At 65.3% G+C, this 53945-nt stretch carries 62 protein-coding genes and 1 riboswitch (2 of these 63 cut by a window edge); of the genes, 33 read left to right on the top strand and 29 right to left on the bottom strand.

Translation table 11 applies throughout. The features are described 5' to 3' along the window. The 3 genes in view from GGD61_RS06010 to GGD61_RS06000 are tightly spaced (at most 18 nt apart) and all read right to left on the bottom strand, a layout consistent with a single transcriptional unit that may run on beyond the window. A protein-coding gene (locus GGD61_RS06010) for an ATP-binding protein (protein ID WP_018318346.1) crosses the window boundary here: on the bottom strand, positions 1 to 684 show its beginning. 705 nt of this gene lie to the left of the window's left edge; the window shows 684 of its 1389 coding nt (coding positions 1–684); the start codon lies at positions 682 to 684; the stop codon falls past the left edge of the window. Between the two features lie 18 nt (positions 685 to 702). Continuing rightward, on the bottom strand, positions 703 to 1434 hold the full coding sequence (locus GGD61_RS06005) for a response regulator (protein ID WP_018318345.1): 732 nt from the start codon (positions 1432 to 1434) through the stop codon (positions 703 to 705). Further along, complete coding sequence (locus GGD61_RS06000; RefSeq protein ID WP_028140157.1) at positions 1431 to 1973, bottom strand: MarR family winged helix-turn-helix transcriptional regulator; 543 nt, start codon at positions 1971 to 1973, stop codon at positions 1431 to 1433. Before GGD61_RS06000 ends, GGD61_RS06005 begins: the two co-directional genes overlap by 4 nt. A gap of 336 nt (positions 1974 to 2309) precedes the next feature. Here GGD61_RS06000 and GGD61_RS05995 point away from each other — a divergent pair, with 336 nt between their 5' ends. From GGD61_RS05995 to GGD61_RS05975, 5 genes are all read left to right on the top strand, one after another. After that, complete coding sequence (locus GGD61_RS05995) at positions 2310 to 3392, top strand: branched-chain amino acid aminotransferase (RefSeq protein WP_092255091.1); 1083 nt, start codon at positions 2310 to 2312, stop codon at positions 3390 to 3392. A gap of 135 nt (positions 3393 to 3527) precedes the next feature. Beyond that, the gene (locus GGD61_RS05990; protein ID WP_092255088.1) at positions 3528 to 4052 is read left to right on the top strand and encodes a YegJ family protein; all 525 of its coding nucleotides are present in this window, start codon (positions 3528 to 3530) and stop codon (positions 4050 to 4052) included. Positions 4053 to 4218: 166 nt separating this feature from the next. Further along, positions 4219 to 5739: a histidine--tRNA ligase gene (gene hisS / locus GGD61_RS05985; RefSeq protein WP_092255085.1), complete on the top strand. Its 1521-nt coding sequence runs from the start codon at positions 4219 to 4221 to the stop codon at positions 5737 to 5739. Positions 5740 to 5794: 55 nt separating this feature from the next. After that, positions 5795 to 6061, top strand: a complete 267-nt coding sequence (locus GGD61_RS05980) for a tautomerase family protein (protein ID WP_283806120.1) — start codon at positions 5795 to 5797, stop codon at positions 6059 to 6061. A gap of 199 nt (positions 6062 to 6260) precedes the next feature. Continuing rightward, positions 6261 to 6665 (top strand): thioesterase family protein, encoded by a 405-nt coding sequence (locus GGD61_RS05975; RefSeq protein WP_092255082.1) that lies wholly within the window; start codon positions 6261 to 6263, stop codon positions 6663 to 6665. A 95-nt stretch (positions 6666 to 6760) separates the two neighbouring features. Here the strand turns inward: GGD61_RS05975 and proC are convergent, their stop codons facing one another. Both proC and GGD61_RS05965 read right to left on the bottom strand, forming a co-directional pair. After that, a complete protein-coding gene (gene proC / locus GGD61_RS05970; RefSeq protein ID WP_244550643.1) occupies positions 6761 to 7588 on the bottom strand; it encodes a pyrroline-5-carboxylate reductase in 828 nt (275 codons plus the stop codon). A gap of 211 nt (positions 7589 to 7799) precedes the next feature. Then, a complete protein-coding gene (locus GGD61_RS05965; RefSeq protein WP_026202003.1) occupies positions 7800 to 8300 on the bottom strand; it encodes a YbjN domain-containing protein in 501 nt (166 codons plus the stop codon). 434 nt (positions 8301 to 8734) lie between these two features. Further along, a riboswitch (FMN riboswitch) is annotated at positions 8735 to 8896 on the top strand. Between the two features lie 75 nt (positions 8897 to 8971). On the opposite strand from GGD61_RS05965, the gene GGD61_RS05960 reads away from it, so the two are divergent. Beyond that, positions 8972 to 9532 carry a 6,7-dimethyl-8-ribityllumazine synthase gene (locus tag GGD61_RS05960; RefSeq protein ID WP_018318336.1) on the top strand — a complete coding sequence of 187 codons (561 nt, stop codon included), beginning with the start codon at positions 8972 to 8974 and terminating at the stop codon, positions 9530 to 9532. 120 nt (positions 9533 to 9652) lie between these two features. Here GGD61_RS05960 and GGD61_RS05955 read toward each other — a convergent pair whose 3' ends face one another. The 6 genes from GGD61_RS05955 to GGD61_RS05930 form a co-directional block, all read right to left on the bottom strand. Next, positions 9653 to 10606, bottom strand: coding sequence for a ribose-phosphate pyrophosphokinase (locus GGD61_RS05955; protein WP_026202002.1), 954 nt, complete (start codon positions 10604 to 10606; stop codon positions 9653 to 9655). Positions 10607 to 10798: 192 nt separating this feature from the next. Continuing rightward, on the bottom strand, positions 10799 to 11413 hold the full coding sequence (locus tag GGD61_RS05950; RefSeq protein ID WP_092255076.1) for a hypothetical protein: 615 nt from the start codon (positions 11411 to 11413) through the stop codon (positions 10799 to 10801). Between the two features lie 113 nt (positions 11414 to 11526). Continuing rightward, entirely contained in the window at positions 11527 to 12294 is a 768-nt protein-coding gene (pgeF, locus tag GGD61_RS05945; protein WP_092255073.1) for a peptidoglycan editing factor PgeF, read from the bottom strand. Further along, complete coding sequence (locus GGD61_RS05940) at positions 12291 to 13409, bottom strand: class I SAM-dependent methyltransferase (protein ID WP_018318332.1); 1119 nt, start codon at positions 13407 to 13409, stop codon at positions 12291 to 12293. The genes pgeF and GGD61_RS05940 overlap by 4 nt, the downstream gene beginning before the upstream one ends. Before the next feature lie 20 nt (positions 13410 to 13429). Then, the gene (lgt, locus tag GGD61_RS05935; RefSeq protein WP_092255070.1) at positions 13430 to 14275 is read right to left on the bottom strand and encodes a prolipoprotein diacylglyceryl transferase; all 846 of its coding nucleotides are present in this window, start codon (positions 14273 to 14275) and stop codon (positions 13430 to 13432) included. 8 nt (positions 14276 to 14283) lie between these two features. Further along, positions 14284 to 15021, bottom strand: a complete 738-nt coding sequence (locus GGD61_RS05930) for a dienelactone hydrolase family protein (protein ID WP_092255905.1) — start codon at positions 15019 to 15021, stop codon at positions 14284 to 14286. Between the two features lie 166 nt (positions 15022 to 15187). Between GGD61_RS05930 and GGD61_RS05925 the strand changes: the two genes are divergently transcribed. The 4 genes from GGD61_RS05925 to ychF all read left to right on the top strand — a co-directional run bounded on the left by GGD61_RS05925 (position 15188) and on the right by ychF (position 18225). Then, positions 15188 to 15439 carry an accessory factor UbiK family protein gene (locus tag GGD61_RS05925; protein WP_011090176.1) on the top strand — a complete coding sequence of 84 codons (252 nt, stop codon included), beginning with the start codon at positions 15188 to 15190 and terminating at the stop codon, positions 15437 to 15439. Positions 15440 to 15747: 308 nt separating this feature from the next. After that, on the top strand, positions 15748 to 16458 hold the full coding sequence (locus GGD61_RS05920) for a 50S ribosomal protein L25/general stress protein Ctc (RefSeq protein WP_018318328.1): 711 nt from the start codon (positions 15748 to 15750) through the stop codon (positions 16456 to 16458). A 58-nt stretch (positions 16459 to 16516) separates the two neighbouring features. Further along, complete coding sequence (pth, locus tag GGD61_RS05915) at positions 16517 to 17122, top strand: aminoacyl-tRNA hydrolase (protein ID WP_092255068.1); 606 nt, start codon at positions 16517 to 16519, stop codon at positions 17120 to 17122. 5 nt (positions 17123 to 17127) lie between these two features. Further along, the gene (gene ychF, locus GGD61_RS05910; protein ID WP_018318326.1) at positions 17128 to 18225 is read left to right on the top strand and encodes a redox-regulated ATPase YchF; all 1098 of its coding nucleotides are present in this window, start codon (positions 17128 to 17130) and stop codon (positions 18223 to 18225) included. A gap of 123 nt (positions 18226 to 18348) precedes the next feature. On the opposite strand, the gene GGD61_RS05905 is transcribed toward ychF, so the two are convergent. Next, on the bottom strand, positions 18349 to 18645 hold the full coding sequence (locus GGD61_RS05905; RefSeq protein WP_018318325.1) for a DUF4282 domain-containing protein: 297 nt from the start codon (positions 18643 to 18645) through the stop codon (positions 18349 to 18351). 167 nt (positions 18646 to 18812) lie between these two features. On the opposite strand from GGD61_RS05905, the gene GGD61_RS05900 reads away from it, so the two are divergent. The 3 genes from GGD61_RS05900 (at position 18813) to GGD61_RS05890 (ending at position 20088) form a co-directional block, all read left to right on the top strand. Continuing rightward, a complete protein-coding gene (locus tag GGD61_RS05900) occupies positions 18813 to 19265 on the top strand; it encodes a MaoC family dehydratase (RefSeq protein WP_092255065.1) in 453 nt (150 codons plus the stop codon). After that, complete coding sequence (locus GGD61_RS05895) at positions 19265 to 19744, top strand: MaoC family dehydratase (protein WP_092255062.1); 480 nt, start codon at positions 19265 to 19267, stop codon at positions 19742 to 19744. Before GGD61_RS05900 ends, GGD61_RS05895 begins: the two co-directional genes overlap by 1 nt. 197 nt (positions 19745 to 19941) lie before the next feature. Then, entirely contained in the window at positions 19942 to 20088 is a 147-nt protein-coding gene (locus GGD61_RS05890; RefSeq protein ID WP_018318322.1) for a hypothetical protein, read from the top strand. Between the two features lie 37 nt (positions 20089 to 20125). Here the strand turns inward: GGD61_RS05890 and GGD61_RS05885 are convergent, their stop codons facing one another. The 5 genes from GGD61_RS05885 to GGD61_RS05865 form a co-directional block, all read right to left on the bottom strand. Continuing rightward, entirely contained in the window at positions 20126 to 20263 is a 138-nt protein-coding gene (locus tag GGD61_RS05885) for a hypothetical protein (RefSeq protein ID WP_177237058.1), read from the bottom strand. A 379-nt stretch (positions 20264 to 20642) separates the two neighbouring features. Continuing rightward, positions 20643 to 21065 (bottom strand): hypothetical protein, encoded by a 423-nt coding sequence (locus GGD61_RS05880; protein WP_092255060.1) that lies wholly within the window; start codon positions 21063 to 21065, stop codon positions 20643 to 20645. A gap of 305 nt (positions 21066 to 21370) precedes the next feature. Beyond that, positions 21371 to 22288, bottom strand: coding sequence for a hypothetical protein (locus GGD61_RS05875; RefSeq protein WP_092255057.1), 918 nt, complete (start codon positions 22286 to 22288; stop codon positions 21371 to 21373). Positions 22289 to 22560: 272 nt separating this feature from the next. Next, entirely contained in the window at positions 22561 to 23001 is a 441-nt protein-coding gene (locus GGD61_RS05870; RefSeq protein WP_183230422.1) for a nuclear transport factor 2 family protein, read from the bottom strand. Positions 23002 to 23233: 232 nt separating this feature from the next. Next, complete coding sequence (locus GGD61_RS05865; RefSeq protein WP_026202000.1) at positions 23234 to 23680, bottom strand: nuclear transport factor 2 family protein; 447 nt, start codon at positions 23678 to 23680, stop codon at positions 23234 to 23236. 299 nt (positions 23681 to 23979) lie between these two features. On the opposite strand from GGD61_RS05865, the gene GGD61_RS05860 reads away from it, so the two are divergent. Together GGD61_RS05860 and GGD61_RS05855 are read left to right on the top strand one after the other, a co-directional pair. After that, a complete protein-coding gene (locus GGD61_RS05860; protein ID WP_092255049.1) occupies positions 23980 to 24213 on the top strand; it encodes a hypothetical protein in 234 nt (77 codons plus the stop codon). 271 nt (positions 24214 to 24484) lie between these two features. After that, positions 24485 to 24871, top strand: a complete 387-nt coding sequence (locus GGD61_RS05855) for a hypothetical protein (RefSeq protein ID WP_092255046.1) — start codon at positions 24485 to 24487, stop codon at positions 24869 to 24871. Between the two features lie 115 nt (positions 24872 to 24986). Here GGD61_RS05855 and uvrB read toward each other — a convergent pair whose 3' ends face one another. From uvrB to GGD61_RS05835, 4 genes are all read right to left on the bottom strand, one after another. Next, positions 24987 to 27962, bottom strand: coding sequence for an excinuclease ABC subunit UvrB (uvrB, locus tag GGD61_RS05850; protein WP_092255043.1), 2976 nt, complete (start codon positions 27960 to 27962; stop codon positions 24987 to 24989). 93 nt (positions 27963 to 28055) lie between these two features. Next, complete coding sequence (locus GGD61_RS05845; protein ID WP_018318313.1) at positions 28056 to 28277, bottom strand: hypothetical protein; 222 nt, start codon at positions 28275 to 28277, stop codon at positions 28056 to 28058. A 57-nt stretch (positions 28278 to 28334) separates the two neighbouring features. Beyond that, positions 28335 to 28559 carry a hypothetical protein gene (locus GGD61_RS05840; protein ID WP_018318312.1) on the bottom strand — a complete coding sequence of 75 codons (225 nt, stop codon included), beginning with the start codon at positions 28557 to 28559 and terminating at the stop codon, positions 28335 to 28337. A gap of 102 nt (positions 28560 to 28661) precedes the next feature. Next, positions 28662 to 29579 carry a LysR substrate-binding domain-containing protein gene (locus GGD61_RS05835; protein WP_177237057.1) on the bottom strand — a complete coding sequence of 306 codons (918 nt, stop codon included), beginning with the start codon at positions 29577 to 29579 and terminating at the stop codon, positions 28662 to 28664. A gap of 268 nt (positions 29580 to 29847) precedes the next feature. Between GGD61_RS05835 and GGD61_RS05830 the strand changes: the two genes are divergently transcribed. From GGD61_RS05830 to GGD61_RS05820, 3 genes are all read left to right on the top strand, one after another. Next, entirely contained in the window at positions 29848 to 30627 is a 780-nt protein-coding gene (locus GGD61_RS05830; RefSeq protein WP_092255035.1) for a sulfite exporter TauE/SafE family protein, read from the top strand. Further along, positions 30624 to 30854: a hypothetical protein gene (locus tag GGD61_RS05825; RefSeq protein WP_092255032.1), complete on the top strand. Its 231-nt coding sequence runs from the start codon at positions 30624 to 30626 to the stop codon at positions 30852 to 30854. The genes GGD61_RS05830 and GGD61_RS05825 overlap by 4 nt, the downstream gene beginning before the upstream one ends. Positions 30855 to 30972: 118 nt before the next feature. Further along, positions 30973 to 31671 (top strand): glutathione S-transferase family protein, encoded by a 699-nt coding sequence (locus tag GGD61_RS05820; RefSeq protein WP_177237056.1) that lies wholly within the window; start codon positions 30973 to 30975, stop codon positions 31669 to 31671. A gap of 84 nt (positions 31672 to 31755) precedes the next feature. Here GGD61_RS05820 and GGD61_RS05815 read toward each other — a convergent pair whose 3' ends face one another. Continuing rightward, a complete protein-coding gene (locus tag GGD61_RS05815; RefSeq protein ID WP_092255026.1) occupies positions 31756 to 31953 on the bottom strand; it encodes a cysteine-rich CWC family protein in 198 nt (65 codons plus the stop codon). Positions 31954 to 32067: 114 nt separating this feature from the next. Here GGD61_RS05815 and GGD61_RS05810 point away from each other — a divergent pair, with 114 nt between their 5' ends. The 3 genes from GGD61_RS05810 to GGD61_RS05800 all read left to right on the top strand — a co-directional run bounded on the left by GGD61_RS05810 (position 32068) and on the right by GGD61_RS05800 (position 35251). After that, positions 32068 to 33624 (top strand): DUF1800 family protein, encoded by a 1557-nt coding sequence (locus GGD61_RS05810; protein ID WP_183230421.1) that lies wholly within the window; start codon positions 32068 to 32070, stop codon positions 33622 to 33624. Positions 33625 to 33626: 2 nt separating this feature from the next. Further along, positions 33627 to 34841 carry a DUF1501 domain-containing protein gene (locus tag GGD61_RS05805; RefSeq protein WP_092255019.1) on the top strand — a complete coding sequence of 405 codons (1215 nt, stop codon included), beginning with the start codon at positions 33627 to 33629 and terminating at the stop codon, positions 34839 to 34841. An 86-nt stretch (positions 34842 to 34927) separates the two neighbouring features. Continuing rightward, positions 34928 to 35251, top strand: a complete 324-nt coding sequence (locus GGD61_RS05800; RefSeq protein WP_018318304.1) for an antibiotic biosynthesis monooxygenase — start codon at positions 34928 to 34930, stop codon at positions 35249 to 35251. Positions 35252 to 35325: 74 nt separating this feature from the next. Here GGD61_RS05800 and GGD61_RS05795 read toward each other — a convergent pair whose 3' ends face one another. From GGD61_RS05795 to GGD61_RS05770, 6 genes are all read right to left on the bottom strand, one after another. Further along, positions 35326 to 36267: an aldo/keto reductase gene (locus GGD61_RS05795; RefSeq protein ID WP_092255017.1), complete on the bottom strand. Its 942-nt coding sequence runs from the start codon at positions 36265 to 36267 to the stop codon at positions 35326 to 35328. Positions 36268 to 36519: 252 nt separating this feature from the next. Further along, positions 36520 to 36975: a GNAT family N-acetyltransferase gene (locus GGD61_RS05790; protein ID WP_092255014.1), complete on the bottom strand. Its 456-nt coding sequence runs from the start codon at positions 36973 to 36975 to the stop codon at positions 36520 to 36522. A gap of 71 nt (positions 36976 to 37046) precedes the next feature. Continuing rightward, positions 37047 to 37853 carry a PAS-domain containing protein gene (locus tag GGD61_RS05785; protein WP_092255011.1) on the bottom strand — a complete coding sequence of 269 codons (807 nt, stop codon included), beginning with the start codon at positions 37851 to 37853 and terminating at the stop codon, positions 37047 to 37049. Between the two features lie 129 nt (positions 37854 to 37982). After that, complete coding sequence (locus tag GGD61_RS05780) at positions 37983 to 38138, bottom strand: hypothetical protein (protein ID WP_092255007.1); 156 nt, start codon at positions 38136 to 38138, stop codon at positions 37983 to 37985. A gap of 72 nt (positions 38139 to 38210) precedes the next feature. Continuing rightward, positions 38211 to 38387, bottom strand: a complete 177-nt coding sequence (locus GGD61_RS05775) for a hypothetical protein (protein ID WP_018318299.1) — start codon at positions 38385 to 38387, stop codon at positions 38211 to 38213. A gap of 156 nt (positions 38388 to 38543) precedes the next feature. Next, entirely contained in the window at positions 38544 to 39194 is a 651-nt protein-coding gene (locus GGD61_RS05770; RefSeq protein WP_018318298.1) for a glutathione S-transferase family protein, read from the bottom strand. Between the two features lie 606 nt (positions 39195 to 39800). On the opposite strand from GGD61_RS05770, the gene GGD61_RS05765 reads away from it, so the two are divergent. The 7 genes from GGD61_RS05765 (at position 39801) to GGD61_RS05735 (ending at position 47918) form a co-directional block, all read left to right on the top strand. Beyond that, the gene (locus GGD61_RS05765; protein WP_092255902.1) at positions 39801 to 41003 is read left to right on the top strand and encodes a pyridoxal phosphate-dependent aminotransferase; all 1203 of its coding nucleotides are present in this window, start codon (positions 39801 to 39803) and stop codon (positions 41001 to 41003) included. A 166-nt stretch (positions 41004 to 41169) separates the two neighbouring features. Then, entirely contained in the window at positions 41170 to 41649 is a 480-nt protein-coding gene (locus GGD61_RS05760; protein WP_018318295.1) for a DUF992 domain-containing protein, read from the top strand. Between the two features lie 209 nt (positions 41650 to 41858). Further along, positions 41859 to 43907, top strand: coding sequence for an elongation factor G (locus GGD61_RS05755; protein WP_183230420.1), 2049 nt, complete (start codon positions 41859 to 41861; stop codon positions 43905 to 43907). 306 nt (positions 43908 to 44213) lie between these two features. Continuing rightward, positions 44214 to 44486 (top strand): helix-turn-helix domain-containing protein, encoded by a 273-nt coding sequence (locus GGD61_RS05750; RefSeq protein ID WP_026201995.1) that lies wholly within the window; start codon positions 44214 to 44216, stop codon positions 44484 to 44486. A 95-nt stretch (positions 44487 to 44581) separates the two neighbouring features. Beyond that, complete coding sequence (locus GGD61_RS05745) at positions 44582 to 46324, top strand: SulP family inorganic anion transporter (RefSeq protein WP_092255004.1); 1743 nt, start codon at positions 44582 to 44584, stop codon at positions 46322 to 46324. A 70-nt stretch (positions 46325 to 46394) separates the two neighbouring features. Then, positions 46395 to 47234 carry a shikimate dehydrogenase gene (locus tag GGD61_RS05740; protein WP_092255001.1) on the top strand — a complete coding sequence of 280 codons (840 nt, stop codon included), beginning with the start codon at positions 46395 to 46397 and terminating at the stop codon, positions 47232 to 47234. 57 nt (positions 47235 to 47291) lie between these two features. Further along, the gene (locus GGD61_RS05735; RefSeq protein ID WP_092254998.1) at positions 47292 to 47918 is read left to right on the top strand and encodes a hypothetical protein; all 627 of its coding nucleotides are present in this window, start codon (positions 47292 to 47294) and stop codon (positions 47916 to 47918) included. 119 nt (positions 47919 to 48037) lie between these two features. Here the strand turns inward: GGD61_RS05735 and GGD61_RS05730 are convergent, their stop codons facing one another. After that, positions 48038 to 49174: an alpha-hydroxy acid oxidase gene (locus tag GGD61_RS05730; protein ID WP_018318289.1), complete on the bottom strand. Its 1137-nt coding sequence runs from the start codon at positions 49172 to 49174 to the stop codon at positions 48038 to 48040. A 116-nt stretch (positions 49175 to 49290) separates the two neighbouring features. Between GGD61_RS05730 and GGD61_RS05725 the strand changes: the two genes are divergently transcribed. From GGD61_RS05725 to GGD61_RS05705, 5 genes are all read left to right on the top strand, one after another. Then, positions 49291 to 49458 (top strand): hypothetical protein, encoded by a 168-nt coding sequence (locus tag GGD61_RS05725; RefSeq protein ID WP_162832259.1) that lies wholly within the window; start codon positions 49291 to 49293, stop codon positions 49456 to 49458. Between the two features lie 220 nt (positions 49459 to 49678). After that, a complete protein-coding gene (glmM, locus tag GGD61_RS05720; RefSeq protein ID WP_028140521.1) occupies positions 49679 to 51022 on the top strand; it encodes a phosphoglucosamine mutase in 1344 nt (447 codons plus the stop codon). A 288-nt stretch (positions 51023 to 51310) separates the two neighbouring features. Continuing rightward, a complete protein-coding gene (locus GGD61_RS05715) occupies positions 51311 to 52558 on the top strand; it encodes an MFS transporter (protein ID WP_177237055.1) in 1248 nt (415 codons plus the stop codon). A gap of 226 nt (positions 52559 to 52784) precedes the next feature. Continuing rightward, a complete protein-coding gene (locus GGD61_RS05710) occupies positions 52785 to 53612 on the top strand; it encodes an outer membrane protein (RefSeq protein ID WP_091958410.1) in 828 nt (275 codons plus the stop codon). Positions 53613 to 53780: 168 nt separating this feature from the next. Further along, positions 53781 to 53945: the start of an outer membrane protein gene (locus GGD61_RS05705; protein WP_018318284.1), read on the top strand. Its footprint extends 663 nt past the window's final position; 165 of the gene's 828 nt are visible here — the first part of the coding sequence; it begins with the start codon at positions 53781 to 53783; its stop codon lies beyond the right edge, outside the window.

Raw genomic sequence — 53945 nt, 5'->3', positions numbered from 1 at the left:
CGCCTCGCGGCCCTTGCCGAAGCTTTCGGCAGCGTCAGCGAGGCGCAGGATCGGCTTGATCTGGTTGCGCAGGAACAGCACGGCGACGATCAGCAGGATCGACGACGTGCCGACCATCCAGAACAGGAAGATCTCCGAGTTGGAGGCATAGGCGGCGCTGCGCTGCGCGAACACGCGCATCACGGCGTCGTCGAGCTGGATGCGGATCTCGACGAGATTGGAGCGGCCGACCGTGTCGATCCAGAACGAGCGCCCGATCTGGCGGCCGAGCTGCACGGACAGCGTCTGGTCGAGCAGCGAGAAGAACGGCTTTGGTCCCGGCGGCGGCATGTCGCCGGCGGGCAGGAAGTCGACCACGAGGCCGAGGCGCTGCTGCGCGATGCGGCGGATCTGGTCGCGATCCTTATCTTGCGGATAACCCTTGTAGACGTCGATCAGCGCGGCGATGTCCTGCACCACGGCGGCCGACAGTCGGCGCGTCACCGTGTTCCAGTGCCGCTCCATGAACACGAAGGCGACGACCGATTGCAGCACCACCATCGGCACGATCATGATGAGGAGCGCGCGGGCGTAGAGGCCGGTCGGCATCCAGCCCTTGAACGCGTTGCCCATCCAGCCATTGGCGGCGGAAACGCGGCCGGCGGCGCTTCGGAGCAGCGTCAGGCCGGTATCGATCGTGCTCATCGCTCGCGCTTCACTGATTTATGGCGAGGCTACCAGCCGGTAGCCGATGCCGCGCACCGCCTGGAGGAACAGCGGATTGGCGGGGTCGGTCTCGATCTTGCGCCTGAGGCGGTTGATCTGCACGTCGACGGCGCGCTCGTTGACGCTGCCGTTGCCGGTCAGCGCGCTGCGCGGCACGGTCTCGCCCGGCGTCTCCGAGAGAATGCGCAGCATCTCGCGCTCGCGGTCGGTGAGGTGGATGACCTCCTCGCCCTGGCGCAGCTCGCCGCGATCGAGATGATAGACGTAGGGACCGAACGCGATCTTCTCCACCGCCGTGGCTTGCGGCGGCGGAGCGGCGCGCTTGAGGATGTTGTTGATGCGCAGCGCCAGCTCGCGCGGCTCGAACGGTTTCGCCACGTAATCGTCGGCGCCGATCTGCAGGCCCTCGATGCGCGCTTCCGCCTCGTGTCGTGCCGTCAGCATCACGATCGGCACCGAGGAGGATGTCCGGATGAAGCGGGCCAGATCGAAGCCGGTCTCGCCGGGCATCATGACGTCGAGGATCAAGAGGTCGAAATGCAGGCCCTGCAGTTTCGAGCGTGCATCGCCGGCACTCGCGGCGGTGGTGACGCGGTAGCCCTCGGCGGCGAGGAAGCGCGAGAGCAGATCGCGGATGCGGCGGTCGTCGTCGACGAGCAGCAGATGCGGCGCGTCATCGGCCGGGCGTGCCGGCGGGCGGGCGAGAGTGGCAGCGAGCGTCACGGTCACTCCTTGGCGTCGTGGTTGACGGAAGCGAAGATCGTCTCGAGCACCTTGTCCGGATCGTCGCGATCGATCATCGCGCGCAGGAAGCGCTTGACCGTCTCGGCATCCTGCGGACCCATTTCGGCGAGCGCCTTGGTGATCCGCGTGGTCTGCAGACCGGCGAGCTTCTGCACCAGCGCCTCGCCCTTCGGCGTCGCGTAGAGCAGGCGCTGGCGGCGGTCATTGTCGCCGGTCTTCTGCACGATGTAGCCCTCGTCCAGCAGCTGCTTGAGCACGCGGCCGAGCGACTGCTTGGTGATGCGCAGGACGTCGAGCAGATCGGCGACCTTGAGACCGGGATAGCGGTAGACGAAGTGCATGACCCGGTGATGGGCCCGGCCGAAGCCAAAAGCCTCCAGCTCCTGGTCGGGGTCGCCGACGAAGTCGCGATAGGCGAAGAACAGTAGCTCGATGATATCCCAGCGCAAATTGCCTCCGTCGTCTGCGGCCGGCTTGGGCTCGGCGGCGTCGTGAGAGGAAGTCGCGAAATTTATGTCAGGCATATTGACGTATCTTGGGTTCAATGTTACAAAACGATCGACCAGCACGAAATTTTAGATCGTTTCGCGCGGGTGGCATCGAAGCAGGGCGGCTGGAGAGAGCCGGACAGGCGACGACGGCCGGATCAGATCTACCGTGCGATTGTCGAGCGGCGTTTCGGCAAAACATACTGGACTTCCGCCTTCCGCAAAAGCATGTCCTCGGCGATATGCTGGCCACGGAAACCGGCCGTAACAAGGCTGGCGGTGGTCCGGCCTAAAACCAATCAAGCCAGCCGGACCCGAAAGGGGCAGGCCGGCGCCAGAACGGCGTCGCCACCGGCAGCGGGAGGCAAGGACATGAGCATGAAATTCGACATCCAGCCCGCATCCAATCCGACGTCCGAGAAGGACCGCGTGGCCAAGCTGGTGGATCCCGGCTTCGGACGGGTCTTCACCGATCACATGGCGATCGTGCGCTACAATCAGGCCAAGGGCGGCTGGTACGAGGCGAAGATCGAGGCACGCGCCAACTTCCAGCTCGATCCGGCCGGCGCGGTGCTGCACTACGCCCAGGAAATTTTCGAGGGTCTGAAGGCCTACAAGCGTGACGACGGCGGCGTGAACCTGTTCCGTCCCGACGCCAATGCGCGGCGCTTCAAGGACTCGGCCGACCGCATGGCGATGGCGCAGCTGCCCGAGGACGTCTTCATCGAGGCGGTCGAGCAGGTCGTGCGCATCGACCGCGCCTGGATGCCGGGCGGCGAGGGCAGCCTTTACCTGCGGCCCTTCATGATCGCGAGCGAGACCTTCCTCGGCGTCAAGCCGTCGTCCGAATATATCTTCGCCGTCATCGCTTCGCCGGTCGGCTCCTATTTCAAGGGCGGTCCCGCGCCGGTGTCGATCTGGGTCTCGGAGAATTACACGCGCGCTGCCGTCGGCGGCACCGGGGCGGTCAAATGCGGCGGCAATTATGCCGCGAGCCTGCGCGCCCAGGCCGAAGCGATCCAGCATGGCTGCGATCAGGTCGTCTTCCTCGACGCGATCGAGCGCCGCTATATCGAGGAGCTCGGCGGCATGAACGTGTTCTTCGTGTTCGACGACGGCTCGCTCTCGACGCCGCCGCTCGGCACCATCCTGCCCGGCATCACCCGCGATTCCATCATCGCGCTGGCCAAGGATGCCGGCAAAACCGTGCGCGAGGAGCCGTATTCGCTCGACCAGTGGCGCAAGGATGCGGTCAGCGGCAAGCTGAAGGAAGCGTTTGCCTGCGGTACCGCGGCCGTGATCTCGCCGATCGGCAAGGTGCGCTCGGTGAGCGGCGATTTCGAGATCTCGGGCGGCGCCGCCGGCCCCGTCGCCATGGGCCTGCGCAAGCAGCTCGTCGACATCCAGTACGGCCGCACCAACGATCCGCACAACTGGATCCGCAAGGTGTTTTGAGATGCGGCGATGCGCGTTTCTCCTTTCGTGAGGAGAGGGGAAACGCGCATCGTTTGTGGTTTTTCGTGCACTGAACGTGCCGTTGCCGACATGCGACAAAGTCTGGACACATCTGGACATCAGGACATCGCGACCATGGCAACGAAACTCTCCCAACCCATGAAATGGGTCGTTCTCGCCGCAATCACCGGCGTCTCCGTTTTCGGCATCCTGACCATCGGCCCGATGCATGAGGTGGTCGCGCAAGACCGCTCGCCGATCGTCGATGTGCGAACCAGCGATCCCGAGATGAATGCCGCGATCGCGCGCGCCCGCGGCACGCTGCCGACTTTCTGGGCCTCCTATCAATCGCCAAAGCCGTCGGAGGCCGGGCACGCCCTGAAGGTGCGCTTCTCGACCCGCAAGGGCGGTGAGCACATCTGGATCGGCGAGGTGAAGAAGCGGCCAGACGGGACCTATTCCGGTCTGTTCGCCAACGAACCGCGTGACCTGCCCGGCAAGCGGGCCGGCGACGAGGTCAAGTTCACCGAGGCCGACATTTCGGACTGGATGTTCATGCGCAACGGCAAGATCGTCGGCGGCGAAACCATCAAGCCGACGCTGAAGTCGCTGCCGAAGGCGGACGCGGATGCTCTGAGGGCACGGATGGAGCAGCCGTAAAGGTTGGCCGTCATTCCGGAACGGTCCGAACGACCAGACCTCAGGTGCGCAATTGCGCACCGGGGAATCTCGAGATTCCGGGTTCGATGCTTGCGCATCGCCCCGGAATGACGGCGTTCCCTAAGCACCGGTTGCCGCCTCGCGCCCCGGCTGGTAAACGCCGCGCATGGCCGAGAAACCCAAAAAACCCCAGAAACTGAAGGCGCGCCTGCCGCGCGGGCTCGAGGATCGCGATCCGTCAGCGATCCGGGCGACGCGCGAGATGGTCGAGAAGATCCGCGCCGTCTACGAGCTCTACGGGTTCGAGCCCGTGGAGACGCCGGCGATGGAATACACCGACGCGCTCGGCAAGTTCCTGCCCGACCAGGATCGTCCGAACGAGGGCGTGTTCTCGTTCCAGGACGACGACGAGCAGTGGATCAGCCTGCGCTACGATTTGACGGCGCCGCTCGCCCGCTATGTCGGCGAGCGCTACGGCAGCGACGCTCTGGTTTTGCCCTACCGCAGCTACCGGGTCGGCTATGTCTTCCGCAACGAAAAGCCCGGCCCGGGCCGCTTTCGGCAGTTCATGCAGTTCGACGCCGACACGGTCGGCTCGGCGACGCCGGCGGCGGATGCCGAGATCTGCATGATGGCTGCGGACACGATGGAGGCGCTCGGCATCGCGCGCGGCTCCTATGTCGTGAAGGTCAACAACCGCAAAGTGCTCGATGGCGTGCTGGAAGCCATCGGGCTCGGTGGCGACGAGAACGCAGGCCGTAGGCTGACCGTGCTGCGCGCCATCGACAAGCTCGACAAGTTTTCCGCCGACGAAGTGCGCAAGCTGCTCGGTCCCGGACGATGGGACGGCGGCGAAGAAGGCAAGGGCGACTTCACCAAGGGCGCCAATCTGAGCGACGCCGAAGCTGACGTCGTTCTCGCCATCACCAAACCGCGCGACGATTGGAAAGACGCCATTGCCGCGGCGGAGACCTACCTCGCCAAGAGCGCAGTCGGTCAGGCCGGCGTGAGCGAGCTGGAGGAGATTGCCAAGCTGGTGATTGCGTCGGGCTACGGTGCCGACCGCATCAAGATCGATCCCTCCGTGGTGCGCGGCCTCGAATATTACACCGGCCCCGTCTACGAGGTCGAACTGCTGCTCGAGACCAAGGACGAGAAGGGCCGCCCGGTGCGCTTCGGCTCGGTCGGCGGGGGCGGGCGTTACGATGGCCTCGTCTCACGTTTCCGCGGCGAGCCGGTGCCGGCCACCGGCTTCTCGATCGGCGTGTCGCGGCTCCAGGCCGCGCTGACGCTGCTCGGCAAGCTCGACACGCGGCCTGAATTCGGGCCCGTCGTCGTCACCGTGTTCGACCGCGACCGCGTCGCCGACTATCAGAAGATGGTGGCAAGCTTGCGCACCGCCGGCATCCGCGCCGAGCTCTATCTCGGCAATCCCAAGAACATGGGCAATCAGCTCAAATATGCCGACCGCCGCAATTCACCGTGCGTGATCATCCAGGGCTCGGATGAAAAGGCGCGCGGCGAGCTGCAGATCAAGGATCTGATCGAAGGCGCCAAGGCGGCGGCTGCGATCGCCTCCAACCAGGAATGGCGCGAGAGCCGGCCGGCGCAGTTCTCGTGCAGCGAAGCCGATCTCGTCGCCAAGGTGCGCGAGGTCCTGGCCCGCCATGACGTAAAGTGGGGATAGCCATTCCGCCAAGCCGTCATGCCCGGGCTTGTCCCGGGCATCCACGTCTTGTTTGATGGATGAGCACGTGGATGGCCTGGACAAGCCCGGCCATGACGACAGCAACAGGGAGAAGACGATGCCTGAGATCACTGTCAGCATGGCCGAAGGCCGCACCGACGAGCAAAAGGCCGGCATGATGCGCGACATCACCCAGGCGTTGGTGAAGAATCTCGGCGTCGATGCCGATGCCGTCGTCATCCAGATCAACGAAGCCCCGCTCCGCCACAAGATGAAGGGCGGCAAGACGTTCGTGGAGCGCGCGGCGGCGGCGAAGAAGTAGCCAGCGCTGTAGCGTCAATCACCGCTGTCGTCCCGGACAAACGTCAGCGCAGATCCGGGAGCCATAACCACAGGGAGTGGTTATGCGGTGAAGCGGTAACTCCGAGTCCCCGAAACCACGACGTCCTGTGGTTATGGGTCCGGGATCGGCGCGCGCTTAAGGCGCGCTTGTCCAGGACGACACCGTGTGTGAGGCCCCCATGGACGCACGCGATTTCATCAAGGTCGGCATGAGCGCCGAGCGCACGCTGGTGGTCCCGGCCGAGCGCACGGTCGGGCACTTCGTGCCGGGCATGCCGTTTGTCTACGCGACGCCGATGATGATCCTGGAAATGGAGATGACGGCGGGCGATGCGATCCGCGCTGCGCTTCAGCCCGGCTGGGTCACTGTCGGCACCGAGGTCGACATCCGCCATCTCGCAGCCGCCCTCGTCGGCGCGACGGTGCGGACCACCGCGAAGGTCGTCGCCGTCGAACGCCGAGTCATCCGCTTCGAGGTCGAGGCCTTCGAGGGCACGCGCAAGCTCGGCGAAGGCCGCCACGCGCGCGGGCTCGTCAATGTCGAGATGTTCAACAGGCGGCTCGCCGCGGCCACGACGCCGTAGGGTGGTAAAGCGAAGCGTGCCCACGGCTTCCGGAGAGACAATTGAAAGATCGTGGGCACGGCGCCCTGCGCCTTTGCCCACCCTACGGCACCTGCTTACTTCGCCAATTCCTTCGACCGCTTCGTCGCCGCCGCGATCGCGCGGATCATCAGGTCGCGCAGACCCGGCTCGCCCGTCAGCACGCCGAGCGCGGCGGCCGTGGTGCCGCCGGGCGAGGTGACGTTCTGGCGCAGCGTGCTCGACGGCAGCTCCGACTGGTGCAGCAATTCGCCGGAGCCGGCGACGGTCTCGCGTGCGAGCCTAATTGCCAGCGCCTCAGGCAGTCCGGCTTCGACGCCGGCGCGGGCCAGCTCTTCAGCGAGCAGAAACACATAGGCCGGGCCGGAGCCGGAGACGGCCGTGACCGCGTCCATCAGGCTCTCGTCATCGACCCATTCGACCGAGCCGGTGGCACGCAGCAGCGCATCGGCCACCGCGCGCTGCGCGGCGCTGACGTTGTTCGCGGCGACCGCAACCGTGATGCCGCGGCCGATCGCGGCCGGCGTGTTCGGCATCGCGCGCACCACGGCGCCGCCGCAGACCTCCTGGAGCGATGTGATCGTGGTTCCCGCCATGATCGAGACCACCGACGTCTTGTCCGAGACGAACGCTTTTAGCTTCGCGCCGGCCTCGCGGAACATCTGCGGCTTCACCGCGACGACCAGCGTCTCGACTGTGCCCGCGGCCTTCACGTCGGGATTGAGCGCGACGCCCCTGGCGGCAAGTGCCGTGATCTCCGGCGAGATATGCGGATCGATCACCGCGACGCGGCGCGGATCGAGTCCGCCCGCCAGCCATCCGGTCAGCATCGTGCCGCCCATCTTGCCGGCGCCGGCGAGGAGGATGGTGCCGGTGATGTTTTGAAGAGTGCTGTTGTTAGCCACTGTGATCACCCAAGGAAAGGTGTCGTCCCTGCGAACGCGGGGACCCCCGCGCGAGCGCTTGCGCTCGTCGCGCCACCTCAGGCGGTTCTAGTGGATGAAGGTGTTGGCAACAAGCCGCGTGCCACAAGAGGCATCACGCGGTATGGCTCCCGGAGCGGCGCTTCGCTTGTCCGGGACGACAGGAGGAGGGAGTGTTGGCTTCCTTAAGGTCCTACGCCTCTCCCACCGTATCGAACATCGCCGCGTCCATCGCTTCGGTCGTGGTCTTGCCAGCCCACACCACGAACTGGAACGCCGGGAAATAGCGCTCGCAGGCATGGATGGCGCCGGCGAGCATGGCCTCGCATTGCGCGGTCGATGCGGTCAGGCCGCCGGGCAGCACCAGGGCCTGGCGGTGCATGACCATGCCGGTGTTGGTCCACAAATCGAAATGACCGACCCACAGCTGCTCGTTGACCGCGGCGACGAGCCGCTGCACCTCGCTGCGGCGCGCAACCGGAATCTTCATGTCGAACGCACAGGCCAGATGCAGCGCTTCGATCTCGCCCATCCAGGTAAAGGAGAGCTGGTAATCGGTCCATTGTCCCTTGGAGACAATCGTGAGTTCGTCCTCGCCGGAGCGTTCGAACGGCCAGTTGTTGCTGGCAGCGATATCCTCGACCACCGCGAGCGGATGGCTTTTGGAATCGATAGTGCCTTCGAGCAGGGACATGCCGTCTCGACCTCTTGCCTTCTTGTTGTCTTTGATACGCACGCGGTTGGGCCCGGCGCGCGCTCCCTAAACGTCGCTACGGCGTCCCCTCGGAGTCTTGCGATCCCTCGGATCAGCGCGGGCCTGTCGCGGATCAAGTGATGTGATTTGCGGAATCTGCGCAACGGGGTCCCGAGTCCGTCCACAAGCCAGGACTCGTTCGTCCACAGCTCATCTCCGCCACAATTCTTAACGGAGGGAAGTCCTCGATCCGGATGGATGAGAACAAACCGGAATCGGATTCGCGGGGGGAGGGCGCCATTCGTTAATTCCGTCCCGCGAGGGCCGCTCCCGCGGGAATGACATGGGACCATGCGATCCGCCCATACGGAACACGCTTGCTGCGGCCGCCGGCTGGCGGCATATTTCCAGCCAGGCCGTTCATCCCGGACGGCCGATGTTCTCAGGGCGGGGTGAAAGTCCCCACCGGCGGTAAGGGCCGAAAGGCCTAAGCCCGCGAGCGCCTTCCCTTAGGTCTTTCTTGCCGAGGGGAAGGGTCAGCAGATTCGGTGCAACTCCGAAGCCGACGGTTAAAGTCCGGATGAAAGAGAACGGTCGGAGGCAGACGCATCGCAAGATGCGGCTGTTTGTCGTTCCGTGTGCCCTGATTCTGGTCCTTAAGAAGGAAAGCCATGAATCAGATGCTGCAAGACCCCAAAACCGAAACTTCCGAAGCCACCCAACCGCCGGTTCCACAAGACCCGGCGCCCGACCACCCGCGCTTTGCCAAGCCGCAGCGGGTGGCCTTCGTGCAGGCCTGCTGGCACCGCGACGTGGTCGAGGAGGCCCGCATCGCCTTCATCAAGGAGGCCGAGGCGCGCCATCTCACCCATGTCGACGTGTTCGAGGTGCCGGGCTCGTTCGAGATCCCGCTGCACGCGCAGGTCCTCGCCAAGACGCGGCGCTACACCGCCATCGTCGCGGCCGGCCTCGTCGTCGATGGCGGCATCTATCGCCACGAGTTCGTCGCCGATACCGTGATCAAGGCCTTGATGGACGTGCAGCTGCGTACCGAAGTGCCCGTGTTCTCGGCGGTGCTGACGCCGCAGCAATTCCACGAGACCGAGGTGCACTACGACTTCTTCCGCAAGCATTTTGCGATCAAGGGCGTCGAGGTCGCGGCCGCCTGTGCGGAGACGTTGCTCGGCCTGGAGCGCCTGCGCGGCCAGGTCGCGGCGGGGATCGTGGGGTAGGCAGACTGCCGTAGGGTGGGCAAAGCGAAAGCGTGCCCACCACCTTCATCACAAAAGAAAAGGTGGGCACGGCGCTTTGCGCCTTTGCCCACCCTGCGCGAGACTTTCGGATCGGAAAAACTAGTCGAACAGGCTCGACACGGATTCTTCCGCGGCGGTGCGTGCGATCGCGTCGGAGATCAGGCTGGCGATCGGCAGCGTACGGATGTTCGGCGCCTTGGTCACCGCGTCGGTCGGCAGGATCGAGTCGGTGATCACGAGCTCCTTCAGCCTCGAGCCCGCGATGCGGGCGGCCGCGCCGCCGGAGAGCACGCCGTGGGTGATGTAGGCGTAGACGTCCTTGGCGCCCTTGGCGATCAGCGCGTCGGCCGCGTTCACCAGCGTGCCGCCGGAGTCCACGATGTCGTCGATCAGGATGCAGGTGTAGCCGGCGACGTCGCCGATCACGTTCATGACCTCGGATTCGCCCGCCCTCTCGCGGCGCTTGTCGACGATCGCGAGCGGGGTATTGATGCGCTTGGCAAGGCCGCGCGCGCGGGCCACGCCGCCGACGTCGGGCGAGATCACCATCGTCTTGGAGAGGTCGAACCTCTCCTTGATGTCGCGCACCATCAGTGGCGCGGCATAGAGATTGTCGGTCGGGATGTCGAAGAAGCCCTGGATCTGGCCGGCGTGCAGATCGAGCGTCATGACGCGGTCGACGCCGGCTTGCGTGATCAAATTGGCGACCAGCTTGGCCGAGATCGGCGTGCGCGAGCCGGACTTGCGGTCCTGCCGGGCGTAACCGAAATAGGGCAGCACCGCCGTGATGCGGCGCGCCGAGGAGCGGCGCAGCGCGTCGGTGATGATCAGCAACTCCATCAGATGGTCGTTCGCCGGGAACGAGGTCGACTGGATGATGAAGGCATCCGAGCCGCGGACGTTCTCCTGGATCTCGACGAAGATCTCCATGTCGGCGAAGCGCCGCACCACCGCCTTGGTCAGCGGCAGGTCCAGGCCCTGCGCAATCGCCTGCGCGAGGGCCGGATTGGAGTTGCCGGCGACAAGCTTGATGGAGCCGTTTTTGGCCGACATAGACGCTTCCTCCCGCGCTTTGCTGGATACGACGTTCAACATCTCAGATCCCACTGGAAGCACGGTTACAACGGGCGAGGAAATATCAGGCCGGGGGCTGCAATGGCAACCCGGGATGCTACGTTTTCCCTTCGAAAATCCTGAGTCAGGCCAACGGCTTGGCCGCAACTCGAGGCCGTGGTTTAGCGGGGGTTATCGTTCGGCATAGCCGAGTGCCGTGGCCGGCATCTCTGCCACCGGGGCCTGCGGGATCACGCTCGCCACCGCCGGGCCCCGCAGGCCAGGAGCCGTGCCCGGGGTATCCGGCGTTCCGTTGATCATGTTGGAAAGTCCGCTGAATCCGGCCTGGGCGATCTTCCGCAGCACGAGGTCGTCGGCTGCTGCCCACGGATCGCGGCCGCCTTTGGCCGAGGTCGGTTCCTCGCCGGAGAGGCGCAGCGCCCGCTGCTGGTTGGCGTCGTAGACGTCCCAGACCCAGGCGATCACCGTCTTGCCGCGCACCACCTGGGCGGAGAGATAGCTGCGCACGCGGTAGGCGGCGGTCCCCTCGCGGGAGATGACGGACAGGCTGCGCAGCTTGGATTCGCTGTCGAGCACGCCGACCATGCGGTCGAACACCTGCGGCGGCGGCCCGTCGATCGATTCGAAGGCGACCGTTGCCCCGGAGCCGGCGGTCGGCGCCATTGCATAGGAGTTGGCGGCCCCACCGCCGCCGGCGCAGCCGCCAAGCGCAGTCGCTGCCGCGAGCAGCATGACCGCCAGCACGCGCGCACCCGCACGGCCCAAGATGAATGACGCGTCCCTCATTATGGAGGGCAGCGATATCGTTAAAATCGATTAAGGTCTAGGGCGGAGGCGACATAGACCACTGTCATCGCATCAGGGCAGCGCCCCGGAATGACACGGCGTTGCCGCTGTGTTCACGCTTCGAGCGCGATTGCGTGAACGTGGCGGCCGTAATCCGGCTCCTTGCGATGCACCGAGCGGCGATAGCTGAAGAAGCGCTCGTCGGCGTAGGTGTCGACGCCGAGATCGTCGATCATCAGGATGCCGGCGGCGTCCAGTCGCTTGCGAATGAAACCGGCGAGATCGAACATCGCGTGTCCCTCGCGCACCGAGGGTATGAAGAAGATCGCGTTGTCCGCATCGGCCTCGATGAAGCGCGCGACGAACTCGTTGCCGACCTCGTAGCTGTCCTGGCGGATCAAGGGGCCGATCGCGGCGATGATGCCACTGCGCGTCGCGCCGAGTTTCTCCATCGCTAGAATCGTCGCTTCCAGCACGCCCGTCAGCGCGCCCTTCCACCCCGCATGCGCGCCGCCGATCACGCGCGCGTTGGGATCTACGAACAGCACCGGCCCGCAATCGGCAGTGGAGACGCCGAGCGCGATGCCGGGCGTGTTCGTCACCAGCGCATCGCCCTTCGGCCGCGGCCCGTTCGGCCACGGTGCTTCTGCGACGAGCACGTCGGGTGAATGGATCTGGTGCAGGCTGAGGAAGCGTGCCGGCGCGACGCCGACATGCTCGGCCATGCGGCGGCGGTTTTCCGCGACAAGGGCCTGATCGTCGTTGGAGCCGAGGCCGCCGTTCAGCGCCGAGTAGATGCCACTGGAGACGCCGCCTTCGCGGGTGAAGAACGAGTGGCGCAGGCCGGGCACGGCTGACAGCAGCGACGAAGCGAGCGTCATGAGGCTTCTCCGGCCTGTTCGAGATCGCTGAGGCCGGCAATGCCTGTCAGCCGCGGCTCGGAGATGCCGAGCACCTTGAACATCGAGCCCATGCCGCTGCGCCCGGTGTCCGTCAGCCGCTTGAGGGCGATCGAAATGTCGGTGGCGACCTCCGGCGTTGCCTTCTGCATCAAGGCGGCGGCCCTTGTGTCGATGCCGATCCGCTTGAGGAAGTCCCCTTGCGTCACCGGCCCGTGCACGCGCGCGCCGACGTCCTCGGCCGCGCGCGCCAGCGCCTGGAAGTCGACATGAGCGGTGACGTCGGCCTGGCCCGGCGCCTTCAAGGGATCGGCGAAGGTGTGGCGCGCAATCGCCTGGAAGGTGTCGCCGGCGTCGCTGCGCAAATGGCCATAATCGATGATCAGCGCTGCGCCGTCCTGGTCGCGCACGCGCGTGGCGAGCTTCATGATCTCGCCGTCGGGGCGCCATTCGAACACGGCGCCGACGGGTGCGGCGCGCACGAGCGGCGGCAGGAGCACGTCGAAGCGCGGCGTCGGCTCGGACGCCGCGCCGAATTGAAGCTTGCCGTTGGGATCGATCTCGATCACGCGCTCGTGCCAGCCGTTCTCGTGGCGGACCATCTGGTGGACCGGCAGCACGTCGAAATATTCGTTGGCGAGGATGATGCTCGGTCCCTCAGGCACGTCGTCGATGCTGTCGTGCCAGGCAATGTTGCGCACGCCCGACAGCGTCGCATTCTGCCGCTCGCGCAAGACGGGATTGACCTCGACCATGTGGACATGAAGCGCCTGGTAGAGCGGCGGCAGCACGCGAAGGGCGCGTAGCGCGTCCGCCATCATGGTGCCGCGGCCGGGGCCGAGCTCAATCAACCGCAGGAATTGCGGCGAGCCCATTTGCTTCCACACCGAGGCGGTCCATAGTCCCAAGAGCTCGCCGAACATCTGGCTGACTTCGGGTGAGGTTGTGAAGTCGCCTTCACGCCCGAGCGGATCGCGCGAGACGTAATAGCCATGGCGCGGATGCATCAGGCACAGTTCCATGTACCGCCAGACCGGCATGGGACCTGAGGATTTGATCAGCGCCTTGATCTCGTTGAGTAGCGGCTGTTCGGTCACGGCTATCTTCTCGAAATGAATTAACGAACGGCCCCTGCGGGCTTCGGCGCACCGCGCCTGACTGCCAATACAATAAGTATGCCGCCGACGATAAGCATCGGGATCGACAGCAGCATGCCCATGGTTAATCCGCCCCAGAGGAAACCGAGCTGCGCGTCCGGTTCGCGGAAGTGCTCGCCGGCAATCCGGGTCAGACCGTAGATTAGGATGAAGGCGCCGAGGATCATGCCCGGCCGTTTCAGCGCGCCGAGCCGGATCATCACCGCGAGCACCGTGAACAGCAGGATGCCTTCCATGCCGGCCTCGTAGAGCTGGCTCGGATGACGCGGCAGTTGCGTCGGATCGTTGGGGAATATCATCGCCCAGGGCAGGCTCGGATCGGTGGCGCGGCCCCACAATTCGCCGTTGATGAAGTTGGCGATGCGCCCGAGCAGCAGTCCGACCGGCGCGACCGCGGTGGTGATGTCGCCGAGCGACAGGATCGAGATGCCGTTGCGAAAGGCGAACAACATCACCGCGACGACGCAGCCGAGGAAGCCGCCATGGAAGGACATGCCGCCCTCCCATAACCGGAAGATCGCGGCGGGATGATCGATGAAGAAAGGCAGATTGTAGAACAGCACGTAGCCGGTGCGGCCACCGAGAATGATGCCGAGCGTGACCCACAGGATGAAGTCGTCGATCTGCAGCAGCGACATCGGCGCGGGGCCGCCCCACAGGCGCTCCTTCTTCAGCAGCGAGCGCGCATAGAGCCAGCCGAACACGATGCCGCAGATATAGGCCAGCGCATACCAGCGGATCGCGAACGGCCCGATCTCCAGCGCGATCGGCTTGAAGGCGGGGAAGTCGATGAGAAGAAGCTGCATCTCGCCTTCTATTTCTGGACGAGATTGCGGCGATAGAGCGCCAAGAGGCGCTCCCAATGCCGCTCGGCGGCGTCGCGGTCATAGACCGGGCGCTTGGGGAAGGCGAAGCCGTGATGCGTGCCGGGATAGATCTCGACCTCGGCTTTCGCAGCTTTCATGCCTTCTTTGACCTTCTCGATAATCTCCGGCGGCGCGTAGACGTCGGTCTCGGCGCAGGCGAAGTAGAGCTCGGCCTTGGTCTTAGCCGCGGCCAGATGCGGGCTGTCGTCCTGATCCGTTGCCAGCTGCACGCCATAGATCGAGGCGGCCGCCTTGACGCTGTCGGGGAAATGCGTGGCGGCGTTGATGGCGTAGCGGCCGCTCATGCAATAGCCGACGGTGCCGACCAGCTTGGTGTTCGCGGCCGCCTGGCCCTCGGCATAGGCGAGCAGCGCTCTGGTGTCGTCCATGATCATGGGGATGGTGAGCGAGCCCATCAGCTGGAACATGCGCTTGCGCTCCGGCGCGTTCGGGTCGGCCGGCAGCGCGCCGAGCTCCATCACGCCGGAGCGGTAATAGAGGTTCGGCAGCATCACGTAATAGCCTGAGGTCGCGAGCCGGCGCGCCATGTCGCGCAGCTCTTCGCGGATCGCGGGCGCATCCATGTAGAACAGGATGACCGGAAACGGCCCGCCGCGCTCGGGATGGCTGATGAAGGTTGCGGTGTGGCCGTCCCTGGTGGGGATCGCGATCTGCTGGTCGATCATCTCATGCGCCTTGTGATTCTTCTTATGCAGGGACGTTGAATACGATTGCAAGGAAACCGGGGCATGACAAGGATACCTCCGATCGGGCCTTGAACCGGCCCAATCGGATTGCCATTGTGTTTTGGAGCGTTCGCGCAAAGTTTATCGGAGCTGCCAGGAGGCCGAAATGACCCAGACCAACAACCGGTTTTTCGACGAGATCGGCCGCCTGATGAACGATGCCGCCGGTGCCGCCCAGGGCGTCAAGCGCGAGTTCGACACCGTGATGCGCACCCAGGCCGAAAAATTCCTGCGCGACATGGATCTGGTCAAGCGCGAGGAGTTCGAGGCGGTCAAGGACATGGCCCGCCTCGCCCGCGAGGAGAACGAGGCGCTGAAGGCGCGCATCACGGCGCTGGAGGCCAAGCTCGGCGGGTAGGCGCCCTTCTTACCCTCCCCTGGAGGGTGGATCTCGCGTAGCGCGAGCGGGGCGGGGTGACGGTCTCTCCGCGTCGAAAGTGCCCGTGGGGAGAGATCACCCCACCCCGTCTCACATTTCGCTGCGCTCAATGTGAGCCGACCCTCCCCCTCCAGGTGAGGGTGCCGCCCATTCTCCTTGTCATTTCCGCATCTTCCGGGTAAAAGCCCGCCAGTTCGTGGCCCCCGCACCCCTGGAGGCTTGCTGCGAACGATGCCATGGGCCGCGCTGCGGCCCATTAACTTTTGCAAAAACAAGGACTTAACGACATGGCGACGACCGTCAAGGAATTGAAGGCGACCGCACGTCCGAAGAGCGGCAAGGGGGCCGCCCGGGCTGAGCGTCGCGCCGGGCGCGTGCCCGGAGTGATCTATGGCAACAACCAGCCCCCCGTCACGATCTCGATCGAAGATCGCGAACTGCGCCAGCGCATCCTCGCCGGCCGGTTCCTGACCACGCTGGTCGACATCGATCTTGAGGGCAAGAAGCACCGCGTGATTCCGCGCGACTACCATCTCGATCCGGTCAAGGACTTCCCGATCCATGTCGACTTCATGCGGCTCGGCGAAGGCGCCACCATCCGCATCAGCGTGCCGCTGCATGTCGTGAAGGCGGAAACGTCCCCGGGCGTGAAGCGCGGCGGCACCGTCAACATCGTCGCCCACGCGATCGAGCTCGAATGCGGCGTCGAGAGCATTCCGCAGTACATCGAGGCCGATGTCGGCTCGCTCGAAATCGGTCACTCCTTGCATCTGTCGGACGTCAAGCTGCCGAACGGCGTGAAGGCGCTGACCCGCGAGGACGCGACCCTCGTCACCATCGTGCCGCCGTCCGGCTACGCCGAAGAGCAGAAGGCCGCCGCTGCGGCTGCAGCTCCTGGCGCTGCTGCGGCTGCTCCGGCGGCTGGCGCTGCGGCTCCGGCCGCTGCTGCTCCTGCCGCGGCTGCCAAGGCTCCCGCCGGCGGCGACAAGAAGAAGTAATCTCTCAAAGCTGGCGCGCGGTCTCTGATCGCGCGCCGAGCGAGGGGCGCGCCGCGTCATGCGACTCTTTGTTGGGCTCGGCAATCCCGGCGCAAAATACGCACGTAACCGGCACAATATCGGCTTCATGGCCGTCGACGAGATCGCGCGGCGTCATGGTTTCGCACCATGGCGCCGTCGTTTTCAGGGCGAGACCTCGGAAGGCACGCTCGGTACCGAGCGCGTGATCCTGCTCAAGCCGACGACTTACATGAACGATTCCGGCCGCGCCGTGCAGGAAGCCGCAAGCTTCTTCAAGATCGCTCCCGGCGACGTCACCGCGTTCCACGATGAGCTCGAGCTGCCGCCGGGCAAGGTGCGGGTGAAGATCGGCGGCGGCATCGCCGGCCACAACGGCCTGCGCTCGATCTCGGCGCATATCGGCAACGACTATCGCCGGGTGCGGCTCGGCATCGGTCATCCCGGCGTCAAGGAACTGGTGCACGGCCACGTGCTGTCGGACTTCGCCAAGGCCGACAACGACTGGGTGACGACGCTGTGCGAGGCGGTGGCCGAGCACGCAGGCCTGGTCGCCAAGGGCACGGATGCGACCTTCGCCAACAGGGTGCATCTCGCCATGCAGGCGAAGGGATTTTTGACCAAGGACGAGAACGGCAAGGAATAACGCTCGTGGGATTTAAATGCGGAATCGTCGGATTGCCCAATGTCGGCAAGTCGACCTTGTTCAACGCGCTGACCGAGACGGCCGCGGCGCAGGCCGCGAACTATCCGTTCTGCACCATCGAGCCGAATGTCGGCGAGGTCGCCGTGCCCGATCCCAGGCTCGACAAGCTCGCGGCGATCGCCAAGTCCGGCCAGATCATCCCGACCCGGCTGACCTTCGTCGACATCGCCGGCCTCGTCCGCGGCGCCTCCAAGGGTGAAGGCCTCGGCAACCAGTTCCTCGCCAACATCCGCGAGGTCGATGCGATCGCGCATGTCGTGCGCTGCTTTGAAGATTCCGACATCACCCATGTCGAGGGCAAGATCGCCCCGCTCGCCGACATCGAGACCATCGAGACCGAGCTGATGCTCGCCGATCTCGACAGCCTCGAGAAGCGCGTCGACAACCTCACCAAGAAGGCCAAGGGCAACGACAAGGACGCCAAGGAGCAGCTCGACCTCGTCAACCGCACCCTGGTGCTGCTGCGTGAAGGCAAGCCCGCGCGCCTCGTCGAGCGCAAGGCGGAGGAGGAACGCGCCTTCGGCATGCTCGGCCTGCTGTCGTCCAAGCCCGTGCTCTATGTCTGCAACGTCGAGGAAGGCTCGGCCGCAACGGGCAATTCGTTCTCCCAGGCGGTGCAGGAGCAGGCCGCCAAGGAAGGCGCGGTTGCCGTCGTCATCTCCGCCAAGATCGAATCCGAGATCGCGACCATTTCGCGTGAGGAACGCGCCGACTTCCTGGAGACGCTGGGTCTCGAAGAGGCCGGCCTCGATCGCCTGATCCGCGCCGGCTACACGCTGCTCGACCTCATCACCTATTTCACGGTGGGTCCGAAGGAAGCGCGCGCCTGGACCATCTATCGCGGCACCAAGGCGCCGGGCGCGGCGGGCGTGATCCATACCGATTTCGAGAAGGGTTTCATCCGCGCCGAGACGATTGCGTATGAGGACTACGTCGGGCTCGGCGGCGAAGCCGGCGCCCGCGATGCCGGCAAGCTCCGCCTCGAAGGCAAGGAATACGTCGTCGCCGACGGCGACGTGATGCATTTCAGGTTCAATACTTAAGTACCAACATCGATGCCGTAGGGTGGGCAAAGCGAAGCGTGCCCACCATCTCTCATATCGCGGAATGATCGTGGGCACGGCGCTTTGCGCCTTTGCCCACCCTACGGCACCTGTGCGTGACGCTCACCGCATCCCGCTGCCCTGGTCGCGGATGGCGCCGAGATGCTCGTTGATGCGGAAGACGATCAGGATCAGCTCCGCGGCGATGCGCGAGAACACGATTCCGACGACGACGCTCGCGATCGACGACAGCAGCACCAGGAAGCCGCCGAACGGACTGATCGCCATCGCAGCCAGGCCGGAGAAGATGCCGGAGAGGCCGAACAGGCAGATCAGCGCGATCACCAGCCAGTAGAAGGTCTTGATGATCGTCGGCGTGATGAAGCGGTCCCACTGAAACAGATCGCTGAATGAAAACATTGCTCTCCCCAGGGCATCGGGCCTTGGTAAATGGATCTTGGCCCTCGGTTGATCCGACTCAAGACCAACGCCACCACCCCGTATGTAGCACGAGCCATGCGGGCCGGCGGGTTGAGATTGCCGCAAAGTGCGGCCACAATCTGTCATTTCCGCTAGCCAATCCCAAGATGACCCTGACCTTCGAAGATTTCCCGCCCGGCCGGTTCGGAACATTCGGCCCGCGCCACGTCACCCGCGACGAGATTCTGGCCTTCGCGGCCGAGTTTGATCCGCAGCCGATGCATCTGGACGAGGAGGCCGCCAACAAGAGCATGCTGCGTGGCCTGTCCGGCTCGGGCTGGCATCTCTGCTCGCTGATGATGCGGATGATGGCCGACGGCTTCATTACCCGCGCCGCGTCGCTGGGGTCTCCCGGCGTCGACGAGGTGCGCTGGCTCTCGCCGCTCCGGCCCGGCGACGATCTCATGCTCGACGTCGACGTGTTGGAGGCGCGCCCCTCCAAGAGCCGGCCCGAACTCGGCATCGTCAAATTCAAATGCACCGTGCGCAACGCCAAGGGTGAGCCGCTGGGCGAGATGACCTCGCCGATCCTGATCAAGCGGCGCGAGGGGGCGGTCTGATGCGGTTCTTCGACGACATCGAGATCGGCCAGCGCCGCGAGATCGGCACCTATACGTTCACGGCCGAGGCCATCAAGAATTTCGCCGCGAAGTTCGATCCGCAGCGTTTTCATCTCGACGAGGAGGAGGGCAAGAACTCGCTGTTCGGCGGGCTTGCCGCCTCGGGCTGGCATGTCGGCTCGGCCTGCATGAGCTTGCTTGTCGCTGACGGCCAGCGTCTGGCGCGCGAGGCCGTAGCGCGCGGCGAGGAGGTCGCGGTGTGGGGGCCTTCGCCGGGCTTTCGCGACCTGCGCTGGATCAGGCCGGTGCTTGCCGGCGATACCGTCGCTTACGTCAACGTGGTCACCGACAAGCGCACCTCGGCCTCGCGCCCCGGCTGGGGCATCCTGACCGCCCGCACCACCGGCACTAACCAGCGCGGCGAGGACGTCTATTCCATCACCGCCAGCGCCTTCGTGCCGATGCGGAAGAGCGGTTAGATCTGTTCCAAGATGAACGGGCAAATGAGTGCGCAAGTGTTGCCCGCGCGCTATGGACGCGATTCCGGGCGGCTGCCATAAGCCTGCGCAACATGGTTACCGCGAAGCAGTTTGGTGGAACCAGTGAGTTGCTAACTAATTATGAACCTGTCGCTGTCTAATTGAAACGAATTGGGCAGAGACAGGGGACGAGGACCATGGCTGATCGCGGCGCACTCAAGTTTGTTGGATTTATCTTCGCTACCGCGACGCTGGCCGTGATGCTGGTCGCCGGCATGGTGGTGAAGGGCTATGCCGATGGCGCCTACACCCTGGAAGCCTCGGCCGTCGACGCGAGCCGGTAAGAATCTGTTAAGCTCTCGGGGCCGGAAAGCGGCCCCCTCAGCGGCTATAGACGAACGCCAGCACCGCGATCGCAGCCACCAGCAATCCGACGAACCGCAGCATGATCGTGCCGAGCTGACTGGGCGCGGGCCGCAGCGATATCGGGTCCGTGTTGTCGGGCCGAATGCTTTCCATGAGATGTCCCCCGGCCCGGCCGCAAGAGAAGCGGGCGCTTGGCATTGGTCGTCGGGAAGGCGCGGCGGGTTCAATAGCGCACCGCATAGCTACGGTGACGGTGTGAACGTGCGTCCACCGTCTTACGCGGCCTTTTTCGCAGCCACACCCACCGCCGTCATGCCCCGGCTTGACCGGGCTTGATCCGGGCATCCAGTACACCGCGGCGTCTCGGTTCAATCACTGGCGTCTCTGGAATACTGGATCACCCGCTTTCGCGGGTGATGACACCTGTTTTGACGAGATAGCGTCCGGACCCGCTACGCCGGGGCGACATCCCGAATCAAAACTGCCGCGCTCCTTGCGGAACGCGGCAGCCGGTGATGCGTGATGTCAGTGCTTAGCTGTTGCGCAGGCCGTCGGCGGCGCGCTTCCACTGCGCGACGTTGTCGGCGATCATCCGGGTCGACTTCATCGCGGCCTGGCTGAGCTGGGCGTAGCCGGAGATCTCGCGCTGGACGCGCTGGCCCTCGGCATGCAGCAGGTCACGCAGGCTCTCGAGCTCCGAGATCAGATTCTCGATCTCGGCGAGCGAGGTGCCGGCGACGCGCTGGATCAGCGAGTTGACGTTGGTGACGGTGGCGTCCGCGCTCGGATCGAGCGGGGGCGCGTCGGTGGTCGCCGCCGCCGGACGGCGCAGATAGGCAATGTCGTTGCGGACGAAGTCGCGGATGCCGGCTTCGACTTCCGTGACTGCAGCGAGGTTGGTGTCGACCGTCTCGGTCTCGGCGGCTTCGGTCTTTTCTGGACGCATGGCGTTCATCGTTATTCCCCTGTTCGCGTTGAGCGCAGCGCGAGTGTCCCCCGCACGACGACGTCTGTGAGGCAGCCCGCATCAGGGCGCCGGAATTGGGCCGCAAATGGGCCGAGATGCGGCAAGGGCGGACCATTCGGGGGTTTTGCCGTGGCGTATGGTTAGGAGAGTGTGAACGTCGCTGCGGCGGCCACCGTTCCAGCTCCTCCTGGTGAGGAGCGCGAAGCGCGTCTCGAACCATGCAGGGCCTCGATCCTTCGAGACGCGCTCCTTCGGAGCGCCCTCAGGATGAGGAGAAAGAGTGGAGGCTCGGCCTACCAGCTCTTCTTGAAACCCGCCGTCAGGCTCTTGTTGATCGCGCCCTGCGAGGTCTCGCCGACCGAGCCGGAGACGGTGACATTGTCGAACAGTTTCTGCTCGGCGCCGACCTTGCGCAGCCATTTGTCGTCGGTGGTCGACAGCGACTGGCCGGCGGTGATGCTGGTGCCGGTGTCGGTGAGGGTGACCTTGGCCGACTGGTCGGTCTCGTAATTGCGAGTGATGTGGCCGCCGATGCCGGGGACCGCACTCGTGCCCTGCTGGTTGACGCTGTAGCCGTTCTGCAGCGTCAGCGAGGTATCGCTGGACAGCGGCACCGATTTGGTCAGCGAGGCCCCGAGCTTGCTCTGTTCCGAGCCGGGATCGACGCGGGCTTCCACCGCGGTCTTGTCCCAGATCACTCCAGCGCCGGGCGCGGTTGCCGTCGCCCAGGCGCTGCCGGAGGATTGCGGCAGGTTGCCGCCATTGGTGGCCTTTTGCGCCAGCAGCTCGGACATCGTCCGCGGCTCGCTGGTCACCGTCATGTCGGCGCCGATCCGGGTATCCCAGAACGAGAACACGGATTGCTTCACCGTCACCGCCGAGGAGCCGTTCGCATTGGCATTCGACGACCAGTCCAGGCCGTCCTTTGCGGCGGCCTTGGCGCGCTTCTTGGCGGCGATGGGGTCAATGCCAGTGCCGGCATCGACCGCGAGCTGGCTCCAGTCGAGCTTGTCGACGTCGATGCCTTTGAGCACGTCGGGGTCGTTGACGTCGGGGGTCTCTGCCGTCTCGGTCTCGGCCTCGTCTGGCGCGGCCGCGGGTGGGGAGAAGGGCGGAATGATCTGCGCCGAAACCGTCAGCACTGAGCCCAAGATGAACGCGGCCGCCAGCACCGGCAGCCTGGTCCAGCCGAAACCTGTCGAGAATTCCATCGTCCTGCCCGCAAACCCCAGCGCATGTTGTCCGCCAATATAAGGCGGTCCTTGGTGATGACCATGCGCCATTCGGTCTGCTTGCATCAATGCGGATTTATCGTTGCGAAATTGTGGCAACTCGCGTGGGGGACGCGAACCAACGGGCCGCGCGAAAGGCGCGCGCCCGACGACGAGCTCTCGATGCGACGGCATCCGGCGGGGCTGGCGGCCAGGACGTCGCGTCAGGCATTGTCATCGGTCCCGAACAGCGGGGCCCGTTGGCGTCCCCCTCAGCCGACGCTGGTCATCTTCGGCAGATGAATGGCGCGGCCGAGTGCCTGCTCGACCAGGTCGAAGGTGTCGATCAGGACCCGCATGCTGGTGAGCTTGCCCGCCCTGAACTGGGCAAACTGCGCGACCCGCAAGCTGATCGGCTTGTTGGAATCCAGTGCCGTCAGCGAATAGCGCATCATCAAGGCGGCGGAATCGACGCCCAGCATGATGCTCTCGCGGTCGAAGCGGCGGACCTGGAAATTGTCGGCGAGCTGGCGGATGACGTCGAGCACGGCGTCCTTGCCCTGGCGCGCGCCGAGGAACGGAAACATGTCGATCGGGCCGTAGAGCGCCCATTCGACCTCCTCGTCGATCAGGGCCTCGATGTCCTCGAAATGCCGGTCGTTGATCGCGCGGTGCAACGCGCGCGAGAAACGCCAGAGGCAGTGCTCTGTCATTTTGGGCAGTCCTGAAGCTGGCTTTGCGAAAGAAAAACGGAAAACGACCCCAGCGCAGTCAGGCGGTGGGGCTCAACTCATTTGTATACGAATAAAATACCCGATTTCGGCCAAAACGCAATTCACGTTTTCGCAATGCACAATTGATGGCGATATGTGAGATCTGCAATAAAACCCCGTAATCTTCCGGGTCCTGGCGGCTTGCGCACGGGTTCCAGGGGAGGGAGCAGGCTCAGTCCACCCGTGCACCCGTGATCAGCGGCCCGATCTCGCGCTCCAGCACCTGCTGCACCAGATCGTAGGAATCGATGATCTCGCGGATCTCGGCCACCAGCCCGCCGCGGAAGGTGTAGAACACGGCCATGTCGAACTGCACGATGCGGTCGTTGCTGCGCTTCCTGAAATAGGCCTGCATGTAGGTCGCGACCGCCTCGCCCTCGGCCAGGATGTGCGGTGCCTTGTAGCGGATCTCCGAATAGCGCGACCAGACCGTCTGCCACAGCTCGCGCAGCTCGGCCTTGCCGTGGCGCGGCACCATGTGCGGCAGCACGTCGATCGGCGCATGGGTGAGGAAGTCGACGTCATCGGTGCAGCACGCCAGCGCGGCCTCGATGTCGCCGCGCGCGAAGGCGTCGAGCAGATGCAGCACGCGCTGGCGATTGAGCTTCTCGACAGTCATTCCGCCCGTCCTCATTGGCCGTGTGGCGCCCTGCAACGCTAACGCGCGGTCTCCTGCACCGGCAATCCGCAAAATCACAGGGATGTTGCAGACGATATGACGCTCGAGCGCAATGCCAGGTTCATGGCGTGCAATGCGAGTTGAATTGCGGCGAGGCTGCGCGAGTTCGCGCGGCATCGAGCTGCATGACGCGCAACGTGCATGGCACAATGCGCAAGCGTCATCACGGCGCAGCCGTATGGAACCGCCGCGCGCCCGTGCCCGTTGGAGCGCCGACATACGCATTCGGAGCATCAATCATGAAATCGCTCCTCGCCGTCACCGCCGCACTGCTCATGCTTGGCGCGACCTCCACCGCCCACGCCAAGGGTTGCATCAAGGGCGCCGTCGTCGGCGGCGTTGCCGGCCACTATGCCGGTCATCACGGGGTCCTGGGTGCCGCCGCCGGCTGCCTCTACGGCAGGCACCACGCCAAGGAACAGGAGAAGCAGCGGCAGCAGCAGGGCCAGGTGAACGGGCAGGGGAAGCTTTAACCGTCCGACGGTTCGGCAAAGGGAAACCCGCTGCCGCGTCGGCGGTCCGCCCCCTCGCCCCGCTTGCGGGGAGAGTGTTGGGGTGAGGGGAGTCTCTCCGGGGACGCTAAGAGCGAGTTCGCGGAGACTCCCCCTCACCCGGAATCCAAGCTGAGCTTGGATTCCGGCCTCTCCCCGCAAGCGGGGAGAGGCGAAGCAACGCGTGATCCATCTCACATCACCCCGCTGCCGATGCGCCTAACGTCATCCCAAGTCATCAGGGAGACGTGCCATGGCTGCCATCGCCACCGTCAGAAAGTCCCGCCTGCACAACGCGCTCGAAGGCCTCGCGCTGACCACGGTCCTGCAGAGCTTTCCGACCTTCGCCGCCGCCGCCTTCCTGCTCAAGCTCGTTGGCAACCACGACCTCGTCGGCGACCCCGGCGTCGCGATCTTCGTCGCCATCGCTTCGCTCGCCCACGCCATGCTCGCCGTGACCCTCGGCCCGAGCTTCCCGCACATGTTCAAGACCGTCTACGAGCCAAAGTTCTTCGAGGCCCATCTGTCGCTGTCCGACAAGATCACGGCCTGGCGCACCCAGCCCGTCGCCTCGCTGCAATTGGTGACGATCGTGCTGCTGCTGTCGGTGATGGCGGTGGTGACGGCGAGTGTGGGGTGAGGGCGGAGAAATCTCTCCGGCGTCATTCAGGGCGCCGCAGAGCGGCGAGCTATGATGCGCAATTGCGCATTTGAGAATCCATAACCACGAACCGCAATGAGAAGTGAGAGCGTCCCTACCTCTTCTTCCACCCACCCCGTCTTCCCGGCTGTCCCCCCGTCGACTTCGGTGCCGGCCCGAACTCCGGACCGGATTGCCTTGAATCCGTCGGCTGGATGATCCGGCTCGTACTTCCGAACGGCTTTGACGGCAGGGTCTGGTTTTCGCGGTAGGGCAGCGATTCCGGGCCGTGCATCTCGTCGAGATGCGGCTTGTGGACCTTCGAGCCGCTACCGCCGCCGCTGGCTTTCAGCGCGGACCCAACGGTCTTCTTCTTCATGGCGCTGACAGGCAGGTTGGCGGCGTCGCCGTACTTCTTGCTGCCGGCATAGGCGCCCGCCTTGCCCTGCACGGTGCGCTGCTTGGCGGTGGGATCGTCGACCACGGCGAGCTCGGTGGCGCGCAGGCGCTTGACTTCGTCGCGCAGGCGCGCGGCTTCCTCGAAGTTTAGATCGGCTGCGGCCTCGCGCATCCGCGTTTCCAGATCGCCGAGCACGGCTTCGAAGTTGTGGCCGATCGAGATGACGTCGTCAGTCATGTCGTGGCCGCCGACCTCGATCAGTACGTGGTCGCGCTCGTAGACGGAGTTGAGGATGTCGCCGATCTGCTTCTTCACGCTCTCCGGCGTGATGCCGTTGGCGGTGTTGTACTCGACCTGCTTTTCGCGGCGGCGGTTGGTCTCGGCGATGGCGCGCTCCATCGATCCCGTCATCTGGTCGGCGTAGAGGATCACCTTGCCGTCGACGTTGCGCGCAGCGCGGCCGATGGTCTGGATCAGCGAGGTCTCGCTGCGCAAAAAGCCTTCCTTGTCGGCATCGAGGATCGCGACCAGCGCGCATTCGGGAATGTCGAGGCCTTCGCGCAAGAGGTTGATGCCGACCAGCGCGTCGAAGGCACCGAGGCGCAGATCGCGGATGATCTCGATGCGCTCGATGGTGTCGATATCCGAATGCATATAGCGGACGCGAATGCCCTGCTCGTGCAGATATTCGGTGAGATCCTCGGCCATGCGTTTGGTCAGCACCGTGATCAACGAGCGGTAGCCGGCCTGCGCGGTGGCGCGGACCTCGCCGACGAGATCGTCGACCTGGGTGCGGGCGGGGCGAATATCGACGGGAGGATCGATCAGGCCAGTGGGACGAATGACCTGCTCGACGAACACGCCGCCGCTCTCGTTCAGCTCCCAGCCGCTCGGCGTCGCCGACACCGCAACCGTCTGCGGCCGCATCATGTCCCATTCCTCGAAGCGCAAGGGTCGGTTGTCCATGCAGGAGGGCAGGCGGAAGCCGTATTCGGCCAGCGTCGCCTTGCGGCGGAAGTCGCCGCGGAACATGGCGCCGATTTGCGGGATGGTGACGTGGCTCTCGTCGGCGAAGATCAGCGCGTTGTCGGGCACGTATTCGAACAGCGTCGGCGGCGGCTCGCCGGGGCGGCGTCCCGTGAGATAGCGCGAGTAGTTCTCGATGCCGGCGCAGCTGCCCGTCGCCTCCATCATCTCGAGGTCGAAGGTGGTGCGCTGCTCCAGCCGCTGCGCTTCCAGCAGGCGCCCCTGGTCGTGCAACTGGTCGAGCCGTTGCTTCAACTCCGATTTGATCGACTTGATCGCCTGCACCAGCGTCGGGCGCGGCGTCACATAGTGCGAGTTGGCGTACATCTTGATGAATTCGAGCTCGTCCTGCTTGTGGCCGGTGAGCGGATCGAACTCCTCGATGTTCTCGATGGTGTCGCCGAACAAATTCACGCGCCAGGCGCGGTCCTCATAGTGCGCCGGGAAAATGTCGATGACGTCGCCGCGCACGCGAAACGTGCCGCGGGTGAAATCGGCCTGGGTGCGCTTGTACTGGAGCGCGACGAGGTCGGCGATGAGCTGGCGCTGGTCGATGCGCTCGCCCTTCTTCAGTGCGAAGGTCATCGCGGTGTAGGTCTCGACCGAGCCGATACCGTAAATGCACGACACCGAGGCGACGATGATGACGTCGTCCCGCTCGAGCAGCGCGCGCGTCGCCGAGTGGCGCATGCGGTCGATCTGCTCGTTGATCGAGGAGTCCTTCTCGATATAGGTGTCGGTACGCGGGACGTAGGCTTCCGGCTGGTAGTAGTCGTAATACGAGACGAAATACTCGACGGCGTTGTCGGGGAAGAAGTTCTTGAACTCGCCATAGAGCTGGGCGGCGAGCGTCTTGTTCGGCGCCAGGATCAGCGCGGGGCGCTGCGTCTTCTCGATCACCTGCGCCATCGTGTAGGTCTTGCCCGAGCCGGTGACGCCAAGCAGCACTTGAGTGCGGTCGTTGCGCTGGACGCCTTCGACCAGCTCGGCGATCGCGGTCGGCTGGTCGCCCTTGGGCTGGTATTCCGATTTGATCTCGAAGCGCACGCCGCCTTCGGACTTTTCCGGCCGCGGCGGCCGGTGCGGCGTCCACACCTTGGTTGAGCCGTCGTTCTTGCGGAACTCCGGCCGGCCCTCGCGGATCAGCGCCTCCAGCGCATCCGCGGTCGCCTTGACGCCGAGCGCCTCCATCTTGCTGCGCGGCGGACGCGCCAGCGCCTCGGCATCGTCCTCCTCGGTGGGCAGGCCGAGCTGCCGCGCCAGTTCCGGATCGAGCGTCGGGATCGTGGCCGCGGTTCCGTAATTGGCCTGCGGCGCTTCTTCCAGTCCGCCAATTTCGCTGGATTGCCGGGCGCCCGCCGGCTGCGGGTTGGGCCGCAGCGGCATCGGCCGCGCACTGTCCTGCGGAAACTCCTTCGGCGTCGAGGCCCGCGCGCGATGCGCCGCAGCCTCGCCGCCGGAGCGGCGGTCGCGCGAATTGTCCGGCGGCGGCTGCAGCCCGGTGCCCGAGCCAAGGCCGGCATCGCCACGATTGATCGCGGGATTGAGCAGCTCGGCCAGCGCCGGCCCGATCGGCTGCACATCAGGCCGATGTGCCTTCGAGTTCGGAGCCTTGGTCTTGGGGGATTTGCCGGATTTTTCGGAGGATGCAGGTTTCTTCGCCATGAGGCGAATATGGGATGAGTCCGCCTCCCGATAAAGGGCGAATGACCGTCCTCATGCAGCCTGCTGACAGCAGGTTGGCAGCAGGGGTCGGCCTCACGCCGCCGGCCCGTCGTCGTCACCCGCCTGATATGGCTTGAGAACGTCGAGATGGATGCCGCCGCAATCGGTGCAGCGCATGGTCCAGTACTCGCACCCCGCGCGGCCGCCGATCACGCGGAGCACCGAAAGATCGCCGTGGCATTCCGGGCAGTTGGACAGCACATTGCGGGCGTAGATTCTCGGCCGCGGCGTGTCTTCGATTTCGATGACTGACATGACCCGGTTCCCCCTTTGACGCTGCGCTGCCCCTGGTTCGCTTGCCGTCCGGATCGCTTATTCGTCGTCGCTGTCGGCCCGGCGGCGGAAGCGGTCGATGTGGTGCTTGGCGTCGGCGATCGCGGCGTTCTGATCGGGCCAGGCGAAGCCGACTTCCATCGCCGGAAACAGCACGCCGTCGATGGCGACGGGGCTGAGATCGGCGCGGCGGATGCGGGCGTGCCAGAGGCCTTTGCCAGCCTCGAAGGATTCAATGTCAAAGCCGTCGTAAAGGGTCGTCATTCTTGTCGGTCCCACGTTTCTTTTCGGAGGGTCAGGGGACCACGTTTGCGGATTCCGGAATGTGAAGTCGTTCACAAGCGGCAGGCTTTTTTGCCTCCGGCGTCAGTTCCGCGCGGCGACACGGCCCGTCCGCTTGACGGGGCGGGCGGCGGGTTCCGAGGCCGCGCGCATGATCCAGCGGCGGAACGCGGCAAAGTCGCGATGCTCGGTTTGAAAGCTGCGATAGAGCAGGTACCAGCGCATGCCCTTGGGCACCGAGAGGTCGAACGGGGCGACCAGCCGGCCGGCGGCAAGGTCGTCGTCGATATAGGGGCGGATACCCATGGCGATGCCGAGCCCGTCGGCGGCGGCCTGCAGTGCCTGGCCGTAAAATTGGAACTCCGGCCCGCGCGGATTGATGCGGGTGAGGTTCGCGGCTTTCAGCCAGATCGGCCAGTCCTCCGGCGAATGTTCGACGCGGATCAGGCTCGGTCCCTTCAGGTCGGCCGGCCGCTTCAGGCCGCTCGCAAGACGGGGCACGCAGACGGGCGTGAGATCGCCGGCGAACAGGGGCTCGGCGACCAGGCCAGGCCAGTCGCCGGTGCCGAGCTTGATGCCGCAGCTCCAATCCTCGCCGAACGGGACCGACGCGCCGCCGGTGGTAAAGCGCACCTCGATGTCGGGCTCTTCGCTGCGAAACTCCGACAGGCGCGGGATCAGCCAGCGCATCGCAAAGGTGTGGCCGACGCCGATCGTGAGCACGCGGACGCTTGCCGGCGCCGTCACCTGCGCGGTGAGGCTAGCCAGCGCATCGAAGATCGGCGTCAGGCCGCCTTGATAGGCGCGGCCGGGCTGCGTCAGCACCAGGCGATTGGCCTTGCGCTCGAACAGCGCGACGCCGAGCCGCTCTTCCAGGAGATGCACCATGCGGCTGACGGCGGCCGCCGACACGCTCAGCTCGAGCCCGGCCGCAGCAAAGCTGCCGGTCCGCGCCGCCGCCTCGAATGCCTTGATGCCGTTGAGAAACAGCAGACGCCGCAAAGGCCCAACCCTCAGGAAAGCTGATGCCAGGCCAAGATAACTCAGTTTGCGCGGAAGGAGCAAGCGAGGCACGTTCTCCTCGCCTCTCCCCGCGCGCGGGGAGAGGCCGACGCGCAAAGCGCGGCGGGTGAGGGGGAGTCTCCGCGAGTCCATCTACCACCGTGATTGCGGAAGCGGCCCCTCACCCCACCCTCTCCCCGTAAGAACGGGGCGAGGGAGTGAAGCAGTCTGCGTCCCTTACGATGAGCCACCACCGGAGATTCCCCACGTGACGCCCATCATGATCGCTGCCCTCGGATTGCTGATGGTCGCCACCGCGTTCCTGTCGGGGCTGTTCGGCATGGCGGGCGGGCTGATCCTGATCGGCGTGCTGCTGGCGCTGATGCCGCTGCCGACCGCGATGGTGCTGCATGCGATCACGCAGATGGCCTCGAACGGCTGGCGCGCATTTCTGTGGCGCGCGCATATCCGCTGGCGGCCGGTCGCGAACTATATGGTCGGCGCTGCTGTCGCGCTGGCGGCCTGGTCGCTCACCCGCTACGTGCCTGATAAGCCGATGGCGCTGCTGCTGCTCGGCGTTACACCGTTCATGGCACGGCTGTTGCCCGCCAACATCAAGCCGGATCCGGACCGCCTCTGGCAGGGCACCGTTTATGGCACGATCTGCATGGGCTTGATGCTGATGACCGGCGTGTCGGGGCCACTGCTCGACACCTTCTTCCTCGGCGGCGATTTCGGCCGGCGCGAGAAGGTCGCGACCAAGGCGATGTGCCAGCTCGTCAGCCATTTCACCAAGCTGATCTATTTCGGCGGCATCATCGACCAGGCGGCGAGCCTCGATCCCGTGCTCGCCGGCGTCGCCATCCTTGCCTCGATGCTCGGCACCACGCTGGCGCGGCGCATCCTCGAAGCCATGACCGACCAGCAATTCTTGGCCTGGTCGAACAAGCTGATCACCACGATTGCCTGCTACTACATCGCCTATGGCGGCTGGCTCATGGTTCGCACGCCAGTGCTGGCCGCCTTCGACAAGGGAGGTTTGCAATGAACGAGACTGCCGATCCCCTGGTGCTGGACTTCGTCGAATGGGTCGCGCGCGAGCCGCGCGCCTATGCCGAAGTGATCGCGACCTGGAAGACCTCGTGCCCGCGCCTCACCATCTGGGAAGATGCCACTGAGCGCGGCTACGTCGCGCGCGAGACGCTGCCCGGTCTCGGGCTGGTGATCGCGGTCACCGAGGGCGGCGAGAAATTGCTGCGAAACAACGGGCGCTAACTCTCGCCACATCGTCATTGCGAGCGTCAGCGAAGCAATCCAGAATGTCGCCGCGCGGCAGGCTGGATTGCTTCGTCGCAAAGGGCTCCTCGCAATGACGGAGCCAGTGGAGGCGCCTTTGTCACTCAAACTCTACGAACTCGTCGGCACCGACGCCTCGCGTCCCTTCAGCCCGTATTGCTGGCGCACGCGGATGGCGCTGGCGCACAAGGGCCTCGCGGCGGAATCGCTGCCCTGGCGCTTCACCGAGAAGGGCGCGCTTTCGCCGCACGGGTCGGAGAAGGTTCCGGTGCTGCTGCACGATGACAGACCGGTCGTCGACTCCTGGACGATCGCGACCTATCTCGAGGACAATTTCCCGGACCGTCCGTCGCTGTTCGGCGGCGAGGGCGGCTGCGCCATGGCGCGCATGATCAACGCCTTCGGCGACATCGCCGTGGTCGGCGGCATCTTTCCGCTGATCGTTGCCGACATCCCGAAAAATCTCGCCGAGATCGATGCCGCCTATTTCCGCAAGTCGCGCGAGGCGCGCTTCGGCGGCAAGAGCCTGGAAGCGGTCATGGCAAGTCGCGACACCGGCGTGGTCGCCTTCCGCAAGTCGCTCGAGGTGATGCGCCAGACGTTGAAGAAGCAGCCCTTCATCGGCGGCGCCGCGCCGAACTACGCCGACTACGTGGTGTTCGGCGGCTTCCAGTGGGCGCGCGTGGTGAGCCCGTTCAAGCTGCTCGAGACGGACGATCCGGTATATGCTTGGCGCGAAAAGCTGCTCGATGCATTCGACGGCATGGCGCGGAAATCGCCGGGGCATGAGGTGTAAGTTTCGCCGGGCGGATCTTGTAGGGCAGGCAAAGGCGCATAGCGCCGCAAATGAAAATGGTGGGCACGCTGCGCTTTGCCCACCCTACGATACTGCCGCCTCCGCCGCCTTGCGCAAGCACTCCCGGCACAGGCAGTCTTCGCCCTCGACCGGCATCGGCAGCTTCGCGGTTTCCTCCGCGCACCAGCAGGTGCCCGAGAGGTCGCAGCCGAACTCAGTACCGCAGCGCGCGCAGGCGAGGCGGCGCGGTTCCGGTGATGCGGATTCTTTCGGATTTGTCATGATTTACGTCGAAGCTTCGCCGTGATTTTCATGTCGGGTTCATCGGTCGCTGCGGTATATTAGGCGTCGCGCGCGGACTCCGAAAGCGGCTCCCGACACGCGAAGGACAAATCGATGGCCCGCGATTCGCAAGCCGCGCTCGTCGCGCTCAACCGTTTTGGCTTCGGCGCCCGCGGCGGCGCCTCGGGCGATCTCATCAACGCAGCCTCCGATCCTCGCGGTTTCGTGAAGGCAGAGCTGGTCCGTGCGAGTGGGGTGTTGCTGGAGGCGCCCGGTCTGCAATCGACCCAGCAACTCGGGCAGGCCGTCTTCGCCTATCAGGATCAGGTCAGGCAGGCGCGCGAAGCGGCGAAGGCCGCCGCGCCCGCCGAGACGCAGCCGCCTGCGCCGAGTGAACCGAAGCCCGGGCTCCGCCGCAATCTCTCGCTGAATGCGGCAGCAACGGAAGTCGCCGGCCAGATGACGGAAGCCAAGCCGGCGGACAATGCGGCAAAGCCGGACGCGATGCAGCCCAATGCGGCTGCACCGCCGGCGGCCAAGCCGGCCCCGCAGCCGCTCAACGTCATCCAGAAGACCTTCCGCAGCGAAGCGCTGGCGCGCCTGCAGCGCGCGACGCTGGCCACCTGCGGCTTCACCGAGCGTCTCGTCGCGTTCTGGTCCAACCATTTCTGCATTTCCGCGACCAAGGGTGAGCTGGCGCGGATCTGGGCCGGCGCGTTCGAGCGCGAGGCGATCAGGCCGCATGTGCTCGGGCGCTTCGCCGACATGCTGAAAGCGGTCGAGCAGCATCCGGCGATGCTGTTCTTCCTCGACAACCAGCAATCGCTCGGCCCGGATTCGCGCGCAGGCCAGAACCGCAAGCGCGGCCTGAACGAAAATCTCGCGCGCGAGATCATGGAGCTGCACACGCTCGGCGTCGGTGGCGGCTACACGCAGGAGGACGTCACCTCGCTCGCGCGGATCATCACCGGCTGGACCTTTGCCGGAAGGCAGGGGCAGCTCGGCACACCCGGCTCCTTCGTGTTCAACACCAATGCGCACCAGCCCGGCGCGCAGATGTTGCTCGGCAAGAGCTACGAGGCGACGGGCCTTGCGCAAGGCGAAGCCGCGCTCGCTGACATCGCGAGCCATCCGTCGACCGCGAATTTCATCGCCACCAAGTTCGTCCGCCATTTCGTCGCCGACGATCCGCCGCCGGGATTGGTGGCGCGGTTGCGCGAAATCTTCGTCAAGACCGACGGCGACCTCAAGGCGCTTGCCACGGCGCTGGTTGATTCCGACGAGGCGTGGAAGGCGCCGCTGACCAAGATGCGCTCGCCCTATGATTTCCTGGTCGCGAGCGGCCGGCTGCTCGCGCGCGTGCCGGAGGATCCAGGCGCCTATCTGAACAATCTCAACCTGCTGGGACAGCCGCTGTGGTCGCCGGCCGGCCCCAATGGTTTCCCCGATACCAGCGCCGCATGGGCCGCGCCTGAGGGCATGAAGCTCAGGCTCGATATCGCCGCGCAGATGGGCGCACGGCTCGGGCCCAACATCGATCCGCTGGATCTGCTGGAATTCGCAGCGGCGGATGCGGCCTCCATCGAGACGCGCCGGACCATCGAGCGCGCGGAGTCGCGCCAGCAGGCGCTGGCGCTGCTCTTGATGTCGCCGGAAATGCAGAGGAGGTGACGATGGACTGCACCGAGAACCGGCTCCTCACCTCGCGCCGCAGTCTCCTGCTCGGCGGCGCCTCGTTCGCGGCCTGGGCTTATTTGCCGAAATTCGCGCGCGCGGCCGATGGGCACGATCCCCGGCTGATCGTGGTGATCCTGCGCGGCGCGCTCGACGGTCTTGCGACCGTCGCGCCGATCGGCGACCCCGATTATGCCGGCCTGCACGGCTCGATCGCGCTCACTTCTGACGGCGCGCATCCCGCGATCATGCTGGATTCCTTCTTCGCGCTGCATCCGGCGATGCCGGAATTTGCGCGCATGTATCGCGACCAGCATGCCGCGGTGATCCATGCCGTGGCGACGCCTTATCGCGACCGCTCGCATTTCGACGGCCAGGACGTGCTCGAAAGCGGCTATGCCGGTCCCGGCCGCGTGCAGTCCGGCTGGCTCAACCGCGCGCTGGAAGCGCTGCCGCGCGGCGAGCGCGTATCGAGCGCTCTTGCGGTCGGGCCCACCACGCCGTTGGTGCTGCGCGGCAACGCGCCGACCGTCGGCTGGGCCCCGGTGGCGCTGCCGCAGGCGGATGACGACACCGCGATGCGCCTCGTCGATCTCTACCGTCATCGCGATCCCGCGCTGGCGATGGCCTTGTCGCAAGGCCTTCAGCTCGACAAGGCCGCGAGCGGAGACGACATGAAACCGAAACCCGGCAATGCGGTGGCGCAGATGCGCCAGGTCGCGCGCGGCGCGGCCAAGCTGATGGCGGCGGACGATGGCCCGCGCATCGCCGCGCTCGCCTTCGATGGCTGGGACACCCATGCCAATGAAGGCGGCCCCGTGGGGCGTCTCGCCTTCCTGCTCGGCGGGCTCGATGGCGCGCTCGCCGAATTCCAAAGCGGTTTGGGGGAGCGCTGGCGCGACACCGTCGTCGTCGTCGCCACGGAGTTCGGCCGCACCGCGCGCATCAATGGCACCGATGGCACCGATCACGGCACCGGCACGATCGCGCTGCTCGCCGGCGGCGCCGTGAAAGGCGGACGCGTGATCTCCGAATGGCCGGGCCTCAAGCTCGCGAACTTGTATGAAGCTCGCGATCTCAAGCCGACCACCGATCTGCGCTCCGTGATCAAGGGCGTGCTGCAGGGCCAGTTCGGTCTATCCGATCGCGTGCTGGCCGAGACGGTGTTCCCGGATAGTGCGGGAGTACGGCCGATGAAGGGATTGGTCGCCTAACCCCACGCGCCGTCATTCCGGGCCTGCGCCTTGCGGCGCATCCCGGAATGACGAGATAATGGTGCAGCATCAGGAGAACCATCCCCATGTACATCGCCATGAACCGCTTCCGTGTCGCCAAGGGCTCCGAGGCCGCTTTCGAGCAGGTCTGGCTCGGCCGCGATACGCATCTGGACAAGGTGCCGGGCTTCGTCGAATTCCATCTGCTGCGCGGACCCGAGCTCGAGGACCACACGCTCTATGCCTCGCACACCGTGTGGGCGAACCATGCCGCGTTCGAGGCCTGGACCAAGTCCGAAGCGTTTCGCGCTGCGCACCACAAGGCAGGCGACAACAAGCCGCTCTATCTCGGCCATCCCCAGTTCGAGGGCTTCGAGGTGATGCAGACCGTGGGACGCGGCGCGAAGTAGCGCGCCGCGCCGGCCTTTGTTTGTCTGAGCATGATCTTTCCGGAAAACCGCTGCACACTTTTCCGGATCATGCTCTAGCCCAGCGTGATCCTGTCGATCTCCGCCATCTCCTCCGCGCTGAGCTGCCAGGCGATCGCCTTGACGTTCTGCTCGATCTGCTCGACGCGGGTGGCGCCGGCAATCACGCTTGATACTTGCGGGCGGGCGGCGAGCCAGGAGAAGGCGAGCTCGAGCATGCTGTGGCCGCGGGCCTTGGCGAAGGCCTGGAGCTTCTCGACGATATCCTCGTTGCGCGGCGTGACGTAGCGGTCGCGCAGCCGCTCCACCTTGCCGAAGCGGGTATCATCGGGCGCGGCCTCGCCCTTCCGGTATTTGCCGGTCAGGAGGCCGCTTGCGAGCGGGAAAAACGGCAACAGGCCGAGCTTGTATTCCGTTGCTGCCGGCAGCAGGTCCTTTTCGATGTCGCGCACGACGAGCGAATATTCGTCCTGGCACGACACGAAGCGGCTGACATTCATCGCGCGCGCGACGTACTCGGCTTCGGCGACGCGCCAGGCCGGAAAGTTGGAATTGCCGATGTAGCGGACCTTGCCCTGGCGGACGAGATCGTCGAGCGCGCGCAGGCTCTCCTCGATCGGCGTCAGCGGGTCATAGTCGTGCTGCTGGTAGAGATCGATGTAATCGGTCTTCAGCCGCTTCAGGCTCGCCTCTACCGCCTCCATGATGTAGCGGCGCGAGGCGCCCTGCTTGGTTCCGTCCTCCGCCATCGGCTTGGAATATTTCGTCGCCAGCACGATGTCCTTGCGGCGGTCGCCCAGCACAGCACCGAGCACGGTCTCCGAGCCGCCCATGTTCGAATAGATGTCGGCGGTGTCGAACAGCGTGATGCCGAGATCGAGCGCGCGATGGATCACCTTGCGCGAGGTCTCCAGATCCGTGCGCTGGCCGAAATTGTTGCAGCCGAGCCCGACCGCGGACACGCGAAGGCCGGAGGCGCCGAGATTGCGAATTTCCATGGGAGATCCTGTCAGAGAGAGCAGCCACGCATTGTGACCATCGTGCGCCGCAGCAGCAAGGCGCGCGCCGCGCTGCTGCCATGCTGACAAGGCGGACAAAAAAATGCGGCCCCTGTCAGACGCGGCGACTGACGGGGACCGCTTGGGGCGCTTGATCGGTGACGGGGGGCCAGATCAGACGCAGGCACAGCGTAGTCCCGCTATGTTACGCGGGGGTGACAGCGGGAGTTATCCACAGGGTGCGGATGGGGATCAGAACAGCTTGCGATAGACGATGAAACCGGAACGCTCCGCGACCTTGTCATACAAGCGCTGTGCCGTGAGATTGGTCTCGTGCGTCTGCCAATAGACGCGCGGCGATCCCGCCAATTTCGCCCGCTCATACACGCCGTGGATCAGCGCCGAGGCGACGCCCTTGCCGCGCGCGGCTTCCAGCGTGAACAGGTCCTGCAGATAGCAGGACGGCTCGATCGCGGTGGTGCTGCGATGAAACAGGTAGTTCGTCATGCCGAGCAGCCTGCCGTCGCTCTCGGCGACCAATCCATGCACCGGCTCATAGGCATCGAAGAAACGCTGCCACGTCATCGCAGTGATCTCGCCCGCCAGCGCGGTCGGGCCAGAGCGGCCGTAGAAGGCGTTATAGCCGTCCCACAGCGGCAGCCATTGATCGTAGTCCTGCCTGGTGACGGCGCGAATGGTGAGCGACATGTGGATTTCCTGCGATCGATGGGACGTCCTTCATACGTGATGACGGGCGTGCCGATCAATCGCCAGTCGCATCACTCCGCGGCGCGCAGATGCCGGATCAGCCTGCGGCCCGTGGGATCGCGCAGCGAGCGGTAGTAGTCGGCGCGCGAGGGCGCATCGGTGTGGCGCACGAGATCGGTCACCGGCGTGTAGCTCAGCATACGTCCGCCATCGGGCAGGGCGTTGCAGACGAAGCGCAGCACCTCGCCGTTGCGCAAGGCGATGTTGATCGGCGTGGCATCGCCGATCCGCACCATCTCCATGCGCTGGGCGATGAAGGTGCCGAGCTCGTCTTCGGGCAGCTCGAACGCGCCGGTGTCGCGGCTGTGATACATCAGCGCGATGAAGGGCGGCTTGCCGTCGGCGATCTCGTCCGGCACCGCAAAATAGTCGCGGAAGGCGCGGTTGATGAATTCGGCCCGCGTCTCGGCATCGAGCAGCACGATGCCGATATCGACCTGATCGAGCGCGGCCGACAGCCGCGCGGCCGTGGCGTGGCTCTGCCGTTCGGCCGCGACCGTACCGAGCAGCCGCTCGCGCATCAGGCCGGTGATGCCGGCGGTGGCGGCAGCCGTGATCGCCATGAGGCCGAGCGGGATCAGATCGGCACTGGTGGCGCCGGAAACGCCGTGGCGGCCGAGGAGGAGCAGCGTCGCACCGATCACCGCGACGGCCGCGCTGGCGATGGCGGAGGCGAGACCCGACAATGCGCCGGCGAGCGCCACGATGCCCACGAGCAGCGGCGCGGGCGAGGGGATGAAGCGATCGAAGTGCATCGTCAGCAGCAGGGCTGCTGCCGTCAGCGCCGGACCGGAGATCGCACGCCATCCGAACCGCATGGACCCGTCTCGCTCCTCCCGAACCGAGGTAACGTCGCAACACTGGCTGATCGTTGCGCCACCGCGATACGTTTTCCTGCGGTGTGTTTAAGGTCCGCTTGCGTGCAAGCTTCAGGTTTTCGGATGATTTTAGACCAAGTGGGCGTGCTTGAGGGGCTGTTGCAGCGCCGGCGCATTCAGCGTCGAAATCCCCGGGCCCTTGCGCGTGACGACAATCAACAGCGACGCCGCGACCAAAATGGCCGCAGTCAGTGTGATTGCAACGACTACCACAGGTGATTTCATCGACGTCCCGCGCGATGCCTGAAGGCGCGAGGCACACGGCGCCTTGAAGGCTGGACCAGGATGAAACGGGAATCAGACCGGCAGGCCCATCGCCATGGTCGCCTTGGTCGACAGCACCGTCAGGGTGACGATCAGGCACAGCGATAGCGCGGCGACGGCGAGCGAGGCCGCGACCGCGTTGGTCAGCCGGGAAGACGCTACGGTAGCGGGATGGCCCTGAAAGCCTGCCGTGCCGGACGCCCGTATCATGGTCTAAATCCTTCAACGCGCGAGCGAATCACCCGCGACTTTCCACAATTTCCCAGTTTCAACCGGCAATATTGCGGCGGCTATCGCGCGGAAAATGGCGGGATTGCGGCGAACGTCACCTTTGTACCCGCTATTCGCCGGAGGGCAGGGGCGCGCTCAGGCACCGGCTGCAATGCTGGCGGGGTCGTCGACGTCGGCCGGCCGCCAGTCCATCGACACGAAGCCCGGCGCAGCTTCCACCCGCTTCAGCCAGTCGCGGATCGCCGGGAAGGCCTGGAGGTCGAAGTCGCAGCGGTCGGCGAGGTGGGTGTAGCCGTACAACGCGATGTCGGCGACCGTGAGCTGGCGCGCGGCGAAATAGGCGTTGGTCTTGAGGTGGTTCTCCATCACCTGGAGCGCGCCATAGCCGCGCTCCATCCAGTCCTCCAGCGAATGGGTCTGGAGGTCGCGCCCGCCCTTGACCAGCGACAGCCAGAAATAGGCGGCGCCGATGTTCGGCTCCAGCGCGTGCTGCTCGAAGAACATCCATTGCAGCGCCTCGGCGCGGTCGATGCGGTTCTCGGGCGCGAGCGGGGTGCCGACGGCGACGTACCAGAGGATGGCGTTGGACTCGGCGAGAAAGCGGTCGTCGCCGACCTCGAGCAGCGGCACCTGTCCCGACGGGTTCTTGGTCAGAAAGTCCGGCGTGCGGCTCTCGCCGCGCAGAATGTCCACCTCGATCGCTTCGTAGGGCACGTTGAGCAGCGCCAGCGCAAGGCGGACCTTGTAGCTGTTGCCCGAGCGTTGCATCGAATAGAGCTTGTACATTCTGAGAATGATTCCGGAAGACGGGGAGGCACTGCGCTCGTCGCCACGCGAGGCGGCTAAACAATGATGCCGATGCGAATCCGCCGCAAGGGCCGGCCAATAGAAAAACTCGAAATCCCTACCGCACTGCAGCGCTGCGGAAGATCATTTCCGCGCGACGATGCAAATCAGATCACGCTTGCGTCAGCATGCGCGCGCTTGGCTCGCGCGATTGTGCGCAGGGCGAGCGATTGGGGGAGAGCGCCGTCATCAATCCAGTGCGCCGGGCATCGACGTTCTTCGTGCCGGGGCGAGGCGTGGATGGCCGGGAAACAGGCGAGCAGAAGCGACGCCGTCGTTCGGACGGCTATGCCCGGCCATGACGGCGCTTCAGCACGCAACACGCAAAATTGCTCCGAGGACAAGCCTTCCGGGATATGAGCGATTCGCGCGGTAAAGTTGCGGAAAATTGCTGGAAATCGCGGCTTGAACCGCTCCAAATCCGTAAGTTTTTCCGAGATCGGGCCGAAGTTTCTTGCGGCGCAGCGGCACACGTTTTAGGGTATCTCATTCCCACAATCAGAGTCGTGAGGCCTAGGGCTTTTCGACGCTTGTCAGGAGATGACGATGTCCTTCCTTGCCGCTGCGCTCGACCGTGTGAAGCCGTCCGCGACCATCGCGGTCACGGATAAAGCACGCGCGCTGAAAGCGGCGGGCCGCAACGTCATCGGTCTCGGTGCCGGCGAGCCCGACTTCGACACGCCCGCCAACATCAAGCTGGCTGCGATCCGCGCCATCGAGGCCGGCAAGACCAAGTACACCGCGGTCGACGGCATTCCCGAGCTGAAGGAAGCCATCATCGCCAAGTTTCAGCGCGAGAACGGCGTTGCCTACAAGCCGAACCAGATCATCGTCGGCACCGGCGGCAAGCAGGTGCTGTACAACGCGCTGATGGCGACCATCAATCCGGGCGACGAGGTGATCATTCCCGCGCCGTACTGGGTCAGCTACCCCGAGATGGTGGCGCTCGCCGGCGGCGAGCCGGTGCCGGTGGTCTGCACCGCCGCGACCGGCTTCAAGCTCCAGGCCGAGGCGCTCGAGCGCGCGATCACGCCGAAGACCAAATGGGTGATCCTGTGCTCGCCGTCGAACCCGACGGGAGCCGCCTACACGCGTTCGGAACTGAAGGCCCTCACGGACGTGCTGGTGAAGCATCCCCATGTGTGGGTGATGACCGACGATATGTACGAGCATCTCGTCTATGACGACTTCCAGTTCACCACGGTCGCGCAGGTCGAGCCGAAACTTTACGATCGCACGCTCACCGTGAACGGCGTGTCGAAGGCCTATTGCATGACCGGCTGGCGCATCGGCTATGCCGGTGGCCCCGCGCAGCTGATCAAGGCGATGTCGACGATCCAGTCGCAGTCGACCTCGAACCCGTCCTCGATTGCGCAATGGGCCGCGGTGGAAGCTCTGAACGGTCCGCAGGACTTCATCCCCGCCAACAATAAGGTGTTCAAGGAGCGGCGCGACCTCGTCGTCTCCATGCTCAACCAGGCCAAGGGCATCGAATGCCCGCGTCCCGAAGGCGCCTTCTACGTCTATCCGTCCTGCGCCGGCACGATCGGCAAGACCGCGCCGTCCGGCAAGGTGATCGACAATGACGAGACCTTCGTCACCGAGCTCCTTGAGACCGAAGGCGTCGCGGTGGTGCAGGGTTCGGCCTTCGGCCTTGGCCCGGCCTTCCGCATCTCCTACGCGACCAAGACCTCGGATCTCGAAGACGCCTGCAAGCGCATCCAGCGCTTCTGCGGTAATTTGCGCTGATCGCGTCGCGATGAACGATCGGAAAGGCCCGCCTCGGCGGGCCTTTTTGTTGTTTGCACGCCAATCCCTCTGCACGATCTGGCCCGGCCACGCCTGTTGTGGCATAGACGCGCAAAGCGAGTGGGGCGCTCTCTGCTCGCATCCCTTCATCGCCGGAGATATTTTTATGCGCCGTTCGTTCATCTTCGCCGGGCTCGCCGCCGCCAGCCTCGTTGCCTCTAGCGTGGGCGGCAGTGCACAGCAGCGGATGGCGCGGGTGGGCGTGCTCGAATGCCGCGGCGGCGCCAGCGTCGGCTTCATCGTGGGATCGGTGACCCATCTCGGCTGCGTGCTGCGCGCCGACGGTCTGCCCGACGATCGTTACGTCGCGACCATCCGCAAAGTCGGTCTCGACATCGGCATCACCCAGGAGACGGCTTTGGCGTGGGGCGTGTTCGCGCCCGTCGACCGGCTCGGCCCCGGCGACCTCTCGGGCAATTATGCCGGCGCGCAGGGCAGCGCCTCGGTCGGTGTCGGCTTGGGCGGTAACGTGCTGGTCGGCGGCTCCAACAATTCGATCGCGCTCCAACCGCTCAGCGTGCAGGGACAGGTCGGCCTCAACATTGCCGCCGGCCTCGAGAGCCTGGAACTTCGTCCGGGCCGTTGACGCCCGACGACGGTGTTTGCTGCTTTCATCTCTCCTCGCCGGGGAGAGGTGGAACACGCGGCCGACAGCCGTACTCGCCGCGTTAAGACCTAATCCAGCCGACGACGCACCGCAGCGACGTTTGATGCTTGCCAAATCTCGGGGACGGGCAGAGCATCTGCGGTTGCCGACCCAATCATGGGCCGAGCTCCACACCAAGGAGGCGGCGAATGGGACAAGACGTCAGAAGTCCCCGAGGTCCACGGTGCATCGCGCTGGTGGGCCCTTTCCAAAGCGGTAAAACCACACTTCTCGAAGCAATACTGGCGCGAACGGGCGCAATCCCGCGTGCCGGCAGTGTCGACGCCGGAACTTCCGTCGGCGACGCTGCGCCCGAGGCCCGTCATCACAAGATGACCGTCGGGCTCACTGCCGCCACCACGAGTTTCATGGGCGACAGCTACATCTTCCTGGATTGTCCCGGTTCCGTCGAGTTTGCCCACGACATGCGCGCCGCGCTGCCTGCGGTCGATGCCGCGATCGTGGTCTGCGAGGCCGACGAGAAGAAGCTGCCGCAGCTTCAGATCATCCTGCGCGAGCTGGAGGAGCTGAAGATCCCGCGTTTCCTGTTCCTCAACAAGATCGACCGCGCGAGCCAGCGCATCCGCGAGTCGCTCGCAATGCTGCAGCCCGCCTCCCGCGTGCCGCTGGTGCTGCGCCAGATCCCGATCTGGAAGGACGAGCTGATCGAGGGCTTCGTCGATCTCGCGCTGGAACGCGCCTTCATCTATCGCGAGCACAAGGCCTCCGAGGTGGTCGCGCTAGAAGGCGGCAATCTCGACCGCGAGAAGGAAGCCCGCTTCTCGATGCTGGAGAAGCTCGCCGATCACGACGATGCGCTGATGGAGCAACTGCTCGAGGACATCCAGCCGCCGCGCGATGCCGTGTTCGACGATCTCGCCCGCGAATTGCGCGAGGGACTGATCTGCCCGGTGCTGCTGGGCGCTGCCGCGCGCGAGAACGGCGTGCTGCGTTTGATGAAGGCGCTGCGTCACGAGGCACCGGGCATTGCGGAGACCGCAAAACGTCTCGGTGTGCCCGAGACCAGGGACGCGCTCGGCTTCGTGTTCAAGACACTGCATTCGCAGCATGGCGGCAAACTGTCATTGACGCGGCTGCTCGCCGGCCATCTCGACGACGGCGCCACGCTGCAATCCGCTTCCGGAGGCGCGGGCCGCATCTCCGGCATCCTCGCCGTCAACGGCGCCTACGACACCAAGCGTGCCGCGGCCGAAGCCGGCGACACGGTGGCGCTCGCCAAGGTTGATCCGATCAAGACCGGCGACACGGTCTCGAGCGGCAAGACCCCGCCAGCGGCGCTCGCGGTCTCGGAGCCGACGCCGCCGGTGCTCGCGATCTCGGTTGCGGCCACCGACCGCAAGGACGACGTCAAGCTCGGCCAGGCGCTGACGCGGCTGCACGAGGAGGATCCCTCGCTCGTCATTGTGATGAACGCCCAGACCCACGACACCGTGCTGTGGGGACAGGGCGAGATGCACTTGCGCGTTGCCAGCGAGCGGCTGCGCGACCGCTTCGGCGTCAAGATCACCTCGCATCCACCCGCCATCGGTTATCAGGAGACCATCCGCAAGCCGATCGTCCAGCGCGGTCGCCACAAGAAGCAGTCCGGCGGCCACGGCCAGTTCGGCGACGTCGTGCTCGACATCAGGCCTTTGCCGCGCGGCGAGGGCTTCAAGTTCGCCGAGAAGGTTGTTGGGGGCGCGGTTCCGCGCAACTACATCGGCGCGGTGGAAGAAGGCGTCGTCGACGGATTGACGCGCGGTCCGCTCGGTTTCCCCGTCACCGATGTGCAGGTGACGCTGACCGACGGCTCCTATCACAGCGTCGACTCTTCAGATCTCGCCTTCCGCACGGCGGCGCGGATCGGACTCAACGAGGGCCTGCCGCATTGTCAGTCGGTGCTGCTGGAGCCGATCCACGTGGTCGAGATCGTCTGTCCGACCGACGCCACCGCCAAGATCAACGCGATCCTGTCGGCGCGGCGCGGCCAGATCCTCGGCTTCGACACGCGTGACGGTTGGAGCGGCTGGGACAGCGTCCGTGCCATGATGCCGGAAGCCGAGATCGGCGAACTGATCGTGGAGCTGCGCTCCGCCACCGCCGGCGCCGGCAGCTTCACCCGCACGTTCGACCACATGGCCGAAGTCACCGGCCGTGCCGCCGACCAGATCATCGCCGCGCATCAACACGCGGCGTGATCAAGCTGGCTTAGTCAGAGGCGCACGCTCTCGCACCCTCTCCCCGCTCTTCGCGGGGAGAGGGTGGGTGAGGGGCCGTCTCTACGCGTGCGGCGTTTCAAGTGATCGCGCCCCAACCGCAAAAGCGAAGCAATCCAGAGAGTCGTGCCGCGGCAGGATTCTGGATTGCTTCGTCGCAAGGGTCCTCGCAATTACGGCGGCGTAGCTGGGCAAGGGCAACCTCTTGCCTTCAGCCCGATATGATGTATTTTACATCATTGTACACGTCTCAGATATCATTTATAAGTGCTGGTAAGTGAGGCCAAGGTGATCACGTCGTTCCAGATGCGGGCAGCCCGCGCGCTGCTCGGCATTGACCAGAAAACCCTGGCCGAGCTCGCCGGCGTTTCGCTGCCGACCATCCAGCGGATGGAGGCCAGCACCGGTAATGTGCGTGGCGTGGTCGAGACCCTGATCAAGGTGGTCGAGGCGTTCGACCGGGCCGGCGTCGAGCTGATCGGCGAGCAGGTCCGCAGCGACAGCGGCGGGCGTGGCGTCCGCCTGAAGGAGCCCGGGCCGCCGCGCCGGGTGGGGGCTTGATCTTGCGGGTCTTGCCCGGAGCAGACTGAACCAACGCACCGTCGCGTCCGGATCGCGGCCGCACGATGCGGTGGAGCATTGTGGGGCAGCGGAGCATGAGCATCACAAGCGATCACGCAAGCCGGCTGCACCAGCTGCGTCAGCCGACTTTTGCCGAACTGTATCTGCCAAAGCTCGTCACCGTCTGGCGTGAAGGCTACGGCGTCGCGGACTTCCGCGCCGATGTCTTCGCGGGCCTGACGGTTGCGATCGTGGCGCTGCCGCTGTCGATGGCGATCGCGATCGCCTCGGGCGTGACGCCGGACCGCGGTCTCTACACCGCTGTCGTCGGCGGCTTCATCGCCTCGCTGCTCGGCGGCAGCCGGTTCCAGATCGGCGGACCCGCCGGCGCCTTCATCGTCCTGGTTGCAGCGACCGCGGAGCGTCACGGCGTTGACGGCGTCATCCTCGCCACCCTGATGGCGGGCGTGTTCCTGATCGCTGCGGGCCTGCTCCGGGTCGGCACCTACATCAAGTTCATTCCCTATCCGGTCACGGTCGGATTCACCGCCGGCATCGCCGTGATCATCTTCGCCAGCCAGCTCCGCGATCTCGGCGGGATCACGCTTGCGGGCAAGGAGCCCAGCGAGTTCGTTCCAAAGCTGGTCGCGCTCGCCGGCGGTCTCAACACCATCAATCCATCCGCCGTCGCGGTCGCGATCGTCAGCATCGCCATCATCGCGGCCTTGCGGATCTGGCGGCCGTCCTGGCCCGGCATCCTGATCGCGGTCGTGATCGCGGCCGTTGCGTGTGCCGTGCTGTCGCTGCCGGTGGAAACCATCGGGTCGCGCTTCGGCGGCATTCCGCGCGAATTGCCGTCACCGGCGCTGCCGGCGTTCTCGGTCGCGAAGGCGAGCGCCGTGCTGCCGGATGCGATCGCGTTCGCGCTGCTGGCCGCCATCGAATCGCTGCTGTCGGCGGTGGTGGCCGACGGCATGACCGGGCGCCGTCACCGCTCCAATTGCGAGCTGGTGGCGCAAGGCGCCGCCAATATCGGCTCGGCGCTGTTCGGCGGCATCTGCGTCACCGGCCTGATCGCGCGGACCGCGACTAACATTCGCGCCGGTGCGCGCGGGCCGCTGGCCGGAATGCTGCATTCCGTGTTTCTGCTGCTGTTCATGCTGATCGCGGCGCCGCTCGCAAGCTACATTCCGCTGGCGGCGCTCGCCTCGGTGCTGGTCGTGGTGGCCTGGACCATGGCGGAGAAGCACGAATTCGCCACGCTCCTGCGTTCGTCATGGGGCGACGCCGTCGTGCTGCTCGCGACCTTCCTGCTGACGATCTTCCGCGATCTCACCGAAGGCATCCTGGTCGGCTTTGCGCTCGGCGCCGTGCTGTTCATCCATCGCATGGCGGAGATGACGGGGATCGAGGAACGCTCGCCGCTGGTCGCCGGCGATCGTCCCGACGACGGCAATGGCGATCGCGTTCGCTACGATCCTGCGCTTGCGGTCGATCGCGACGTGCTGGTCTATCGCATCACCGGCGCGTTCTTCTTCGGCGCGGCCTCCGCCATCGGAGGCGTGCTCGACGAGGTCGCCGACAGGCGCAAGGCCTTCGTGGTCGATTTCGCCGCGGTGCCGTTCCTGGATTCGACGGCGGCCAACGTGCTGGGCCGCGTCGCCGCCAAGGCGCACCGCCAGGGCATCCGCCTGTTCATCACGGGGGCTTCGCCCGCTGTCCGCCGCGCGCTGCTCACCCATGGCGTGACGCCGCCGCGGGCGCGCTATCGCCAGAGCCTCGACCGCGCGATCGCCGACATCAAGGGCCGGGCGGCCGACGAGGCTGCGGCGGACTAGCGACGTCCGCACGCTTGACAGGCCCCACGGGACGCGAAATGGATCGCCTCGGAAACGACCCGAGGGAAAGATGACCGCGCCCAAAGCTCCTGCAGCCTGTCTGATCGGATGGCCGGCCGCGCATTCGCGCTCGCCGCTGATCCATCATTACTGGCTGCGCACGCTCGGCATTGCCGGCGGCTATGTCATCGAAGCGGTTCCGCCCGAGGATCTCAGGGATTTCGTGCTGCGGCTGTCGCTGCGCGGCTTCGTCGGCGCCAACGTCACCATCCCGCACAAGGAAGAGGTGCTGGCGCTGTCGGCGCCCGATGCGCGCGCCAAGGCCGTCGGCGCGGCGAACACGCTGTGGTTTGCCGACGGCGAGCTGCGCTCGACCAACACCGACGTCGAAGGTTTCATCGGCAATCTCGACGCCAGCGCGCCCGGTTGGGATGCCTCCGAGGAGGCGCTGGTGCTCGGCGCCGGCGGCTCCTCGCGGGCGGTCGTGTTCGGCCTGCTCGAGCGCGGGATCAAGCACATCCATCTTGCCAATCGCACCATCGCGCGGGCCGAGACGCTGGCAAGACAGTTCGGGCCGAACGTGCGTCCCGTGACGTGGGACGGGATCGACGACGTGCTGCCGCGCGCAAAACTTCTCGTGAACACGACCTCGCTCGGCATGCACGGCCAGCCCTCACTCGATGTTGATGTCGCGCGCCTGCCGCAGGCGGCGGTGGTCGCCGACCTCGTCTATGTCCCGCTGGTGACGCCGCTGCTCGCCGCCGCAACGGCGCGTGGCCTGAAGACGGCAGACGGGCTCGGCATGCTGCTGCACCAGGCGGTGCGCGGTTTCGAGCTGTGGTTCGGCCGGCGGCCGGAGGTCACGGCCGAGCTGCGGGCGCTGGTCGAGGCCGATCTCACAAAGACTTGAGAGAATAGCACGCGTCGTCCGGAGTTCTCCATTCCTGGGGGACAATCGGAGACCGTCATGTCTGTTCAACGTGCAACTTTCACACGTCCGCTGATCGCCGTCGCGATGGTGGCCGCTTCCACCCTCTATGCCTACGCGCAGAGGGCACCGGTGCCGACGCGCGTGCGCGGCACGATCGAAAGCGTCAATGGTGACACGATGCAGGTCAAGTCGCGCAGCGGTGAGGACGTCAAGCTACGCATCGCTCCCGACGTGAACGTCTCGGGGATTACCAAAATTTCACTCGCCGACATCAAGGTCGGCTCCTTCGTCGGCGCCACCACGGTGCCCGGACCGGACGGCGGCCAGAACGCGGTCGAGGTCCACGTGTTTCCGGAGAGCATGCGCGGCACCGGCGAGGGCTCGCGGCCCTATGACCTCAAGCCGAATTCGAGCATGACCAACGCCACGGTGTCGGAGAGCGTGGTCGGCAATGACGGCCATACGCTGCTGGTCAAGTACAAGGACGGCGAGAAGAAGGTGTTCGTCGCCGACAACACGCCGGTGGTGACCTTCGTGCCGAGCGACAAATCCGAGTTGAAGCCCGGAGCAAAGGTCATCGCCTTCATGAAGCAATTGCCCGACGGCTCGTTCGAGACCAACCGCGTCAGCGTCGGCCGCGACGGCCTGACGCCGCCGATGTGATGAGAAAACAAACGTAAGGTGGGCAAAGGCGCGTCAGCGCCGTGCCCACGTCTTCCTCACGTTGCGCACATTGGTGGGCACGCTTACGCTTTGCCCACCCTACGGCACCGCCGCTGCCGTCACATCGCGATGACATGATCGTCGATCTCGTCGATCCGGTTGACGCCGCACAGGCCCATGGTGGTGAGCAGCTCCTTCTGGATGATGTCGATCGCCTTGGCGACGCCGGCCTGGCCGCCGGCACCCAGGCCGTAGGCATAGGCGCGGCCGAGCATGCAGGACTTTGCGCCGAGCGCGAGCGCGCGCATCACGTCCTGGCCGGAGCGGATGCCGCCGTCGAACATGATCTCCATCCTGTCACCGACCGCATCGGCGATCTCGGGCAGCACCTCGATCGAGGACGGCGCACCGTCGAGCTGCCGGCCGCCATGGTTGGAGACGACGAGCGCCTGCGCGCCGGTCTTGGCGGCTTCCTCGGCGTCCTCGACGTCGAGGATGCCCTTGATGACGAGCTTGCCCGGCCAGATGCTGCGGACCCACTCGACGTCCTTCCAGTTCAGCGAGGTGTCGAACTGCGAGGCCGTCCATTCGGCGAGGCGATTGAGATCCTCGGTGTTCTTTACGTGGCCGGCGATGTTGCCGAAGGTGCGGCGCTTGCCCTGCAGCACGCCGGAGACCCAGCCGGGCTTGCTGGCGAAATCCAGCAGCTTCGACAGCGACCATTCGGGGGGCACCGTCATGCCGTTCTTGATGTCGGCGTGGCGCTGGCCGATCACCTGGAGGTCCACGGTGAGCACCAGCGCGCTGCACTTGGCCGCGATCGCGCGCTGGATCAATTCCTTGATGAAGCCGCGGTCCTTCATGACGTAGAGCTGGAACCAGAACGGCTTCTCGACATTGGCGGCGATGTCCTCGATCGAGCAGATCGACATGGTCGATTGCGTGAACGGGATACCGGCGGCCTGCGCGGCGCGGCAGGCATAAATTTCGCCGTCGCCATGCTGCATGCCGAGCAGGCCGACGGGCGCGAGTATCAGCGGCATGGTCGAGGGCTCGCCGAGGATCGTGGTCGAGGTGTCGCGCTTGGAGACGTCGACCAGGATGCGCTGGCGAAACTTGATCGCCTGCATATCCTCGCGGTTGGCGCGCAGCGTCTCCTCGGCATAGGAGCCGCGATCGCAATAGTCGAAGAACGCCTTCGGCACGCGGCGCTTATGCAGCGTGCGAAGATCGTCGATACAGGTGATATGTTTCATGATCGTTCCCCGGCCCGTCTTCTACCAAGAGTCTTGCATCGGAAGATTTCGGGGTCATCTAGCATGGTTGGATGCACAGCCAAATCCGTTTGCAGACCGTTTTGCAGGAGGGCGCCATGACGAAGCCGCACGCTGGACCTTCGCCGGAAGAGATCAAGGAGAAGCGTGATCTCGAGGAAGCCCTGGAAGAGGGTCTGGAAGAGACCTTTCCGGGCTCCGATCCCGTCAACGTCACCCAGCCGGCGCCGAGCCGCGGCGATGGCCACGTCAAGCGCAGCGATTAAATCGGGTTCCACCCCGACCGGCGCCATGGGTAGGAAATATAATGTTAACAAGACGTTGTCGGAGCGGCGGCGCCCCGGTTCCGTAATGATTCATCATATTTTTTGAAGCCAAGTTAGCCCCATAGGCATTATAAGACGTTTAGCAAATCAGGGATGCGGGTCCCGTTCGGGCAGCCCGTGGTTGTAGAGGGGATCCCCTGGTTGTTGCTCGGGGGACGATATGAGTCGCAAATATTTCGGGACGGACGGGATTCGGGGCCGCGCTAACGGACTGATCACGCCGGAGCTCGCGCTCAAGGTCGGCCAAGCCGCAGGCCTTGCGTTTCAGCGCGGTGATCACCGCCACCGGGTCGTGATCGGCAAGGACACCCGCCTGTCCGGCTACATGATCGAATACGCGATGGTCGCCGGCTTCACCTCGGTCGGCATGGACGTGCTGCTGGTCGGCCCGATGCCGACGCCGGCGGTTGCGATGCTGACCAAGTCGATGCGCGCCGATCTCGGCGTCATGATCTCGGCCTCGCACAATCTGTTCGAGGACAACGGCATCAAGCTGTTCGGCCCGCAGGGCTTCAAGCTGTCCGACGACGTCGAGCGGCAGATCGAGCAGCTGCTCGACGAGCCCATCGACAAGCGGCTGGCACAGAGCGCGAGCCTCGGCCGCGCCCGCCGCATCGACGGCGTGCATGACCGCTACATCGAATTCGCCAAGCGCACGCTGCCGCGCGACCTCTCGCTCGACGGCCTGCGCGTCGTGATCGATTGCGCCAACGGCGCCGCCTACAAGGTGGTGCCGGAAGCGCTGTGGGAGTTGGGCGCCGACGTTGTGCCGATCGGCGTCGAGCCCGACGGCTTCAACATCAACAAGGATTGCGGCTCGACCTCGCCGGAAGCACTGTCGCGGAAGGTGCGCGAGATGCGCGCCGACATCGGCATCGCGCTCGACGGCGACGCCGATCGCGTTATCCTGGTCGACGAGCGCGGTCATGTCGTCGACGGCGACCAGCTCCTGGCGGTGATCGCGCAGAGCTGGAAGGAAGACGGCCGCCTGTCGCGGCCCGGCATCGTCGCCACCGTGATGTCCAATCTCGGCCTCGAGCGTTTCCTGAAAGGGCAGGGGCTCGATCTGGTCCGCACGCCGGTCGGCGACCGCTACGTGCTCGAGCAGATGCTGAACGGCGGCTACAATCTTGGCGGCGAGCAGTCCGGCCACATCATCCTGTCCGACTATGCCACCACCGGCGACGGTTTTGTCGCTGCGCTGCAGGTGCTCGCGGTGGTGCAGAAGCTGCGCCGTCCCGTGTCGGAAGTCTGCCACCGCTTTGATCCGCTGCCGCAGATCCTCAAGAATGTCCGCCACAAGGGCGGCAAGCCGCTCGATGATTCCGACGTCAAGTCTGCGATCTCCGACGGCGAGAAACGGCTCAACGGCCACGGCCGTCTCCTGATCCGCTCCTCCGGCACCGAGCCGGTGATCCGCGTCATGGGCGAGGGCGAAGACCGCATCCTGGTCGAGGACGTCGTCGACACCATCGTCTTCGCGCTCGGCCAGGCGGCGGCCTGAGGTCCCAAGCACCCTGCCGTAGGGTGGCAAAGCGAAGCGTGCCCACGCTTCTGTGGCCGTATCGAAGGATCGTGGGCACGGCGCAAGGGCGCCTTCGCCCACCCTTTTCATGGCGAGATCCAGACCTTCATGGTGAGGAGCCCGTGAAAGCGGGCCTCTTGAACCATGCAGGTCGCGCTGCTCGCGGCAGAGCGCGCGCATTCCAGCCATTTGCGATTGGCGGTGGTTCCATCGCGCGTTGCATCGTACCTACGAGGTCGCGGCAATCTGCCGCGCCGGGATGCTGCATTGAACAAGCCTGTTGTCGTCTCAGAGGAAACGCTGACCGAGCCCGTCGTCGTCGCTGACGTGGCACCCGCCGCCAAAGCGGCCGGGCCGGCCTATGTCGTGCTCGCCGGCATCAGCTTCTCGCACTTCCTCAACGACACCATGCAGTCGCTGATCGCCTCGGTGTATCCGATCCTGAAGGACACCTACGCGCTCGACTTCGCGCAGATCGGCATGATCACGCTGGCCTTCCAGTTTACGGCCTCGCTGCTGCAGCCGGTGGTCGGACATTACACCGACAAAAAGGCGCAGCCTTATTCGCTGGCGGTCGGCATGGCCTCGACCTTCTTCGGCCTCCTGCTGCTCAGCGCCGCGCACCAATATCTCGTCATCCTCGTCGCCGCCGCGCTGGTCGGTCTCGGCTCGGCGGTGTTTCACCCCGAATCCGCGCGCATTGCGCGGCTCGCCTCCGGCGGCCGCTACGGTTTCGCGCAATCGGTGTTCCAACTCGGCGGCAGTTTCGGCACCTCGATGGGGCCGGTGCTGGCGGCGTCGATCGTGGTGCCGTTCGGGCAGGGCAGCATCGCCTGGTTCTCCTCAATCGCCTTCCTCGCGATCCTCATCCTCTGGCGCATCGGCCGCTGGTACGCGCCGCAGATCAAGGCGAAGAAGACAGCGGCGGTTCAGGCCCATCCCGACGCACCGAGCTCGCGCCGCGTCGCCGTCGCGCTGCTCGTGCTGGTCGCGCTGCTGTTCTCGAAACAGCTCTACGTCTCGAGCCTGTCGAGCTATTACATCTTCTACCTGATCGATCGGTTCGGCGTGTCGACGCAGGCAGCGCAGATCTATCTCTTCATCTTCCTCGCGGCTAACGCGGTCGGCGCGTTTCTGGGCGGTCCCTTGGGCGATCGCTTCGGCCGCAAGATCGTGATCTGGATCTCGATCCTGGGCGCGCTGCCGTTCACGCTGGCGCTGCCCTATGCCGGGCTCGTCGGCAGCGCGGTGCTGTCAGTCATCATCGGTCTGATCATCTCCTCGACGACGTCGTCGATCATCGTGTTCGCGCAGGAGCTGGTGCCGCACAGATTCGGCATGATCTCCGGCGTGTTCTTCGGCGTTGCGTTCGGCATCGGGGGCCTGGGCGCCGCCGTGCTCGGCAAGCTCGCCGACCACACCTCGATCGAGTTCGTCTACCAGGTCTGCGCCTACCTGCCGGCGATCGGCCTGCTTGCGGTGTTCCTGCCCAAGCTGCCGCGGCACGCGCGTTAACGGATTCTCTCCCGCTGCACTGCGGCTTTACACATCGTTAGCAATTGCGGCGCCAGGCGCTGCAATTTTGCAACGCTTCTCATCCGTGCGCGCGAGCAGTCAGGAAAAATCAACCTTAAAAATTAGGGTTAAGTGGCGCTTAAACATTTGCTGGCATCGTCCGCTCCGTGAGTTTCCAGAACGTGAGGCCTGCGTATTTGCCTCACCGGCCAAAAGGACGAAGCCAATGCGTAGCGTTAAGTCTCTCCTTGCCGCGGGTGCGGCAACCCTGATCTCGTCGATGGCGTTCGCTGCCGATATGCCGATCGCGGCGCCCCCTCCCATGTACGCGCCGCCGGCTCCGCCCGCGGACTTCGGCGGCTGGTATCTGCGCGGCGACATCGGCATGACCAACCAGAGCGCCAAGCGCATCGATAGCGCCCTGCCGGCCGGCTATTCCAAGACGACGGAGGGGCTCGGCTTCGACTCGGCGGGGCTGTTCGATCTCGGCGTCGGCTATCGCTTCAACAACTGGTTCCGCGCCGACGTGATCGGCCAGTATCGTGGCAAATCCAATCTGCACGGCAGCGACAACGTCGTTGGACCCGGCTTCGTCGGCGTCAACAACTACAGCGGCAGCAAGTCCGAGTGGGTCGTGATGGCCAACGCCTATGTCGACCTCGGCACCTGGTGGTGCATCACCCCGTTCATCGGCGCCGGTGTCGGCGGCTCCTACAACAAGATCAGCGGCTTCCGCGACGACGGCGTGTCCTACAACCCGCTGCTCAACAACAGCGTTGCCTACTTCGCCGATAACGGAAAGTGGAACCTCGCCTGGGCCGCTCACGCCGGTCTCGCCTACAAGGTCAATCCCGGATTCACCGTCGAACTGGCCTACAGCTACATGAACCTCGGCGACGCCGCGCCCGGCAATTACCGCTTGTTCGACAACAGCGCCTCCGGCCCGACCTCGATCAAGGTCAAGGAGCTCACCTCGCACGACATCAAGCTCGGCGTGCGCTGGGATCTCAGCAGCCCGCCGGTCTACGCGCCGCCGCTCGTCACCAAGGGCTGATCGATACTTCGATCGGTTAGGACTTCTTAACGGCGCGGGATTCATCCCGCGCCGTTTTGCTTTGCGTATTTTTCATGGCGAGTAGCGATGAAGGCGGCGGGCGCAACCATTGGTTAAGGTTAACGAGCCATGATCACGATGACAGTTCGAGTTCGATGGAGCGTTGCGATGCGTGGCCTTTTGTTGGCGGCGGCGATGTTGGGGACGGTGTCTGCCGCGCATGCGGCCGATATGCCCGATCTTCCCATCCTGCGCGGCAGCTTCACGGACGGTCTCACCCGGTCCAGCGTCAACTGGCAAGGCTCCTATATCGGAGCCCAGGCCGGTTATGGT

The sequence above is a fragment of the Bradyrhizobium sp. SBR1B genome (assembly GCF_014198205.1).
In the GTDB taxonomy this organism is placed as follows: domain Bacteria; phylum Pseudomonadota; class Alphaproteobacteria; order Rhizobiales; family Xanthobacteraceae; genus Bradyrhizobium.
The sequence above is the reverse complement of the archived record's forward strand: the minus strand, read 5'-3'. Positions and strand labels throughout refer to the sequence as shown.

What these genes read in the sequence shown, in the direction of transcription:
- GGD61_RS05975 (WP_092255082.1), top strand. Translation starts at nt 6,261, where the DNA reads ATGGACGCACGCGATTTCATCAAGGTCGGCATGAGCGCCGAGCGCACG.
- GGD61_RS05895 (WP_092255062.1), top strand. Translation starts at nt 19,265, where the DNA reads ATGCGGTTCTTCGACGACATCGAGATCGGCCAGCGCCGCGAGATCGGC.
- GGD61_RS05795 (WP_092255017.1), bottom strand. Translation starts at nt 36,267, where the DNA reads ATGGAAATTCGCAATCTCGGCGCCTCCGGCCTTCGCGTGTCCGCGGTC.
- GGD61_RS05960 (WP_018318336.1), top strand. Translation starts at nt 8,972, where the DNA reads ATGAATCAGATGCTGCAAGACCCCAAAACCGAAACTTCCGAAGCCACC.
- GGD61_RS05790 (WP_092255014.1), bottom strand. Translation starts at nt 36,975, where the DNA reads ATGTCGCTCACCATTCGCGCCGTCACCAGGCAGGACTACGATCAATGG.
- GGD61_RS05805 (WP_092255019.1), top strand. Translation starts at nt 33,627, where the DNA reads ATGGACTGCACCGAGAACCGGCTCCTCACCTCGCGCCGCAGTCTCCTG.
- GGD61_RS05745 (WP_092255004.1), top strand. Translation starts at nt 44,582, where the DNA reads ATGAGCATCACAAGCGATCACGCAAGCCGGCTGCACCAGCTGCGTCAG.
- GGD61_RS05785 (WP_092255011.1), bottom strand. Translation starts at nt 37,853, where the DNA reads ATGCGGTTCGGATGGCGTGCGATCTCCGGTCCGGCGCTGACGGCAGCA.
- GGD61_RS05900 (WP_092255065.1), top strand. Translation starts at nt 18,813, where the DNA reads ATGACCCTGACCTTCGAAGATTTCCCGCCCGGCCGGTTCGGAACATTC.
- GGD61_RS05755 (WP_183230420.1), top strand. Translation starts at nt 41,859, where the DNA reads ATGGGACAAGACGTCAGAAGTCCCCGAGGTCCACGGTGCATCGCGCTG.
- GGD61_RS05920 (WP_018318328.1), top strand. Translation starts at nt 15,748, where the DNA reads ATGGCGACGACCGTCAAGGAATTGAAGGCGACCGCACGTCCGAAGAGC.
- GGD61_RS05990 (WP_092255088.1), top strand. Translation starts at nt 3,528, where the DNA reads ATGGCAACGAAACTCTCCCAACCCATGAAATGGGTCGTTCTCGCCGCA.
- GGD61_RS05905 (WP_018318325.1), bottom strand. Translation starts at nt 18,645, where the DNA reads ATGTTTTCATTCAGCGATCTGTTTCAGTGGGACCGCTTCATCACGCCG.
- GGD61_RS05865 (WP_026202000.1), bottom strand. Translation starts at nt 23,680, where the DNA reads ATGACTGTCGAGAAGCTCAATCGCCAGCGCGTGCTGCATCTGCTCGAC.
- GGD61_RS05870 (WP_183230422.1), bottom strand. Translation starts at nt 23,001, where the DNA reads ATGACAGAGCACTGCCTCTGGCGTTTCTCGCGCGCGTTGCACCGCGCG.
- pth (WP_092255068.1), top strand. Translation starts at nt 16,517, where the DNA reads ATGCGACTCTTTGTTGGGCTCGGCAATCCCGGCGCAAAATACGCACGT.
- GGD61_RS05760 (WP_018318295.1), top strand. Translation starts at nt 41,170, where the DNA reads ATGCGCCGTTCGTTCATCTTCGCCGGGCTCGCCGCCGCCAGCCTCGTT.
- GGD61_RS05800 (WP_018318304.1), top strand. Translation starts at nt 34,928, where the DNA reads ATGTACATCGCCATGAACCGCTTCCGTGTCGCCAAGGGCTCCGAGGCC.
- hisS (WP_092255085.1), top strand. Translation starts at nt 4,219, where the DNA reads ATGGCCGAGAAACCCAAAAAACCCCAGAAACTGAAGGCGCGCCTGCCG.
- GGD61_RS05740 (WP_092255001.1), top strand. Translation starts at nt 46,395, where the DNA reads ATGACCGCGCCCAAAGCTCCTGCAGCCTGTCTGATCGGATGGCCGGCC.
- GGD61_RS05950 (WP_092255076.1), bottom strand. Translation starts at nt 11,413, where the DNA reads ATGAGGGACGCGTCATTCATCTTGGGCCGTGCGGGTGCGCGCGTGCTG.
- GGD61_RS05770 (WP_018318298.1), bottom strand. Translation starts at nt 39,194, where the DNA reads ATGTACAAGCTCTATTCGATGCAACGCTCGGGCAACAGCTACAAGGTC.
- GGD61_RS05730 (WP_018318289.1), bottom strand. Translation starts at nt 49,174, where the DNA reads ATGAAACATATCACCTGTATCGACGATCTTCGCACGCTGCATAAGCGC.
- lgt (WP_092255070.1), bottom strand. Translation starts at nt 14,275, where the DNA reads ATGCAGCTTCTTCTCATCGACTTCCCCGCCTTCAAGCCGATCGCGCTG.
- GGD61_RS05725 (WP_162832259.1), top strand. Translation starts at nt 49,291, where the DNA reads ATGACGAAGCCGCACGCTGGACCTTCGCCGGAAGAGATCAAGGAGAAG.
- GGD61_RS05845 (WP_018318313.1), bottom strand. Translation starts at nt 28,277, where the DNA reads ATGTCAGTCATCGAAATCGAAGACACGCCGCGGCCGAGAATCTACGCC.
- GGD61_RS05980 (WP_283806120.1), top strand. Translation starts at nt 5,795, where the DNA reads ATGGATGAGCACGTGGATGGCCTGGACAAGCCCGGCCATGACGACAGC.
- GGD61_RS06000 (WP_028140157.1), bottom strand. Translation starts at nt 1,973, where the DNA reads ATGCCTGACATAAATTTCGCGACTTCCTCTCACGACGCCGCCGAGCCC.
- GGD61_RS05855 (WP_092255046.1), top strand. Translation starts at nt 24,485, where the DNA reads ATGGCTGCCATCGCCACCGTCAGAAAGTCCCGCCTGCACAACGCGCTC.
- GGD61_RS05965 (WP_026202003.1), bottom strand. Translation starts at nt 8,300, where the DNA reads ATGTCCCTGCTCGAAGGCACTATCGATTCCAAAAGCCATCCGCTCGCG.
- GGD61_RS05765 (WP_092255902.1), top strand. Translation starts at nt 39,801, where the DNA reads ATGTCCTTCCTTGCCGCTGCGCTCGACCGTGTGAAGCCGTCCGCGACC.
- GGD61_RS05880 (WP_092255060.1), bottom strand. Translation starts at nt 21,065, where the DNA reads ATGAACGCCATGCGTCCAGAAAAGACCGAAGCCGCCGAGACCGAGACG.
- GGD61_RS05840 (WP_018318312.1), bottom strand. Translation starts at nt 28,559, where the DNA reads ATGACGACCCTTTACGACGGCTTTGACATTGAATCCTTCGAGGCTGGC.
- GGD61_RS05930 (WP_092255905.1), bottom strand. Translation starts at nt 15,021, where the DNA reads ATGATCGACCAGCAGATCGCGATCCCCACCAGGGACGGCCACACCGCA.
- GGD61_RS05810 (WP_183230421.1), top strand. Translation starts at nt 32,068, where the DNA reads ATGGCCCGCGATTCGCAAGCCGCGCTCGTCGCGCTCAACCGTTTTGGC.
- GGD61_RS05825 (WP_092255032.1), top strand. Translation starts at nt 30,624, where the DNA reads ATGAACGAGACTGCCGATCCCCTGGTGCTGGACTTCGTCGAATGGGTC.
- pgeF (WP_092255073.1), bottom strand. Translation starts at nt 12,294, where the DNA reads ATGACGCTCGCTTCGTCGCTGCTGTCAGCCGTGCCCGGCCTGCGCCAC.
- GGD61_RS05955 (WP_026202002.1), bottom strand. Translation starts at nt 10,606, where the DNA reads ATGTCGGCCAAAAACGGCTCCATCAAGCTTGTCGCCGGCAACTCCAAT.
- GGD61_RS05775 (WP_018318299.1), bottom strand. Translation starts at nt 38,387, where the DNA reads ATGATACGGGCGTCCGGCACGGCAGGCTTTCAGGGCCATCCCGCTACC.
- GGD61_RS05735 (WP_092254998.1), top strand. Translation starts at nt 47,292, where the DNA reads ATGTCTGTTCAACGTGCAACTTTCACACGTCCGCTGATCGCCGTCGCG.
- GGD61_RS05710 (WP_091958410.1), top strand. Translation starts at nt 52,785, where the DNA reads ATGCGTAGCGTTAAGTCTCTCCTTGCCGCGGGTGCGGCAACCCTGATC.
- GGD61_RS05885 (WP_177237058.1), bottom strand. Translation starts at nt 20,263, where the DNA reads ATGGAAAGCATTCGGCCCGACAACACGGACCCGATATCGCTGCGGCCC.
- GGD61_RS05925 (WP_011090176.1), top strand. Translation starts at nt 15,188, where the DNA reads ATGACCCAGACCAACAACCGGTTTTTCGACGAGATCGGCCGCCTGATG.
- GGD61_RS05995 (WP_092255091.1), top strand. Translation starts at nt 2,310, where the DNA reads ATGAGCATGAAATTCGACATCCAGCCCGCATCCAATCCGACGTCCGAG.
- uvrB (WP_092255043.1), bottom strand. Translation starts at nt 27,962, where the DNA reads ATGGCGAAGAAACCTGCATCCTCCGAAAAATCCGGCAAATCCCCCAAG.
- GGD61_RS05815 (WP_092255026.1), bottom strand. Translation starts at nt 31,953, where the DNA reads ATGACAAATCCGAAAGAATCCGCATCACCGGAACCGCGCCGCCTCGCC.
- GGD61_RS05780 (WP_092255007.1), bottom strand. Translation starts at nt 38,138, where the DNA reads ATGAAATCACCTGTGGTAGTCGTTGCAATCACACTGACTGCGGCCATT.
- GGD61_RS05860 (WP_092255049.1), top strand. Translation starts at nt 23,980, where the DNA reads ATGAAATCGCTCCTCGCCGTCACCGCCGCACTGCTCATGCTTGGCGCG.
- GGD61_RS05890 (WP_018318322.1), top strand. Translation starts at nt 19,942, where the DNA reads ATGGCTGATCGCGGCGCACTCAAGTTTGTTGGATTTATCTTCGCTACC.
- GGD61_RS05875 (WP_092255057.1), bottom strand. Translation starts at nt 22,288, where the DNA reads ATGGAATTCTCGACAGGTTTCGGCTGGACCAGGCTGCCGGTGCTGGCG.
- glmM (WP_028140521.1), top strand. Translation starts at nt 49,679, where the DNA reads ATGAGTCGCAAATATTTCGGGACGGACGGGATTCGGGGCCGCGCTAAC.